Annotated in this window: 49 protein-coding genes and 2 pseudogenes (1 of these 51 running past the window's edge); 21 read left to right on the top strand and 30 right to left on the bottom strand. The window is 46.3% G+C overall.

Annotated features, from left to right (window positions below; genetic code table 11):
* The 10 genes from ACYQ2M_RS14920 to ACYQ2M_RS14875 all read right to left on the bottom strand — a co-directional run.
* Positions 1-73, bottom strand: the 5' portion of a protein-coding gene (locus ACYQ2M_RS14920; RefSeq protein ID WP_459917159.1) for a potassium channel family protein. Its footprint begins 572 nt before the window's first position; the window shows 73 of its 645 coding nt (coding positions 1-73); the start codon lies at positions 71-73; its stop codon lies beyond the left edge, outside the window.
* Position 74: 1 nt separating this feature from the next.
* Entirely contained in the window at positions 75-1526 is a 1452-nt protein-coding gene (locus ACYQ2M_RS14915; protein WP_459917158.1) for a TrkH family potassium uptake protein, read from the bottom strand.
* Between the two features lie 182 nt (positions 1527-1708).
* On the bottom strand, positions 1709-5827 hold the full coding sequence (locus ACYQ2M_RS14910) for a chemotaxis protein CheB (protein ID WP_459917157.1): 4119 nt from the start codon (positions 5825-5827) through the stop codon (positions 1709-1711).
* A 621-nt stretch (positions 5828-6448) separates the two neighbouring features.
* Positions 6449-6850 (bottom strand): SDR family NAD(P)-dependent oxidoreductase, encoded by a 402-nt coding sequence (locus tag ACYQ2M_RS14905; protein ID WP_459917188.1) that lies wholly within the window; start codon positions 6848-6850, stop codon positions 6449-6451.
* Between the two features lie 276 nt (positions 6851-7126).
* Positions 7127-7600: a redoxin domain-containing protein gene (locus ACYQ2M_RS14900; protein ID WP_459917156.1), complete on the bottom strand. Its 474-nt coding sequence runs from the start codon at positions 7598-7600 to the stop codon at positions 7127-7129.
* Between the two features lie 122 nt (positions 7601-7722).
* Positions 7723-7995: a hypothetical protein gene (locus ACYQ2M_RS14895; RefSeq protein ID WP_459917155.1), complete on the bottom strand. Its 273-nt coding sequence runs from the start codon at positions 7993-7995 to the stop codon at positions 7723-7725.
* 399 nt (positions 7996-8394) lie between these two features.
* Complete coding sequence (locus ACYQ2M_RS14890; RefSeq protein WP_459917154.1) at positions 8395-8775, bottom strand: hypothetical protein; 381 nt, start codon at positions 8773-8775, stop codon at positions 8395-8397.
* A gap of 107 nt (positions 8776-8882) precedes the next feature.
* Positions 8883-11144, bottom strand: coding sequence for a hypothetical protein (locus tag ACYQ2M_RS14885; protein ID WP_459917153.1), 2262 nt, complete (start codon positions 11142-11144; stop codon positions 8883-8885).
* 65 nt (positions 11145-11209) lie between these two features.
* Positions 11210-11446, bottom strand: a complete 237-nt coding sequence (locus ACYQ2M_RS14880) for a hypothetical protein (RefSeq protein ID WP_459917152.1) — start codon at positions 11444-11446, stop codon at positions 11210-11212.
* Positions 11447-11939: 493 nt separating this feature from the next.
* The gene (locus tag ACYQ2M_RS14875; RefSeq protein WP_459917151.1) at positions 11940-12881 is read right to left on the bottom strand and encodes an Lcl C-terminal domain-containing protein; all 942 of its coding nucleotides are present in this window, start codon (positions 12879-12881) and stop codon (positions 11940-11942) included.
* Between the two features lie 512 nt (positions 12882-13393).
* Between ACYQ2M_RS14875 and ACYQ2M_RS14870 the strand changes: the two genes are divergently transcribed.
* On the top strand, positions 13394-14713 hold the full coding sequence (locus tag ACYQ2M_RS14870) for a glycosyltransferase (protein ID WP_459917150.1): 1320 nt from the start codon (positions 13394-13396) through the stop codon (positions 14711-14713).
* A gap of 264 nt (positions 14714-14977) precedes the next feature.
* Here ACYQ2M_RS14870 and ACYQ2M_RS14865 read toward each other — a convergent pair whose 3' ends face one another.
* Positions 14978-15352, bottom strand: coding sequence for a SpoIIAA family protein (locus tag ACYQ2M_RS14865; protein ID WP_459917149.1), 375 nt, complete (start codon positions 15350-15352; stop codon positions 14978-14980).
* 186 nt (positions 15353-15538) lie between these two features.
* Entirely contained in the window at positions 15539-16354 is an 816-nt protein-coding gene (locus ACYQ2M_RS14860) for a PRC-barrel domain-containing protein (RefSeq protein ID WP_459917148.1), read from the bottom strand.
* A gap of 729 nt (positions 16355-17083) precedes the next feature.
* On the opposite strand from ACYQ2M_RS14860, the gene ACYQ2M_RS14855 reads away from it, so the two are divergent.
* Positions 17084-20293 carry an Npt1/Npt2 family nucleotide transporter gene (locus ACYQ2M_RS14855; RefSeq protein WP_459917147.1) on the top strand — a complete coding sequence of 1070 codons (3210 nt, stop codon included), beginning with the start codon at positions 17084-17086 and terminating at the stop codon, positions 20291-20293.
* Between the two features lie 23 nt (positions 20294-20316).
* Complete coding sequence (locus ACYQ2M_RS14850) at positions 20317-21744, top strand: dihydrolipoyl dehydrogenase family protein (RefSeq protein WP_459917146.1); 1428 nt, start codon at positions 20317-20319, stop codon at positions 21742-21744.
* Between the two features lie 142 nt (positions 21745-21886).
* Here the strand turns inward: ACYQ2M_RS14850 and ACYQ2M_RS14845 are convergent, their stop codons facing one another.
* The 13 genes and pseudogenes from ACYQ2M_RS14845 to ACYQ2M_RS14785 form a co-directional block, all read right to left on the bottom strand.
* The gene (locus ACYQ2M_RS14845; RefSeq protein WP_459917145.1) at positions 21887-22135 is read right to left on the bottom strand and encodes a c-type cytochrome; all 249 of its coding nucleotides are present in this window, start codon (positions 22133-22135) and stop codon (positions 21887-21889) included.
* An 84-nt stretch (positions 22136-22219) separates the two neighbouring features.
* Complete coding sequence (locus ACYQ2M_RS14840; RefSeq protein ID WP_459917144.1) at positions 22220-23176, bottom strand: hypothetical protein; 957 nt, start codon at positions 23174-23176, stop codon at positions 22220-22222.
* A gap of 566 nt (positions 23177-23742) precedes the next feature.
* Complete coding sequence (locus ACYQ2M_RS14835) at positions 23743-24300, bottom strand: sterol desaturase family protein (protein WP_459917143.1); 558 nt, start codon at positions 24298-24300, stop codon at positions 23743-23745.
* 556 nt (positions 24301-24856) lie between these two features.
* Positions 24857-25531, bottom strand: a complete 675-nt coding sequence (locus ACYQ2M_RS14830) for a type 1 glutamine amidotransferase domain-containing protein (protein WP_459917142.1) — start codon at positions 25529-25531, stop codon at positions 24857-24859.
* A 129-nt stretch (positions 25532-25660) separates the two neighbouring features.
* Positions 25661-26554, bottom strand: a complete 894-nt coding sequence (locus tag ACYQ2M_RS14825; RefSeq protein WP_459917141.1) for a cation diffusion facilitator family transporter — start codon at positions 26552-26554, stop codon at positions 25661-25663.
* A gap of 145 nt (positions 26555-26699) precedes the next feature.
* A pseudogene (locus tag ACYQ2M_RS14820) lies at positions 26700-27431 on the bottom strand (SDR family oxidoreductase).
* A gap of 273 nt (positions 27432-27704) precedes the next feature.
* Positions 27705-28553 (bottom strand): 2-oxoacid:ferredoxin oxidoreductase subunit beta, encoded by an 849-nt coding sequence (locus ACYQ2M_RS14815; RefSeq protein WP_459917140.1) that lies wholly within the window; start codon positions 28551-28553, stop codon positions 27705-27707.
* A gap of 1 nt (position 28554) precedes the next feature.
* The gene (locus ACYQ2M_RS14810; RefSeq protein ID WP_459917139.1) at positions 28555-30273 is read right to left on the bottom strand and encodes a 2-oxoacid:acceptor oxidoreductase subunit alpha; all 1719 of its coding nucleotides are present in this window, start codon (positions 30271-30273) and stop codon (positions 28555-28557) included.
* A 105-nt stretch (positions 30274-30378) separates the two neighbouring features.
* Positions 30379-30750, bottom strand: coding sequence for a hypothetical protein (locus ACYQ2M_RS14805; protein WP_459917138.1), 372 nt, complete (start codon positions 30748-30750; stop codon positions 30379-30381).
* A 35-nt stretch (positions 30751-30785) separates the two neighbouring features.
* Positions 30786-30974 carry a YgaP family membrane protein gene (locus ACYQ2M_RS14800; RefSeq protein ID WP_459917137.1) on the bottom strand — a complete coding sequence of 63 codons (189 nt, stop codon included), beginning with the start codon at positions 30972-30974 and terminating at the stop codon, positions 30786-30788.
* Positions 30975-31143: 169 nt separating this feature from the next.
* Complete coding sequence (locus ACYQ2M_RS14795; protein WP_459917136.1) at positions 31144-31371, bottom strand: hypothetical protein; 228 nt, start codon at positions 31369-31371, stop codon at positions 31144-31146.
* Positions 31372-31663: 292 nt separating this feature from the next.
* Positions 31664-32584 (bottom strand): SufB/SufD family protein, encoded by a 921-nt coding sequence (locus ACYQ2M_RS14790; protein WP_459917135.1) that lies wholly within the window; start codon positions 32582-32584, stop codon positions 31664-31666.
* Positions 32565-33329 (bottom strand): ABC transporter ATP-binding protein, encoded by a 765-nt coding sequence (locus ACYQ2M_RS14785; RefSeq protein WP_459917134.1) that lies wholly within the window; start codon positions 33327-33329, stop codon positions 32565-32567. Before ACYQ2M_RS14785 ends, ACYQ2M_RS14790 begins: the two co-directional genes overlap by 20 nt.
* Positions 33330-33603: 274 nt before the next feature.
* Here ACYQ2M_RS14785 and ACYQ2M_RS14780 point away from each other — a divergent pair, with 274 nt between their 5' ends.
* Entirely contained in the window at positions 33604-33978 is a 375-nt protein-coding gene (locus ACYQ2M_RS14780) for a desulfoferrodoxin (RefSeq protein WP_459917133.1), read from the top strand.
* Positions 33979-34242: 264 nt separating this feature from the next.
* On the top strand, positions 34243-34656 hold the full coding sequence (locus tag ACYQ2M_RS14775; RefSeq protein ID WP_459917132.1) for a hypothetical protein: 414 nt from the start codon (positions 34243-34245) through the stop codon (positions 34654-34656).
* A gap of 240 nt (positions 34657-34896) precedes the next feature.
* Here ACYQ2M_RS14775 and ACYQ2M_RS14770 read toward each other — a convergent pair whose 3' ends face one another.
* Complete coding sequence (locus ACYQ2M_RS14770) at positions 34897-35229, bottom strand: PAS domain-containing protein (RefSeq protein ID WP_459917131.1); 333 nt, start codon at positions 35227-35229, stop codon at positions 34897-34899.
* A gap of 419 nt (positions 35230-35648) precedes the next feature.
* Here ACYQ2M_RS14770 and ACYQ2M_RS14765 point away from each other — a divergent pair, with 419 nt between their 5' ends.
* From ACYQ2M_RS14765 to ACYQ2M_RS14755, 3 genes are all read left to right on the top strand, one after another.
* The gene (locus ACYQ2M_RS14765) at positions 35649-35894 is read left to right on the top strand and encodes a GntR family transcriptional regulator (RefSeq protein ID WP_459917130.1); all 246 of its coding nucleotides are present in this window, start codon (positions 35649-35651) and stop codon (positions 35892-35894) included.
* 201 nt (positions 35895-36095) lie between these two features.
* Positions 36096-37514, top strand: a complete 1419-nt coding sequence (locus tag ACYQ2M_RS14760; RefSeq protein ID WP_459917129.1) for a trimethylamine methyltransferase family protein — start codon at positions 36096-36098, stop codon at positions 37512-37514.
* Between the two features lie 49 nt (positions 37515-37563).
* On the top strand, positions 37564-39099 hold the full coding sequence (locus tag ACYQ2M_RS14755) for a BCCT family transporter (RefSeq protein ID WP_459917128.1): 1536 nt from the start codon (positions 37564-37566) through the stop codon (positions 39097-39099).
* A 272-nt stretch (positions 39100-39371) separates the two neighbouring features.
* On the opposite strand, the gene ACYQ2M_RS14750 is transcribed toward ACYQ2M_RS14755, so the two are convergent.
* Together ACYQ2M_RS14750 and ACYQ2M_RS14745 are read right to left on the bottom strand one after the other, a co-directional pair.
* Positions 39372-39899, bottom strand: a complete 528-nt coding sequence (locus ACYQ2M_RS14750) for a hypothetical protein (RefSeq protein ID WP_459917127.1) — start codon at positions 39897-39899, stop codon at positions 39372-39374.
* 155 nt (positions 39900-40054) lie between these two features.
* A complete protein-coding gene (locus ACYQ2M_RS14745; protein WP_459917126.1) occupies positions 40055-41752 on the bottom strand; it encodes a sulfite exporter TauE/SafE family protein in 1698 nt (565 codons plus the stop codon).
* Between the two features lie 605 nt (positions 41753-42357).
* Here ACYQ2M_RS14745 and ACYQ2M_RS14740 point away from each other — a divergent pair.
* Entirely contained in the window at positions 42358-42660 is a 303-nt protein-coding gene (locus ACYQ2M_RS14740; protein WP_459917125.1) for an ATP-binding protein, read from the top strand.
* A 33-nt stretch (positions 42661-42693) separates the two neighbouring features.
* Here ACYQ2M_RS14740 and ACYQ2M_RS14735 read toward each other — a convergent pair whose 3' ends face one another.
* The gene (locus ACYQ2M_RS14735) at positions 42694-43710 is read right to left on the bottom strand and encodes a molybdopterin-binding protein (protein WP_459917124.1); all 1017 of its coding nucleotides are present in this window, start codon (positions 43708-43710) and stop codon (positions 42694-42696) included.
* A gap of 60 nt (positions 43711-43770) precedes the next feature.
* Complete coding sequence (locus tag ACYQ2M_RS14730; protein WP_459917123.1) at positions 43771-44442, bottom strand: GntR family transcriptional regulator; 672 nt, start codon at positions 44440-44442, stop codon at positions 43771-43773.
* A 476-nt stretch (positions 44443-44918) separates the two neighbouring features.
* Here ACYQ2M_RS14730 and ACYQ2M_RS14725 point away from each other — a divergent pair, with 476 nt between their 5' ends.
* The 12 genes and pseudogenes from ACYQ2M_RS14725 (at position 44919) to ACYQ2M_RS14670 (ending at position 57466) form a co-directional block, all read left to right on the top strand.
* Positions 44919-45602 (top strand): GntR family transcriptional regulator, encoded by a 684-nt coding sequence (locus ACYQ2M_RS14725; RefSeq protein ID WP_459917122.1) that lies wholly within the window; start codon positions 44919-44921, stop codon positions 45600-45602.
* A 12-nt stretch (positions 45603-45614) separates the two neighbouring features.
* Positions 45615-45959, top strand: coding sequence for a cupin domain-containing protein (locus ACYQ2M_RS14720; RefSeq protein WP_459917121.1), 345 nt, complete (start codon positions 45615-45617; stop codon positions 45957-45959).
* A gap of 124 nt (positions 45960-46083) precedes the next feature.
* A complete protein-coding gene (locus ACYQ2M_RS14715; RefSeq protein WP_459917120.1) occupies positions 46084-46779 on the top strand; it encodes a DUF2848 family protein in 696 nt (231 codons plus the stop codon).
* Between the two features lie 131 nt (positions 46780-46910).
* Entirely contained in the window at positions 46911-47705 is a 795-nt protein-coding gene (locus ACYQ2M_RS14710) for a carbon-nitrogen family hydrolase (RefSeq protein WP_459917119.1), read from the top strand.
* A gap of 180 nt (positions 47706-47885) precedes the next feature.
* Positions 47886-49082, top strand: a complete 1197-nt coding sequence (locus tag ACYQ2M_RS14705; protein ID WP_459917118.1) for a 4Fe-4S dicluster-binding protein — start codon at positions 47886-47888, stop codon at positions 49080-49082.
* A gap of 63 nt (positions 49083-49145) precedes the next feature.
* Positions 49146-51509: a xanthine dehydrogenase family protein molybdopterin-binding subunit gene (locus ACYQ2M_RS14700; protein ID WP_459917117.1), complete on the top strand. Its 2364-nt coding sequence runs from the start codon at positions 49146-49148 to the stop codon at positions 51507-51509.
* Complete coding sequence (locus ACYQ2M_RS14695; RefSeq protein ID WP_459917116.1) at positions 51506-51997, top strand: (2Fe-2S)-binding protein; 492 nt, start codon at positions 51506-51508, stop codon at positions 51995-51997. The genes ACYQ2M_RS14700 and ACYQ2M_RS14695 overlap by 4 nt, the downstream gene beginning before the upstream one ends.
* Before the next feature lie 219 nt (positions 51998-52216).
* A complete protein-coding gene (locus tag ACYQ2M_RS14690; protein WP_459917115.1) occupies positions 52217-53116 on the top strand; it encodes an FAD binding domain-containing protein in 900 nt (299 codons plus the stop codon).
* Between the two features lie 399 nt (positions 53117-53515).
* Entirely contained in the window at positions 53516-54559 is a 1044-nt protein-coding gene (dctP, locus tag ACYQ2M_RS14685) for a TRAP transporter substrate-binding protein DctP (protein ID WP_459917114.1), read from the top strand.
* Positions 54560-54868: 309 nt separating this feature from the next.
* On the top strand, positions 54869-56185 hold the full coding sequence (locus tag ACYQ2M_RS14680; protein ID WP_459917113.1) for a TRAP transporter large permease: 1317 nt from the start codon (positions 54869-54871) through the stop codon (positions 56183-56185).
* A 12-nt stretch (positions 56186-56197) separates the two neighbouring features.
* Positions 56198-56752 (top strand): TRAP transporter small permease subunit, encoded by a 555-nt coding sequence (locus ACYQ2M_RS14675; RefSeq protein WP_459917112.1) that lies wholly within the window; start codon positions 56198-56200, stop codon positions 56750-56752.
* A 292-nt stretch (positions 56753-57044) separates the two neighbouring features.
* Positions 57045-57466: pseudogene (locus tag ACYQ2M_RS14670) on the top strand (transposase).
* Positions 57467-57671: the final 205 nt, after the last annotated feature.

Below are 57671 nucleotides of genomic sequence, written 5' to 3'. Positions count from 1 at the left end.
TTTCATGATCCTTTATCAAAGCGCGGGCTGCGGTAACGGCCAGGGGGCCCGCCCCTGAAAATACTATTCTCATTTTATTCCTCCATTCTTCGTCCAATCCAAGTTCGAGGGGTCAATATCACAATCCAGGCAATTATCTCCACCCGTCCCATCAGCATATCTGCACATAATACTACTTTTAGGAAAGAGGGAAGATTCGGGCTTGTAATCCCAGTGGAAAGCCCGGCAGTACCGATGGCAGATGTCACTTCGAAAAGCGCATTTAGCGGATCATATCCCATTGCCACAAATGGCAGCAGGGAAAAGACTATTACAACTATATAAAGCAGGATAACGCTTAATGCACTTAAAAGCTCATCCGTGTTCAGTTGGCTTCCTCCCAAGCTGATATAGGAGACGGTGTGTTTAGATGTACCGGTTTTCAAGACTAAAAGTTTGAAAAGACGCATCAGAATCAACAGCCTGAGCATCTTCACTCCGCCTGCTGTGGAACCGAGGCAGCCACCCGAAAGCATGGAAAAAATAAATATGATTTTTGCACCGGGACCGGTCTGTGAAAGATCCATGGAAGAGAAGCCCGCTGTGGATTGGGCGGAAAGTCCATTGAATCCACCCTGGACCAGTGCCTCGAAAAATTGCATCCGGTTTTCGAACCAAAGAAAAAAAGTCAGCATCAATGTCGTTATCAAGCAGACAATTAGGAAGGCTTGAATCTGCTGGTCATGAAGCATAACCTGCCAGCTTTCCCGAAAAAGGCGTCGATAAAAGATAAACGAAATGCCCCCTGCTACAGAAAATATCAGAACCACCGCTTGGGGTGCAGTGCCCCCCAGGGCAAGTAGACTATTATCATAGGGGGCGAAGCCACCGGTGGAAACGGCCGCAAAGATATAGAGCAGGGCATCCCACCAGCCGGTACCAAGTGTCGCAAGCACAACGATGCCGCTAAAAGTCAAAATGCCGTATACCAGCAGAACATATTTGACATGTGAACGGGTGGTACCGATAAGATCTTCTTCGTAATCTCCCAAGTCTCCCAACCGCCTAGCGGCCTGGCCGGGTTCTATCATCACGGCCAGTGCCAGAATGACAATACCCAGCCCCCCGTACCACTGCATCCATGCTCGGGCAAACAAAAAGATTTCTGGCTTATCCTCAACCGTGGCCGCAACGCTTAGTCCAGTTGTGGTGACGGCCGAGACTGCTTCAAAAAAAGCATCCAAAAAACTCAACCCCGAGCCCATCATCGGGTAAGCCATGACAAGGGGGCTGAATAGAAATGCAAGCACCGTTACGGTCATAGCCTCGTTGGTCTGTATGCGCCTGGGAGCTGGTAACCGTGAAAGTCCTCCGCCAAAAGCCAGAAAAACGCCGGTTACAACCATGTATCTCATGCTGATGGGATAATCGCCAAAAAGCATGGAAACCGTGAGGGGAACCAGCGCCAGCGCTGCCAGCACAAGGTTGAGCTGGCCAAAATATTTTAAGACAACTGAAAAACGGACGCTGTAGAGCAGAGCTTGCATATTTTATTATGTTCCTTTGTAACTATTTCGAATGTCCTGCCTGAGATTATTTGTTTTCGACTTTTTACATGGGCATCAAGGGCTGATGTTATAAATTTTTTGCACGTCCCTAAATGTCTGAAAACGGACTGACATGCAAACACAAGACATCGTCCTTATCGCTTCTTTGTGCCTTTAGTATTCTAACAATCTTTTCGGATTTCATCCAGCAGTTCATCCGGTGCACCCCCTTTTAAAAGATATGCAGCAGCGCCGGCTGAAAGCATCGCTTCTGCAATATCATCCTCAGCATTAACCGATAATCCGATAATACAGATATGGGGCAAAATTGATGATATCTTTCGTGTTGCTTCGATACCATTCATTCCAGGCATATTGATATCCATAAGAATCACCTGGGGCTCCAGAGCTTTTGCTTTTTCAACCGCATCCGCACCATCTACGGCCTCCCCCGCCACAACGATATCTTTTTCATTTTCAAGAAGCGTTTTCAAACCTTCCCTGAAAATCGGATGATCATCAACAAGCAGGACGCTTATTTGGCAGTTATCTTTAGTTTTTAATTCGCGTTTCCTGCTGTCAGTCTTTTCACCGCTTTTACGCCCGTCTTTTAAATTGATCGGAAGAATGATATCCACACAGGTACCTTCAACCGGAGAAGACTGTATTTCCATCCGGCCGCCAATAAAGGCCATTCGCTGCTGAATACTGATCAGGCCGTACCCGCCACCGTTTACAAAACCATCTCCGGTCTCCTGAACTTCAAACCCGCACCCCTCATCACTTACCCGGATGATCAGAAAACTGTTTTCTTTGATATCGACCGACAGTCCGGCCCGGGTTTGTCCGGAATGTTTGACAACATTAAAAAGCAGTTCCTTAATGCTCTGGAAAATAAAAAAAGCCGTATCCTGATCAAAGAATCGCTGATCCGAATCCGGGATCGTGCAGGAAACTTCCAGACCGTGATTATCTTTGGAATTTTTGCACAGCCATTTCAGCGCCTTTAAAAGCCCGGCATCATAAAGAACCGGCGAAGCCAGGTTGAGGGTGACATCGCGGCAGGCCGCTGAGGCATCGTTCAATAATTGGAGAATTTGATCGATGGCTTGGGTATCCTCTTTGTCTGCTTTACGCGAATAGGTTTCCAGACGGAACCGGGCCGATGCAAGCAGCTGCTGAAGATTATCATGAAGTGTTGACGCCAGCTTTCGCTTTTCCCGCTGTTCTACCTGGGAAAGATCCATAGCCATTTTCTCAAGCAGCTTGTTTTTTTCTTCCAGCCTCCTGGTTCGTTGCGTAACCTTAAGTTCCAGGTCTTTGTTGATCCGTTTAAGCTGATCTTCTTTTTCTTCCAGATCCTTTTCATATTTCCTGCGAGTGGTCATGTCAATGGCCATGCCCACAATCATTCGTCTGCCGTCTCTGAGCCTTCCCAGAGGGGCGGAATGAAAATGCCAGATCCGTTCCACACCTGCTTTGGTCATGACGGCAAATTCGCCCTCATCAATCTGTTTTTCAGCCGCTAAAACATGCTGAATATGTTCCTTCACTTTGGTATCCTTGTCACCATACGCTTTTTGGGTCCATTGGGAGATGGTCTTGAGCTCTTCCGCTTCATAGCCGGTAATTTCCGTCCAGGTACGGCTGACCAGAAGGATCTGTTCATCTTCAGCAAACAATATGATCGGCAAAGGAGCCAGAAGTATGGCCTTGCGCAGCTGATCCTCCTTGGCTTTGATCTCCTCAAGATCCTTTCGGCGCTGGGTAAAATCAACAAAGGTCAGGACAACCCCCGCAATCCGGTCATCCTGGGTTCGGTAGGGAAGCACGCGACGTATATACCACTGATTTTCGTGCTTCATGGAAATTTCGCGTTCTATGGGAATCAGATCTTTGAGTACCTTCTGTATATCCTCAATCAGATCAGGATCATGAAACCGTTGAACAATATGCATAATCTGCCTGCCGGTATCCGAGCCCACAAGATGCATGACTTGAGTTGCCGCAGGGGTAAATCGTTTTATGCGAAATTCTCGGTCAAGGAAAATGGTCGGTATGTGTGTACTGGACAGAAGATTGGCCATATCATCATTGGCCTCTTCTAGCTCTGATACCTTTTCTTGAAGTTCATTATTGACCGTCGTCAATTCTTCATTCAGAGACTGGAGCTCCTCCTTGCTGGTCTCCATCTCTTCATTCGTTGACTGGAGTTCTTCATTCATGCTCATGACCTCTTCATTGGAAGCCTTGAGTTCTTCATTGGATGTCTCCATTTCTTCAACTGTGGACTGGAGCTCTTCTCTGGCAATCTGAAGTTCGTCTTCCAGCTGCTGAATGTCAGTATCCTCTGATCCATCCTTTTTAGAATCGGGTTTGGGTGAAACAATATCTGTCTCATGTGTTGTTCCGGTGGTAAACGTGACCAGAATCAGGCCCTTTGCCTCAGGGGGCGTGGATGGAAGAATGGCCTCTATAGTTACATATTCCCGAGTCCCGTCCGGATGAGTGAACAAGCTGCGATCAATGGAATGGGGGGGGTGTGTTTCAATTACTTTCTGAAGCAGCCACCGGGTTTGGGTGCGAAGACTTGGGATCAGTTGTTCAAGAATATTCCGGGTTGGTTCTCCTTCGGGCTGCTTTAGAAACTTGCTTGTATCCCCCTGATAGAAAAGGATTTCCAGATTTCTGTCAACCAAAACAGCAGGCGGGGCATAGTGTTTTACCAGTGCATCACAGGTGATACTGGCTGGAGTTAGAACCCGTTCCCGGCGGGCTGGACCGGCCTTTCCTTCATTATAGCGGTCTTTGAATGTCCTGAAAACCGGAAGTTCAAGATCGTGGGGACGTACACCGCCAATTCTTTGATAAATCCGCCAGGTTTTTGAAACCGGTGAAAACAGATCTTTCTGGCTGCCGATGGTCTCAGCATTCCCGAGAAATAGATACCCGTCGTCTTTAAGAGCAAAATGAAACAGACGAATTACTTTCAACTGGGTGGCCGCTTTAAGATAGATCAATAAATTCCTGCAGATGATCAGATCCTGATTGGAAAACGGCGGATCGTTGATCAGGGACTGTGGCGCGAACACCACAGATTCTCTCAGCTGTTTTTTTACAACAAAAAACCCTTCTTCTTTTGTAAAAAACCGATCAAGCCGCTCTTCTGAGACCTGGGCAGCTATGCTTTCCGGATAGCGGCCGTTTCGGGCGATCTGAAATGCATCCTTATCAATGTCCGTTCCGAAAATCTGAATACCGCATCTTTTTTCACTGTTATCCAGTGCTTCATGAAGAAGCATAGCGATGCTGTAAGCTTCTTCACCACTGGCGCATCCCGGGGTCCAGACCCGAACCGGATGGTTTCCGTTGCAGCGATCGATCAGTTTTGGAATTACTTTTTTTTTCAGGATATCCCAGGCCGCCGGTTCGCGAAAAAAGGCAGTCACATTAATTAACAGGTCTTTAAAAAGCTCTTCATTCTCCTGCTGGGAGTTTCTTAACAGCTCAATATAGTCTCCGGCCTTTCCGATATGATTCAGTGACATGCGCCGCTGGATCCGGCGACCCAGAGTATTTTTCTTGTAATGTTTAAATTCATGGCCAGTCTTTGCATACAGCAGGTTCAGGATCTCCTCGAGCAGGAAGTCATTTTCAGGGGCAGGCTCAGAAGGGCCTTTGTTCACCCCGTTTACATAAGGATGCTTGGCATACTCCAATAGAAGTGCAGGCATCTGTTCAGGGGACAGGATGCGGTCTACAGAACCTGTATTGATGGCACTTCTGGGCATGCCGTCATGCTGGGCGGTATCCGGGTCCTGAACAATTGCAAGTCCGCCGCTGGCCTTAACCTCCCGGAGCCCCATGGTGCCGTCAGATCCGGTTCCAGACAATACAATACAGATGGCTTTTTCAACCAGATTTTCTGCCAGCGTTTTAAAAAAATAATCAATTGCCATTCTCATTCCCCGGCTTTCAGGCGGATCGGAGAGCACCAGGTGGTGATCTTCAAATCCCAGATATTTCCCGGGAGGAATAATATATACCGTATTATTTTCCACCGCTGTCTGTTTTTTAACCTGCATCACCTTCAGGCCTGTATGGCGGGAAAGTAAATCCGGCATCATGCTTTCATGGTTGGGATCAAGATGCTGGATCAAAACAAATGCCATATTCGGATTATCGGGCAGGCCGGAAAAAAATTTCTGAAAAGCCTCCAACCCTCCGGCAGAAGCGCCGATGCCTACAATAAGAAAAGAAACGTCTTTTTTATGATCGGTGGAATCGTTATCTGCTGTCATGGGTGAATCCTCTATATCTCATAAAGAATCTATGGTTATTAATCTGTCCTTTTGAAAAATTTTACCTACTATATATCAGGTGCTTTAAATGTGTCAATTCAACTTTCGGTGTTGATTGATTCAGGAGGGGGCACCGTGCACCAGCCTCGCAAGACTGGCGGTTCGTGAACTTGCCGTGGCAAGGCTTGCAGAAGGGCTTGCCCTTGGGATCACTAATTGACTCACTCCTTATGGTTGTTTTTTTTTAAATCGGCCAACCAGCCAGAGTGTCAGAAAGTTGAGCATACTCAAGGTTATGGCAATCTCAAAACGGTCAAAGGCGACGGCGAGTCCGATGGCTCCTGTGTATATGCTGAAACGATCCGACACGGGTTTGAAAATATTCCACAGGCTTTTTTGGATCTTTTTGAAGGAAAGAACAAGGGCAAAATGGTGGTGAAACTTTAAACTAAAAATGCTGAAACTTCTGATTGGCCCTTGGCAGTAGGGTACAGACCTACAGATTTTTTCAGCATCTGGCGTTACTATTCTTGTAAAAACTCAGGATACAATACATAAATTTAAAACGGTGCTTTTCTGGGATTTTTGGAACTGCCATAGATCGTGCTTCTGCCAGGTGTTCTATCCAGCCCTGAATGCGGGTGCGCACCGCCCAATACGATACAACCAGGTGAAGCTGTGTGAAGACGACCATGATGATACTGCTCCGCGCACTTCCCTGGCAAGGAGAAGAGTAATACCGTTCAGTAGGGTTTTCGACAATCGGTATGCACTGGAAAGGATGATATCTGTGTCACTGTCCGAACTCGCCATCTCGTTCAGTGAACCCAGGGTGCTGGCCAGATTTACAATCCGGCCGTATCCCCTTTTTTTCATCAGGGGTATACAGGCCTGGCAGAGAAAAAGAGGTCCGAAAACGTTGGTTTCCAGGGTGTTCAATAGGATGTTTTTATTTAACTCAAGAATAGGATCTCCTGATCTGTCAGGCCCCCGATTGCTGAATCGCTGATCCCAACGCCTGATTCGGGCTGATTATTGGAGGGCTTTCATGGATTCCTATCTGGCCCTTCCATTGAAAGATCTGAGGGTTGGTGACCTTCTCACGGACATTGTCGACGTTCTGAAAGTACATTCTCTTGGATTGCCTCCAGACATGTCCATCGTGATCAAGACACTAGGGTTATTGTTTGTGATGGGTTTATTAAATAACATTAAGACTGAGGGGGTAAATGTAGGTTTTTATCCAACGCTTCACATTTATAAACCTGTTTTTTTGCAGCCATTGATTTTTCTCCTATATTATTGTTTTTTTGATGAAATAATTTCGATTACTTCTTCGATATCGGGCACCTGATGAATTTCATATTCTTTGATCCATTCGACGGTCTGGTCGCTACCGATCAATATGTTGGCCCGTCCTGAAATGCCTTTTTCCTTAATAAACAATCCATATTTTTCAGCGACTTCTCCATGGGGCCAGAAATCGGCCAGCAGATTGGTTTCACTCATTCCAATGACCTCTGCCCAGGCTTTTTTGGAAGGTACGCTGTCCACGCTGATGCCGTATGCGATTACGCCCAATTCGTCAAATACGGATTTTTTCAGTTCCAGGGTCCGCATTTGAATTTCACAGACTGATGTCCATGCCAGGGGATGAAATGAGAGCAGTGTTTTAGTGCCCGCCAACGTCATGGGTGTGACTTTTTTTCCAAATTGATTAATCAGTGTAAACCCAGGGGCCGGATCTTCGACCGATAAATGATGATGTATCATATAAAACTCCTTTCCTTGATTATTTTTAACGTAAAGTGGACGCTAAGGAACCAGTTTAAAATAACGTGCCCATTTACCTCACCCCCCAGCCCTTCTCCATGAACGGTGAGGGGAGTTAATGTTTACTTCAGCCAGTCATTGATCTGTGATTTGAATTCATCAAGACGATCTTCGCCCGCATTCCTGATTTCATTTATTTTTCTATTTGCATAATCGATTTTATCTTGCAGCGAATGCACATTATCCATGATGCCTTGCTTTAAAAGGGCCCCAGCTTTTTCAGTTTCCGCCTGGGCTTCCTTTTTTTTAGCTTCAGCATTTGCGGCTTCAATTTCCTTATCCCAAGCATCAATCTGGGATTCAAGTTTACTAATTAAATTATCTTTGATTGACATAATGATATTATCTCCATTTTTGAGTTAGATGTTATCCGTCACTGAACTGACGGTTTATAAGAAAGTTCCCCTCTTTTGGGTAGTTTCATCATTTCAATTATGGCGGTGAGCCACCAAGTTTGTTTATATGAAATACTCCGCAAATCAGGGGCGTATTTCAAGCTTCGTTGTGGGCAAAGCCGGATCAGAATACGGTCTGCCCGTGGCAGTTATATGAAATCTTATGCGTTAATTTTATTAACAGTGCACACTGTTTTTCTGCGGATTGGCGGTCCAACCACTGTCTTATTATGCACATACAGCGACTGAGTTGGATACGCGAATTCGATGCCTTCTTGTTGAAATTGCTGATAAATTTCAAGATTAATGCGTTGTTGGGCATCCATATATAAATTATAGTCAGCGATTAGCACATAGTAGATTAGCATCGAGTTTCTGGTTCCGATTCCATTCGTTAATTTGTTCCGTAAGAACCGTTGCGGTTTGAATAAAAAGAGAGAGTTGCTGTTGCAATATTTCTGCTTCGTCAGTCGATGCCTGAGTTAAGCGCTGAGCGATTTCTTCCCGTTTGTCTTGTAGCGCTTTCCTGCGAAGCGTTATCGTCTCGATAGATTGATTGAGTGTTTTGATTGTCGCATTATCTTCGGATGCTGTGGTCTGAGGCGTGACCTGAGGCTGGGCCTGAGACAACGGCGCCAGCAAGCAAAATAAAAATAGCCAGAAGTATGGATTTCGGGTAAATCCAGTGTTTTGAAAAGTCGTGGAATAAATTTTTATCAATTATAAATATCCTTACTGTCTAATTGCAACGGACTGTCTGCCATTGCAATGCTAAACTTGAAACAACCGCTGAATTTGGTGATTATGGATCTGACCATGCTGAGTTTTTATACCTTTTCCAGTTCATATTCGGCAGTGGAGGTATCAATAACTGCCTTTTTGTAGCCCGGGACACGAACATTACAGGTCAGTGGCTGCTTGACACCGGATTCCAGGTAGAGGGTCAGGCGGTCTCTTTTTTTCTCAAAGCGGACCGTCAGCCTGCCTCCCGGGACCAGTGTTGGACCAAACATCAACTTTCCATCATTATTAAGCCACTGAGGAAAGAGTCCAGAGCCGATGATCAGTTTATCGCCTTCCTCCCGGACAAATAGACTGCGCATCATCATGATCCATTCAGCCGCTGCCCAGCCGTGCTGACCGTCTCCCATGCAGCCACCCCCTGTAATCGGATGAATGGCCTCGGGCCACTGGCCCGTTGGCGATGCCAAATCTGATACGGCCAGGACAAGGTCCCTGTATCGGTTGTCATTATTACGCAAAAGAGTTTGAGCCATATCAAGGGTCAAATATGCATTAAGGCCGGAATGAATCATATCCTGGAAAAAAGCATTATCAATAAAGCAGTGGTCCATGAGATATTCAAGGGTTTTCATGACCATGGGATCACCGGGTGCTGTGATCTGAAGCGGATAATCTGCCACAAGGGATCCGACGGCACCGGCATCCATCCTGCGGTACGGGGAAGCCGGGATCGCCTGGTGTGATCTATATCCGGGTGAATCTGTAGCGCTTTGAATAATCTGATCTCCAAAAGCTTCTGCAACCAGGGTAAAATCATCTCCTTCCCGGTCGTATTCCGAACTGTTTTCAGCTATCCTTGCCGCAGCATTCAAACCGGCGACCGCCCAGAAATCATCCCAGAAATAATAGTCGTTCGGACCGAGGTGTTCTGCGCTGAAGCCAGCGGGCATAAGACCGTCATGGCGTTTGCCGTCTTTTTTATCCCGCCGCTTTCGGGCAATCCACCGGGCCCCTTTCATAAACGAATCCAGCAGTGCGCCACTAAAGCGTTCGTTGGTCAGACGGCTGTACCGGTCTGCCAGCCAGAGGACCTGGCCATTTGAATCCCATTCCCCTTCCTGGGACTGGAAATACCCGGTCATTGTCTGTCGGTCCGGAAACTTGGCGATCAGCTTTTGGCTGCGCCCTGACAGACCGAGCCCCAAAAGCGAGTTGATCATGAAACAGGCATCTCTGAACCAGAACCGCCGGTAGGTATAGGGTCCCGGATAGACATCCCCGGCCGTCAGCATGAGCACGGTCTGCCTGGCAGCCTTGAATAAAAATGAAAACCGCTCTTCCGGTATTTCAAGCTCTGCGGCGGCCGGATGTGCTTGCCTTTTCGATATCTCAGGAATATGGATTGGTTCACCATCCGGGGATGTTTCCCCATCAATGGGAATTTTTATTTTCACCGTTGTCTCTTGATCTTTTTTTATGGGAAAGAAAGCTGCAGCTGTTGCCATACCAATGGGACACTCGATTTCCCCATCGCTTTGTGAGCGGTCCAGGGAAAAATACACATCGCCGTCGGCATAGGATGACAGCAAAATCTTTTCCGCCGCTGTTTCAAATTTAACGTAATGTATCTGATTGACAGTCAGTCGTTCTTTTCCATCATGGGCCGTGATATGATCAATGAACTGGATCCCTTCAGGATTATAGGGCCTCAACGCAATAATCATCCATCCGTCTTCATCCCGAATACCGGCAGTGGCAGACAGAATCACTTCCGGTTTATCTTTTTTGTTAAAGGCCAAAGCAGCCCGAGAGTCAAGCTTCATACCATTATTTCGACTCCGGGTGACGATATCCATCTCCTGTTCCACATTAAGAACCTGCTCCACGCTCTTTTCCCTGGACGGCAGCATTAATTCCCCGCTTTGGGAGAGTATCCATGTATCAACAGACCAGGAATCATACATCGGTGTTAAAAGCCCTCTGGGATCAACCACTGGATATAAAGGCACATCCGGATGTCCCAATGCTGTCCAGTTGCGCTGGGTGACATTGATATGGCTGAAAGAAAAGCCCCGCGGGATAAAAGAGGTGTCCCTTGGATTGAACTGCCGGGTTACCCAGTACGGCCATACCCAGTCCAGATTATATTGAAAGGCCCGGGTGTTAATGATGCCCCTGGCATGAAACACCAGGCCTGCGCGAAGCAGTTCGATGGGTTCCATTACCTCTGATGGCTGCCCAAACTGGCGTATACGGGCCATCAAGGTTACGGGGTCGAGAAAATTATACTGTTTCGCTGCCAGTCTCAATATAAAATTCCAGGGCAACCATTTTTTAAATATCATGGTGAATCCTCTTTTACTGTTGAATTAGCCCCGTTATCGGGCATAGTGCTGCGAACACTCCTGTTTCAGATGTTATCCTTGAGCTGGCTGATTTCAATACCCAGGTTGACGCACTGGCGGCCTTCCATGCATAGTTCTGCATCGCCGGGTTCCAAAAAGGTTTCCAAGGACTTATTACCCTTTTTTAAGGAAACCTTCCAGCGGCTGTTATCATTATCATATGCGACATCCATATCGATCCCACATTTTCCGATGTCCGGGTATACCTGTTCGATTTTCTGGCAGAGTTCTTTTTTATTCATAGATTTCCATCCTTTACTCGTAAGTAATAAGTAGTGAGTTGTGTTTTGCAATTTGAAAACAAAACGGAAATAATGTTTAATGAGTAGCTTGATCCAAACTTTCCCTGAAACACAATAAAACTAAAACAATCTATATCAAAAATATACCCCGGCACACGGACAAATCAAATACAGTATACTATGTATTTAACAGCCAGTAGTTATGTAATAGATATGGGTGCAGTTCGAGGTATATTTCGAGGTAGATAAAGAATTGATATAAAATGTCTTCTGTTATATTGTCCTTTTTCCAAGGATCAATGATTATCACTTTCCCTGAACGAAAATGCCCAGCCGGGTGTGGGTCCCGCCGATATCATCGCATAGAATTGCTTTAACATTTGTATTTTGATCATACTCATTTACCCTCTCATGTCAGATCTCTTTTGTCCCATCATGCCAATGCTTTGCAAGCTTCCCGTCAACTCCGACAAACAAGACCGTCTGGCCATCTTTACGCATGGCTTCTGCTTTTTCTAACCGGCCAGACATGGAATTCAGGATGCTGCTTATATCCAACGCCGATGTTGCCGTCCTCTGTATATAGTGTCCATGCATAGGCAGGCTCATAACAACTGGTTGTTGAAGACCAGTAAAATGAACGAACAGATTTAAACTGATCTTTTCCGGCAATGGCTGGAGAATGAGCATTGATGTCAATTAGACTTTCCAATTCGCGGATATTGGGCAGCCGCCAGTCATTATAACCCGATCTTTTTTCATGATTGATTTGTTTAATTCCGATCAGCGCATCGGGCCAGGTAACCGCTTTTTCCAGGATGTCTGCATGTTGCAGCCAGGCCAATCCCGTGGCACGGTCCTCGACCATATCCTCTGACAGGGCAAATCGTTTCTTTGACAACACCTCGTTCTTACAAGGTTTATTATTCTTAGAACTGCTGTCATGGACGGGCCAGACCATATAAGATCTGTGGATCATGCCTTTTACGACTCTCCCTCCGCCCAGATGGACATACCAGGCTTGATCGGGATATCTTGCGCAAGGTGTTGCTGTCCAATAATACCCATTAAATAAATTGAAAAATTGATCAGGCTGGACAATGGCCGGATTGATCCGGTCATGACTGATCAAACTGAACAATTCAGATCGGCTGGGAAGTCTCCACTGGTTCAATCCATATTGATCGGTTCCATTCATCTGCTTTATAAAATCAAATGATTCCTGCCAGGATAACGGAAAATCGGTCAACCCGGCATCCCTTGGCCAGATAAGGTTTGTCAACCGGTCTGTGACAGTTTCCCTGTGGTGAATAAAACGGGGCTCCGGCCACAGTGCTCCTTTTCGGGTATCACCATCCTGGCCGGTTCCAGTGCAGGGAATGATTTGCCCTTTGATATCATAACATTGAATTTGATCGGTTTGAAATAAGCTCAAGCAGCGTCTCCTTTTCCTGGATATTCCATTGGTCATTGTGAACAAACAAAACAACAAGTTAAAAATATTCAACTTTACAATTAATTATATCAACTCTTCTGTGATTGGACATGGGTGTATCCGACCAAAATTCCGATGATCAACCTGCAAAAGCGTCTCATCACAGGAAATGATCATAAAAACAGTATCAAATACAGGATTTCTAACATTAATATGCATGAATTTCTCTATTTCATTTTCTGATTCTACCCTATATTTTAAGTGGTATGAAAAGTCATGACAAATGGTGCCTTAATAAAAAAATTAAAAGTGCTCTCATGCCCAGGTTCCGATATCCGAATCTGGCGGAAAATATTTCGGCATGACGTCCGTATCTGAAATTTTTCTAATAATTGTACCCTCGAATCCAATGACCATTTATTCATCGGCAGGCGCTGCTGGCGTATAATAATTTTCAACTCTGAAAAACCAGCCAAGTTTTTTAATATTAAGATTTTTAATAGGAGATTTTTATGAAAATCTGCATGTTTACCAACACCTACCTGCCCCACGTCGGTGGTGTGGCCAGGTCGATCCAGACCTTTGTGTCGGATTTAAGGAATGCTGGCCACCGGGTGCTGGTGGTGGCCCCTGTTTTCCCCGACTGCGAAGCCCATGATAAAACAGAAGCTGGAATCATACGGGTGCCGGCCATCACGGAAGTCAGCGGCAGTGATTTTTCGCTCAGGCTGCCGATCCCTTTCTACCTCTCTGAAGCCATTGAGAATTTCAGGCCGGACATCATCCACAGCCATCATCCCTACTTTATGGGAGACACTGCTTTCCGTGCGGCACGGCAGCATCACCTGCCCCTAGTGTTCACCCACCATACGCTGTATGAGCAATACGTCCACCACATCAATATGGATGCTGATGCGGTACAGCAGTTTGCAGCCAATCTTTCCACACAGTATGCGGATCTGTGCGACCATATTATTGCTCCCAGCCAGAGTATCGCCACATTGTTGACGGAAAGGGGGGTGAAAAAAGAGATCTCCGTTATTCCCACCGGAGTGGACATACAGCTTTTTTCCCGGGGGGACGGTGCCGGTTTCAGGCGCAGGTATGATATTCCTGAAAATACGTTTGTCATCGGGCATTTGGGTCGTCTGGCAGCAGAGAAAAATCTCTCCTATCTGGCACAGGCTGTCGCCAGTGTATCAAAAAACAGACCGGATACGATTTTTATGGTGGTGGGGGACGGCCCGATGCGGGAAAACATCCTGAAAATCTTTAAAACGTACCATATGGAATCCAGCCTGATTTTTACCGGCAGCCTCAGGGGCCAATCCCTTGTGGATGCTTACCACGCCATGGACCTGTTTGCCTTCAGCTCCCTTTCAGAAACCCAGGGCATGGTACTGACCGAAGCCATGGCTGCCGGCGTCCCTGTTATTGCTTTGGACGGACCGGGTGTGCGTGATGTCATGGTCCACGAACAAAACGGTGTTTTAATGCATGAAAAAACAGATCCTGAAGATTTCTCAAAGCAGATCGAAAAAATGGCATCCCAGCCGGAAAACCTTAAAAAATGGCGTAAAGGTGCGCGTAAGACAGCTGAAGAATTCAGCAGGGAAAAATCTGTTGAACAACTGTTGCTCCTTTATGAATCCATGCTCCACCAGCACGCTCAGGCATTGTCCGTTGACCAGGCAGAGCCAAATCAGGAACTGGATGCATGGGATTCAATCCTTGTGGGCATTGAGACGGAATGGGATCTGATTGCTGAAAAAACAAAAACTTTTCTTGAAACCGTGAAAGAACAGATAGATGCTGACACTGCTCAGAAATAAATAATCACAGGCGTGGTCGGAATTTACTTTGTGGTGATTCTTTTCGTTTTTGGGGCTCGGTCTGTCAGGGCACAGCCAAAATCTCATCGCCAAATTTGCGGTTATTACCCACTTCTAACCGGCCAGATATGGAATTCTAGATTCTGCTTGTATCCGACGTCGATGTTGCGGTCTTCCCTATATAGGGTCCATGTATAGGCAGGCTCATAACATTGAATTTGATCCGTTTGAAACAAGCCTGCCTGATTATCAGAACACAGCATGTCATTCACTGATCCAGGCGTTGGCCGCATCAAGTGCATCCAGATCAAAATACTTTACGGTTGCTGTGGTAAAGGGTTTGATAAATACTGTCATGGTTTTTTCCCATTGTTTATCGCCCACAATGGCCAGGCGTTCAATATCATTAAAATGGGACAGACCAAATTTGGTATCCTCCCACATCGCACCCGCTGACCACCCTTTGAAATCACGAAGCTCAATCACCATTCGGATTTTATCCCTGGACTCCATGATCTTTTCCACCATTGGAACAAAGTGTTCATAATCCTCTTTTTTAAGCGTGTCTGTAAAAATGAGTCTGACGATTGTCCCTGCGGGAACTTCAGTCAATTGTATTTCATCAAAAGCAAAGCTCATAGTATATCTCCTTATAAATCCTGCAATATTGCATTGGCTTTTTCCGGATCATAGCCCCGCGAAAGATACAGGGGCCTTTTTCAAGCCCTTTTATCCGGGATGTAAAATCCGGCTTTTTTGTTTGATAAACGTTTCCGATGAATGTCTCCTTGAATGGAGGTGGTTTTGATAAAATGGCATCAAATTCTATTTAAACGGATTTGCAATCATTCTCTGAAGCTTTTTCGTAATGTTTTTTTCAAAAGGCCGACCATAATAGTCGTACAGGCGAGTTTCATACTCAATGTTCACCGGTTTTTCAGGGTCAAAATCAGGACTATTCTCAACCTGCTCTCTACTGATATCCAGAAAAAGAGTTGATTGCTCCCAGCTGACTTTTTTTACCCAATTCAAAGAGAGGATGACTTTTTTTCCCCCTGGCAGCCAGTTCCGGGTATTAAGCACCACATATCTGAGGGCCCAAGTTTTATCCTCCAGGATAAAATCCTCCACGTATCCGATGTTTCCATCACTTGCTTCAATGTCGTAACCTTTTACTTCCTTAAATGAGCGCAGATGATTTTCTTCCACCTTCTCCTCCTCCTCCTCCAATGTCTCTTCATCATGTTTCTGTGCGGAATTATCAGGGATCTGAGTCATCACTGCCGGATATGCTCCAGGCCCCCAAAGGCCGTCGTGCGCCCAGTAATACGGGTAATTTAGATACTGGAACATTTTTCTTTCATGCTCTCGGGAAATCGGTTCATCCTCCATCAGTGAGGGACATTCTTCAAGCTGCTCACGGGTGATCTCAAGAAAGATGCTTTGCATCTGCCAATCTGTAATTTGAACCATCACCGGCGAAATAAGAACTTTTTTATCCATAAGCCACCCGCCGGTATCTGCCACCATGTGACGAACTGTCCAGAGTTGGTCATCAAACAATAGGTCCTTGCATTTTCCGACATCATCTTCTTTGACAAAAAAGGTATATCCAATAATTTCATTTATGCTTCTTAACATGATCAACCTCCTTATTATTGATGAACTCGTAAAAAGAATTCGGTTTCAGCATTTTTCCTGCTGCCGTTCATACATATAGCATAAGGAAATCTTGAATAGATAAAAATGGGGTTATTCAAGTATATTGACAGACAAATTGATGTATTTATAAAAGATTCCAGTAGCGTCCTAATCCTGTTAATATTAAGAGTTAATTAATTTCTTAACAGACTTTAAGCCATAATGATCAATAGAACTAAGGAATAAAAGGACTAAGGAATAAATTATTTTTGGGTAGTATTTTTTTCTCTTTCCAAAACAGTTTCAAATACAGGTTTTCCAACACTACTGTGGATTGGACATGGGTTGTACATACTTTTTTCTTCATTAATGGGTAAAAACCCACATTTACGCTTCAGTCTTTTTATCCTTTAATGCAACTATCACCAACAAGGCAAATAAAATGTAGGACGGGAGCATCGCTATGCCAATTTCATCCCTGAAAAAGGAGTTGCCATGTTATGAAGGAAAATCTTTACAGACGTTTTTCTATTTTTGTGGCCATTGTTTGTATTCTTTTCATTTTATCAGGAGGATCTTTGGCGAGTGATGATATTTTCATCCTCCAGGGTAAGAAGGGGCAGCTGGTTTAATTCAGGGGAATTCTGCAGGAGCGCCAACCGTACGTATGCCCATCCTGTATCAAAATTTCAGACCACAGGGTTCAGACTTATTCTTGAGGTCCCCTAAGTGAAGCAAAAAGCGCTTTCTCTTTTTAATGTCTATGAAGATGAAATCAATCTTTTAATATGGACAACATTATTGCTGTTTCTTGTCAGAAGTTCCGGCATCATATTAAATAATTTTGCTGAAACAGCATTTTTAAAGCGTTATGGTGTTGAATACCTTCCTATTGTCAACATGATCAACTCTATTGCCACCTTTGTCATAACAGGCTTTTTAACTGCTGCCATGAGCAAGGTGGCCAGCGGCAGACTTTTATCATATGTTTTCATTTTCTGCGGGATAACGGTTGTTGTAATCCGCCTTATAATTCCAATGGGGTTTGATATTATTTATCCTGTATTATTTATGCTGAAAAGCCAGTTTGCACTTCTGCAGGCACTTTTATTCTGGAATCTTGCAAATGACCTATTCAATACGAGACAGTCGAAAAGATTCTTTTCGCTGGTAACTGCCGGTGGTGTAATCGGTCTGATACTCGGAAGTATTGGCACACCCTATTTTGCACGACTTTTTGCGTTGGATAATCTTTTATATCTTTATATGGGTACAACCTTTCTTGGGGCCATTCTTGTAGAATTAATGGCCAGAAGTTATCCAACACTGGTATTTTCAAAGGAAACAAACGATCAGAAAAGAAATAAAAAATCAATAGTAGAAGAGTTTAAAACCATGATTCCTCTTATAAAGAAATCCACTCTTTTTAAAATAGTCCTGGTTTTAACTTTTATGCCCAATGTCATTGTCCCCATAATGAACTACCAGTTTAATTTTGCCATTAATAATCAGTTTGCAAGTGAAGCCCGCATGATAGAGTTTTTTGGTTATTTCAGGGGAGGGTTGAACATTGTAAGTCTATTCATCCTTCTGTTTGTTGGAAAAATCTACGGTAAATGGGGACTTCCCGTCGCTTTAATGTTCCATCCGTTCAATTATATTATTGCTCTTTTTGCATTTCTTTTCAGGTTTGATATTTTTTCGGCAATGTATGCCAAAATGTCTATCAACATAATAAGAACGACGATTAATGTCCCGACCAAGGGTGTTCTAATGGGGTTGTTTCCAGTCTCCTATAGGAGTATGGTACGGTCATTTTTAAGGGGGACTGTTGTCAGAGTCGCTCTTTTTTTAGGCTCTGGACTGATTCTTGTTTCAGAAAATTATTTTCATCCAAGATATTTAACACTTGTGGCACTGCCATTCCTTATCGCATGGATGGCAGCACCTGTAATTTTAAAATATAAATACGCTGTTATCTTAAAAGATCTTGTAGCAAATAATCTTTTAGATCTTAAAAGTCTTGAACCAGAAGAACTGGTTCAGGTTTTTAAAGAAGGAAAAGCGTTAGAAGAACTTAAAGAATCATATTTAAGCGCAAAGGGTGATGATGCTGTCTGGTATGCAAAATTACTGAAAAATTTTTCTACAAAGGATTTTAATTCAATTATATTGGGAAATATTGATGATCAGGATGAGAAAACAAAAATAGCTTTAATAAAGATGCTTACTTCGGAAACCTTCTGGACATCTGCAGACAAAATTATAAGCCTTCTTGATCCGGATGAAGCTGAACTTACCATAGCCATTTTAAAGTTAGGTGTAAAATATAGATTTGAAGATATAAAAGATGTTGATTTAAGAGCGTATGAAAATAATGAGAATCCTGTGATAAGGGGCTTTGCAATAGGGTGCATGTATCTTAACAACCCCGTTGAGTATGAAAAAATAATTGACAAAGAATTGCTATCCAACAATTTAGAAAGACGTAAAGCAGGCATTATAAGTGCCGGGCTTACTGGCCAAAAAGAATATATCAATGATTTAGAAAAGATATTGTCCGAAGAGAAAAAAGAAAGCTTAATGCCAGATGTTATCATTGCGCTGTCAAGGCTGAAGGCCCAAGATTTAAACGATAAACTAATGCCGTTTTTATTCAGCAGGTCAGAAAAAATCCGTCACGCAGCTGCTGCTGCAATTGAAATCAATGATGAAACAGTGCTGTCAAAGGCGGTTCTTCTTTTAGGAGACAGCTCAAAAACAATTCGTGAACTTGTAAAAGATAAAATTAGAGAATCAAAATATGAAAACAATAAACTTTTAATCAAATCTTTGGCCCTCCCCTCCACCAGGATTCGAAAAGAATTGTTTGAACTTTTGGAAACACTTGATATCAAGGAGATTGATGTATTTCTTTTTGCTAAAGAGCAACTGGGCAACTGTTATAATTATCTTGCCATGAGCCAGAACCTTGAAAACAGACCTGAAAGCAAGTTAAGAAATCTTGTTATGGAACATTTAATTCAGAAAAAAGAACTGGCGCTTGAAAATATTATACGGGTTTTATCCATTAATGACCAGACCGGAAGAATGAAAACAGCATGGCTGGGCATTTTTTCTCTTGATACACGGCAGAGGGCAAATTCAATAGAGCTTTTAAGTGATATATTAGATAAAAAGCTTTTTAATGCCATGCTGCCTCTTCTTGAGAGTCCTTCATTGTCAGTTGCCTTGTCAGAAGGCAAAAAAGTCTCAAAGATACCCAGGTTTGATTCCCAGGGCAAGGATGTTTTCTCTCATCTTCTTGCATCAGAAGACTGGGTGGATAATTTAATGGGCCTTGGCCTCGCCCGGGAAGAGCCTTCATTGCTTGAAGGGCATGATATGCTTGAAGAGATTAAAAATTCAGACAATCATATAATCCGAAAGGAAGTACAAATGACGGTCAAGAAGAAAGATCAAGATACAAATGATGACAGAATAGATTCGACTGATATTTCTCTTGCCGATAAAATACTTCTTTTAAAAGAAGTAGAGATTTTTTCAGGACTGACTGCCAGTGAGCTCGCAGCCATAGCCGCTATAGCCAAGGAACTTGATTACCCTGAAGGAAAAGCGGTCATTAAGCAGGGAGATGTGGGTGAGACAGTCTTCCTGATAATAGATGGCAACGTAGACGTTATCATGGAACAACCGGATGGAAAAGAAATAGTTATGGATAAAATTGAGTCAGGAGGCGCGTTTGGAGAGATGGCCCTTATTGACAATGCGCCAAGATCTGCAACAATAAAAACGGTTTCAGAATCAAGATTTTTAATACTTCATAAGCAGGAATTCAAAGAAATTGTTATGGAATATCCCGGTATTGCCCTGCAGATTTGTTCAGTTTTCAGCAGTAGAATACGTCATTTACATAAAAGGTTTAACGAAAAATCATAGTTCAGTGGGATCAGGAGGAAACCATGAAAAAATACGATGTTGTAATTATCGGATCAGGAACTTCCGGACAGACCGCCGCTTATGAGATGGTCAAGCAGGACCTGAAGATCGCTGTGATAGAGAAGAGCGATCAGGCCGGCGGTACCTGTGCGCTCAGGGGGTGCCAGGCAAAAAAATGGTTCTATGAAGGGGCCGAGCTGGCTGCCAAATCTCATCACCTGAAAGGAAAGGGGATTCTTAAAGAACCCCAGACCAGCTGGTCCGATTTTTTGAAGGCCAAAAACCGCTTTACAGATTCCGTGCCTAAAAACACTATTTCCGGATTGAAGAAAAAAGGGATAGATATCATTCATGGTGAAGCTGAATTTCAAGATGATAAGACCTTGACAGCAGGGGGACAGGTTATTTCGGCAGATCATTTTGTCATTGCTGTAGGGGCGCGCCCCAGGCCGTTGAAAATGGAGGGGGCAGCGTATTTAACTACCAGCCGGCAGTTTCTTGAACTGGCCCACCTGCCCCTTCGAATTGTTTTTATTGGTGGGGGATTTATTTCCTTTGAGTTTGCTCATTTTGCCACCCATCTTTGCAGAAACAAGTCCCGGCAGACAACCATTTTGCAGGCGGGTCCGCGACCGCTTAAACCGTTTGATGCCCAGATGGTCTCTTTTTTGTCAAAAGCATCTGAGGATGCCGGAATCCGGATTCACAATAAGGTTCAGATCACGGCAATAGAAAAAACGAATCAGGAATTCAGTGTTTACACCAAGGACGGCCGGGTCTTCAAAGCCGATCTGGTTGTCCATGGCGCCGGACGTGTGGCTGACATTGAAACCTTGGGTCTTGATAAAGCTGATATCGACTTTTCAAACAAGGGCATCTTAACTAACGAAAAAATGCAGACAACCAATCCCCGGGTTTTTTCAGTCGGCGACTGCTCTCAAACCCTTAAACTGGCCCGGATTGCTGATTATGAGGCGTTGATAGCTGCCAATACCATCATGGATAATGGTTCCGACGGAACACATTTAAATCCCATCGATTACCATACGGTTCCTGTTGTTCTGTTCACCTACCCCCAGTTGGCCATGGTGGGCAAAACCGAAGAACAGCTGAAAGAGGAGGGAAGGTCATATATCACAAGCACGGATCAAAACCTTGACTGGCCGACATACAAACGAATCGGTATGACCCATGCGGCCTATAAAATCATGATGGATGAGGACGGTATGTTGATCGGTGCCCATCTCCTCTCCGATCACGCGACCGGGATGATTAACACCATCTGCATGGCCATGCGCAACCGGATATCTGTTGAAGCGCTTTACTATCAGTGCATGATATCGCCTTACCCGTCCAGGGAGAGCGATTTGATATACATGTTGAAGCCTTTGCTTGGAAAAACAGCTTCCCGAAAATGCGGACAAAAAATGAATAAAAACCGGGAGTGTTGAAGCGGAGTTAGATGTCATGGCGGGTCAATGATTCCCGCGGCCAGGTCAAGACGGGTTGCGGGAGGCTTTGGATTTATCAACCAATTTAACCCATTACTGCGGTGTTTTCCAACTGCCCTTCCTTTTTTTTTATGCGCCTCTTTTATTGGCTGAAACGAGCCGTACTGATGCTGTGAAAAACATCAGCATAGGGTGGATACGGGCAGTCCACCGCTTTTTTCTCCAGGTTTGGATAATCCTTCTCCAGTCCGCTCATCTGCGGTCGCTCCTGTGAACTGAGATAGGCGGCGACATCGAAGGTGTCTTCATTGGTGATTGCCGGCTGGTTCCACACCGTTCCCAACGGCATATTGCTGTGAACAAATGCGGCGTTGGTCAGCACCCGGTTCATTCCCGCTCCGTTGCTATAACTGTTTGCTCCCCAGAGCGCCGGGGCGATATGGCTGCAAAAGTAGATTTCCTCTCTCCCCTATTCCTAATAAACCGATCTTATATGGCCCATTGTCTTGTCAATGAGTATCCTATCAACGAGGTCGTCTTTCTTCGTCAATATCTCCGCCTCAAAGGCCCCGCCCGCGTCTGTTATCTTGCCCAGCTTCAGGTTGGGGTTTCTCGAAGACTTCAAATAATCTTTCATCATGGCCTCGGCTTCCTTTGCATCAATGGGTTTGCCGGTTGACCGGGATTGCTGGCCATAGCCGCGGCCCATGCCATATCCGGAACCGTCGCCCCTCATCATGCCGGAACTCATACCGTGACCGGAGTCGCCCATCATGCCAGGACCCATACTGTAACTGCCATAACCGGACCCGCCCATCATGCCATATCCTCGGCTGTATCCATAGCCATGTCCCATTCTCAAGGCATGCTCAAACATCACTAAATGCCAGCGGCTTTGAAGAAGGATAGCGTTCAACACCTGAGCCGTATCGCGATCCTCGGCCTTTTTTACGAGCCATTCATATCGGGGTAATAAATCGCCTTCGAGTTTTACGCTGAGTTCGTAGGTCTCCGTCAATGTCTTATTCTCCGCAACCGTGCCTGTTTTAACATCAGCGGGTAGATCATAGGCTTTAAACAGCTGCTCGATCGACGCAATGTGACTCTCTTCCTGTGGGATGACCATCATGTAAGGCATGTAGGCGTTGAACTTTTCCTGATCCGCCTGATACTGGGCCAGCGATTGAATCTCCAGCTTTAGAATTTCATTGAGTTTTGCAACCCATTCCGTGTTTTCGGGTGCGGGCAGTTTCGCCGGAACATCAATCCTTCCTCCCATCATGCCCGACCTCATGCCATAGGCGCCATGGCCCCCCATCATGCCTGAGCCCATGCCATAGCCGTTTCCGCCGGACTGACTATACACGTTAGCAGTGCCGACTGCAAATGCCATAGCCAAAACCAATGAAATAATAAAAATGCTCTTTTTCATACGTTTCTCCTTTTCTTCTTTGTGTTTCGTTAAGATTTATTTCGTCGCCGTCTCTTTACCTCAAGTCTTTCTGCAAGAGTTAAAAAAGTTTCCGTTCGGGCACTAATTAATTAAAAAGGCACGTTCAGAGCAGTCATTAACAGTCAACAAATAGGTCATATATAATCGTTTTTATATATTGGCTTTGTTCATAAGCCATTCAATTTCCAATGTACTGTTTCCTCCGGCCATCTGGGCAATTTGGGTGAGCATATTAGCCCGCACCGACTGGTTTTCATAAGAATGTCCTGATATTCCTACGTCCATTGCCGAGTTTGAGAAAGGATGAATTAAGGTTTCCGAACTTTCATGCTTTGTTGTGTCAGGTGGTCTGACATGCCCGTTATTAAGGACGTCCCTCTTTTTCGCGCGCTATCGCCTTACAACCCTTTCAGGATCAGCACCATGCCCATCTATGGAGTAAGATCTTGCTTTATCGGTAAAAGGCATTAGCAGCATATGAAGCAGGTTGTTCTTTCCTGGTTCACGAAACTGTGCGAGTCCTATCGTCATTTTTTCATGCCCCATCACAGGTTGTGCCCGGTATGTGCCAAAGATGCGGTCCACCAGGGGAAGTTGAATCCGAAATTGCTGTTTGTTTCGCGGATGGTGACGGAATGGTGTACCCGGTGCTGGTCCGGCGTGACAACCAGCAATCGGAGGTACTTGTCGAGCTTTAGCGGCAGCTTGAGGTTGCCGTGGTTGAACATGGCGGTGCCGTTGAGAATGATCTCAAAAAGAATAACCGTGAACACCGTGGGCCCAAGAGCGGCAATGGCGGTCATTTTGATGACCATGCTGATGAGAATTTCAATGGGATGAAACCGCAACCCCGTGGTGACATCAATGTCCATGTCGGCATGATGCATCATGTGCAGCCGCCAGATCAGGGGTACGGTGTGGAACATCACATGCTGGAAATACACCACGAGATCGAGTACCAGGACGCCGATAAGCACGTCAAGCCATTCCGGCAAACTGACCATGTTGAGCAGCCCCCATCCTTTTTCTTGGGACGCCAAGGCCACATGTACACCGATGAAGGGAAAAAGCAGCCGAACGGTAAGGGCACCCACCGCTACCACGCCTAGGTTGCTGAACCATCTTATCGACCGGGACATCATAGACAGCACTCGCCGAGGAGAGAGAAGTTCACCCAAGGCGACAAGTACTAGAATACCAAAAAAAATGTCAGCCGAGTTGTAGCTTCATGTTCCATTATCTTTTCCATTTCCCTAAAGTGTTCTGGTTTTTGCTACGATTAAATCATGTTGATTATCCAGTCGTTTCCATACATGCCCCGGTACGGGTTCGAATTGAAGGTCGCCGGTTATAGTGGTTTTTCTTTTCCCTTTGATGTGTGTTTTTTTCCTTCATGATCATTCTTCTTCTAAATACTCTTTCCAAAGAAGTTTGTGCCAGCATACACTGATAAGGCAACCTTTATGCCAGGCTTTCAACACCCATCGGTGCAGTAGCCATAATCCTGTTTTTTAAGCATAATTTGTTAAAAGTAATTTCTGAGATTTCCTTAGCCCTTCGATAAAGAAGGTCATATATAACCTTGTAATCATATATGACCTTTTCGATGTATTCCGATGATGTGGACCATGTCGGTATCGAAATGGTTGCGGGCCAGTTTTACAGCAAGGTCAACAGCTTGAGGGCCGCCGCTTCAGATGATGCAGGGTTCTGGCCCGTAACCAGCTTGCCGTCCATGATCACAAAAGACGCCCAGTCGTCGCCTTTTTTATACAGGCCGCCCTTGGAGATCAGCATGTCCTCGACCAGGAACGGCACTATCTCGGTCAGGCCAACAGCATGTTCTTCGGTGTTGGTAAAGCTGGTGACTCTCTTGCCGGACACCAGCGATTCACCATCCATGCCTTTGGGGTGCTTGAACACAGCCGGCGCATGGCAGACCGCACCAATCGGGCGTTCGCTGTGTGCGAAGGCTTCAATCAGCTTCACGCTGTCGGCATCCTCGGCCAAATCCCACAGAGGTCCGTGGCCGCCTGGGTAGAATATGGCATCAAAGCCCTTGTCGTTGATCGTGGACAGCACTTGAGTGCTTGCCAGCGCTTTTTGCGCCGCATCGTCACGCTTGAAGCGTTGGGTCGCCGCGGTCTGGGCGTCATCTGTGTCGCTTCCGGGGTCAAGCGGTGGCTGACCGCCCTTGGGCGACGCCAGAACAATGTCGGCACCAGCATCCTTGAAAACGTAGTAGGGAGAGGTGAATTCTTCCAGCCAGAAACCGGTTTTCCGTCCTGTGCTTCCAAGTTTATCGTGGGAGGTGAGTACCATAAGTATTTTCATAAGAATTTCCTTTTTCCTGTAGCCCATCTTTTGATAAGACCTCGTTTATGTTCTAATTTAATTTATTTTGAAGCCGCCTTAAACAATATACAATTACCTGTATATTTTGAATTAAAGATATGCAGACCTTTACACTTTTTCGATCTTTTCGTTTTCGACTTGAAAAGTGGTATGCCCTATGCCAAATTCAACCTTAAGTTTTTCCTGCAATTGAGATATAAATTCATCGTTAAACCCATTTGGCATTATCAGGTGGGCGGTTAATGAGACTTGGGTTGTACTCATTGCCCAAACGTGCAGATCATGAATATTTTCAACCCCGTTTTGAGATGAAAGAAAGGTGTGTACTTCTTCAAGTTTTATGTGTTTTGGTACAGCATCCAACGCCAAATCAATGGAATCTATAAACAAACGCCATGTTCCCCAAAAAATCACTACAATGATGATAAAACTCATTATAGGGTCAATCCATTGGATTCCGGTGAGGTGAATCAATAAGCCGGCAACAACCACACCCATTGAAACCCCTGCATCGGCAGCCATATGAAGAAAAGCGCCTTTTATATTTAAGTCATCCTTTTGCCCCTTCATGAATAACAAGGCTGTAATGGTGTTGATGACCACACCTATTCCGGCAACAATCATTACCAGAGTTCCTGCGACGGGTTCGGGGTTTTTAAATCGACCAACGGCATCCCACCCAATGGCAATAACCGCCCCAAACAGTAAAAGTGCATTCAGGATTGATACCAGAATAGTCGTTTTGCGCAAGCCGTATGTGTATTTCCCTTTTGGTGTTATGGAGGCAAGCCAAATGGCAGCCCATGCAAAAACCAAACTTAAAACATCACTGGTATTGTGACCTGCATCGGCTAAGAGTGCTGATGAGTTGGCTATTAAACCATAAAAAATTTCAACGGCCACAAAGACGATGTTTAATCCTATACCGATTGCAAATGCCTTGCCGTGACCATTTTGTATGGTATATTCGTGCGAATGTGTCATGTTTTTTTTATTTGCCAAGTTTTAAAATCTTTCTTTAAGTTGAATTTTCCCTGTACCTTCTGCATCAGCAACAGGCAGATAGGTATCTGAGTTTTGAAGTAAATTGATGATAACTCTCCCTGTGGATCCGATCGCGCCGGCAACCAATACTCTGTGTTTTTCTCTACATATCCTGCTTCGTAGGACGAATAACAATCTCATTAACATCCACTTCCTCGGGTTGCTCAATCGAATAGAGGATCGCGCGAGCGACCACCTCGGCATCGATGGCGCCTTGATAAATATTTTGAACAATATCAGCGGTTTCTTTGTCATTGATATGCTCAGTTAATTCCGTATCAACGGCACCCGGAGAGATCATTGTCGAGCGAATTTCGCAATTTGACTCCAGCCGGATACCTTCCGAAAGCGCTCTGACCGCAGACTTGGTCGCACAATAGACAGCTCCGGATGGAAACACCTTGATTCCTGCCACCGAGGCGAGATTGACAATGTGCCCTTTTTTTTGTTTGCGCATCACCGGCAAGGCTACAGCGACGGCATAGAGAACACCCTTGATATTGACATCGTCCATCTGGTCCTATTCATCCACCTTCAGGGCACCAAGTGGCGATAACGGCATCAAGCCGGCATTGTTAATCAATACATCAAGGCGGTCATACTTTTGCATAGTTGCTTCAACCAACTCCGTTAACGCTTCCCGCTTGGTAACGTCGGTTACCTACTAAGAAGCCTTGCCACCGGATGCCTCGATCTCCTGTACCAGCTTCTTCAGCCGTTCCTCCCGCCGTGCGGCGAGCATTAAGATGGCTCCCTGGTCGGCAAGAAGTTTGGCGGTTGCTGCGCCGATGCCGCTACTGGCACCGGTGATAATGATAACTTTTGCATAAATCATGAATTTCCTCCTCTATTTTCATATATAACCTCCTTTTTCATGATTTCTACTTTGCATTTTGGCTGTACTTTGACTTTAGCAGGACACCGGCACTGGTTCAGCTGGGTAGGTGTTGTATATCCGTAAATATTCGGCTTAGACTTGGTACGGGTTCGAATTGAAGGTTACCGGTTATAATTGCGCATCAATCACCCCAAGTATAAAAATGTGATGCCTTTTCACGGTAAAAAGCGGATCTAAAAATGGTAACCCGAAATTCGACGATTTCTCTCCTTATGAATCCTGCAATATTGCATTGGCTTTTTCCGGATCATAGTCCCGAAAGATAAGGGGACCTTTTTCAAGCCCTTTTATCCGGGATGTAAAATCCGGCTTTTTAGTTTGATAAAAGATTCCGATGGGGATGGCATCCCCCCATTCCATGGCCAGTTTCATGGCCTGTGTAAAATTGTCAGGTTCTGGATTATCCGCTTCATACACCCTTTTTTTATACCATTCAAAGGTGTTGATTTTGTTGAACGACACACAGGGCTGCATGATATCAATGAGGCTCAAGCCTTTATGGTTCATGGCTTTTTGTATGAGGTCGCTTAAATGGTCCTTGTTGCCGGAAAATCCCCGGGCAACAAATCCTGCACCCAGACTCAGCGCCACAGCAGGTCCGTTGAACGGTTCTGATATGACTCCATCGGGTTGAAGGGCGGTTGTCATGCCAAGCCCTGATGTCGGGGACGCCTGACCCTTTGTCAGGCCGTAGACTTGATTGTTATGCACGATAAGCGTCAGATCGGTATTCCGCCTGATGGCGTGCATGAAATGGTTACCGCCTTCGCCATAGCAATCGCCATCCCCTGAATTCACTATTATTTTCAGATCATGGTTGGCCAGTTTTGCTCCCAGAGCCAGGGGCAGTGCCCTTCCATGAAGACTGTGAAACATATTGCAGTTTAAAAAATGGGGGGTTTTGGCTGCCTGACCGATGCCGGAAATGATCAGAATCTTTTCCGGCGGGATACCCTGTTCAGTCAGGGCATTTTTCATGGCTTCCAGAATCCCGAAATTACCACATCCCGGACACCACTGATTTTTATAGTCTGAGTTAAAATCTTTTAGGGTAACCATATCAATGTTTCTCCTTTTCTTTAACCGCATCCATGATCTCTATCGGATAAAAGGGCCTGCCATCATATTTTAGTATGGCATGGGTGGTTGAAATCCCGGTCTGCTCTTTTAACAGGTGTCCGAACTGGGCACCTGAATTTTGTTCCACTGTAATAATGGTTTTGACCGGGTCTTTTAAATGGGATTCGACAGCTGCGGTGGGGAAGGGCCACAGATCAGTGAATAAAAGGCAACCCACATCCATTCCCTCGTTACGGAGTCCTTCCACTGATTCTTTAATACTGCCCAATGTTGATCCCCACCCCAGCAGCAGTGTTTTTGCTTCGGGGAACAAGACTTGCGGTGCAGACATTTCCCTGATCATATCCGGCAGCTTTGACTTGCGTTTGTTGACCATGGCGTTTCTGTTATCAATATCCTCGGTGATATGGCCGTCTTCCCTGTGTTCATCACTGGATACCACGACTCTGGCAGCACCTGTGCAAGGCAGTGCTCTGGGCGAAACGCCGGAGGGTGTCAACGCATAACGATTATAATTTTTCGGGTCTTTAAGATCTTCATCCCCAACAATAAACCGGTCCATCTTTTTGGGAAAAGTAAAGGGTTGTTCCAGTAAAAAAATGGAATCTGCCAGATATTGATCCATAAGAATAATTGCCGGAACCTGGTATTTTTCAGACAGGGCAAATGCCTTTTGGGTAATTTCAAAAGCTTGTCTGGGGCTTCCCGGTGCAAAGACAAACCGTGGAAAATCATCCTGGGAGGCATGGATGGCAAATAAAAGATCTCCCTGCCCGGTACGGGTCGGCAGGCCTGTGGCAGGGCCTGGCCGCTGAGCATCGACAATGACAATTGGGGTTTCTGTAATGGCTGATAGGCCAAGGCCCTCTGTCATGAGACAAAATCCGCCGCCCGAGGTGGCAGTCATGGCCCGCGCACCGGCAAATGAGGCGCCGATAACCATGTTGACCGCCGCAATTTCATCTTCTGCCTGTTCCACCACAAGGGGAAGGTGGTTTGTCCAACTGGCAAGATGTCCCATGATACTGGTTGCAGGGGACATGGGATAAAATGCCGCAACCCGGCAGTCTGATGCTATGGCACCCAGGGCAATTGCCCGGGAACCATCCATTGCTTGGCCCTTGGGATCAGATGTCTTTAAAAACGGTTGCCGGGAAAAACGAATATCCTTGACCGCATCATATCCCAACCGGGCGGCTTTGATGTTTTTTTCAATAATATCTGCTTTTTTCCCGGCAAACTGTCTGGACAGCAAGTCGTCAATCTTGTCAAAAGAAGCCCCCAGGAGTGACAGGCCAGCAGCGGCGGCAACCGTATTGGCATAGAGAGTGCTGCCGGTTTCTTTGGCAAGGGTAGAAAACTCAACGCTAACCGCCTGTTTGGATGGAGAGTCAAGCGGTACCTCCAGGATAGCAATCCCATCTTCTTGAAGTTCACCCTTATGCAGATCCCAGGTCTCTTTATTAAGGGCGATTAAAAGATCCACCCGGTGATGGGGTGCCTGAACCGGCTTATCACTGATGCGCATCTGAAAAAAACTGTGCCCACCCCGGACCCGGGACTCAAAATCGTTGATCGCCATGATATAAAACCCTGCATCCCGGCATGCCCAGGCCAAAAGGTTTCCAATCGTCTGTATCCCCTGGCCAGCTGCCCCGCCAATTTTAATGGTCATGTCAATGTTCATATCAGTGGTCATGAACTGCTCCTTTTAACAATAATATGGGTTTAATTTGTAAATAATCGCCAAGCAAATGATATATCCGGTCAGAGACTGAATATATGATTCTAAATCAGGACTGGATCAACTTCCTAAGCACAAAGGGCAATATTCCATTATTTCTGTTAGTTTCAGGTTCGGATTCAGCCTTAACTGAATGAGGCTGAATGAGGTGCTATCAATCAAATAATTTAATAGCAGGATTTGAATTTTCTCCCAGCCCGCACTGTCAGTGATCGGTATCTTCAGGTTTCCAAGAAGATAATGATATTTTATATATTGAGCTATTTCTGGTTTTTCCTTCTTAAAATATTTCCATACATCAATCGCAGAAGCGGTTTCGACAAGGGTAGATATTGCATCAATAACATACATTTTTCCATCAACCGTAAATCGGACAGTTCTATCATCAAAGGGGATATCAATAGTTGCCTTCATGCCCTGATGGCCATTCATCCTCGCTCTTCCGGACGGATTCAGTGCCTTACAAATTATTTCTTTTTGCAGGTTGAAATACCCAGCGCAGCATAAGGAGGGCACCATCCGATCAAACCTGTTATCATCGGAATTACCCCCAGATATGCCCAAGGTGTTTTGGGTCCCCAGAAAGCAAGGGAGACTATGACAATGCCGACTGTTATCCTGACGATTCTTTCAATACCACCGATATTCTTCTTCATGACCGTTGCTCTCCTTTTGGTTAGTTTTTAGCGGCCTCGAAATCCTTATTCCGAGCGATTCATTTACCACAGCTTTTTATATACTCATTTTTTGTGCCAGCTTACCAACAGTCAAGGTCGCGTCACCCATCATACGGCTCTGCACCCCCATTATTTCCGGGGTCCTTAGTTATCTGCATTCCTGGGATGTCCGACTGCATTTGACATCTTTGAGTCGTTCGGTATAGCGAGCCCAAAAACCTTTCTTGGTTTTGTCGTCCGCTTTTTCGAACTTGTTCTGACAATCTTTGGAGCAAAAATAGTGTGTCCCTTTCTCATCATCGCTGATAAACTGACATTCGTCAGGATGGACGTTTTTGCCGCAAACCGGATCTAACGTTTGTTGACTTTCATTCATGATAATCCTCCATTGATTGATAGTTTGAACCGCTGATTTTATTTTTTTTCAGGTGTTGTACATTTCTGAGATTTCCTTAGTTCTTCGATAAACAAGGTCATATATGACCTTTTCGATGTATTCCTATGTTATGGGGTTCATCCATAAGGGAGTGGCATAGCTCCAAACCAATTATTTTTCAAAAACAGTAATTATTCCCCAAAAAAATAATGCATCGCATGTCATTTTTTGTTTATTCGTCAAGCGTCTACTGCCGACTGTCATATAAAGAAAAGAGCACAGCCTCTTTTTTTCACCTTAAAAACCCCTGTATGATCCTGTTGACGGCCTGGTCATAATCCAGACCCAGGCTCATTAGTTTCATTAGCTGGTCGTTTGCAATTTTACCAATGGACGCTTCATGGGTCAGTTCGGCATCGGGATGCAGAGCTCTCAGGGCCGGAATGGTCTGGCTCTTTCCATTATCCATAATGATGGCATCACATTCAATATGGCCATAACAGCGGGCCTCTGCCGTTAAGTTGACTTCAAAATCCTGGGAAGAAGTTCCCTTGATCACAGAGCGGGAGACAATATTGGCTCTGCTGTCAACACCGGAAAGCGCCACATCATTTTGTGAAACCGCTGTCTGGTTGTCATCGGTCATTACCCGCTCGGTGATCAGCAATGATGCATCCGGCCCCACAACAGCCTCGTTCTTTCGTTTGGCTTGATCGACGCCTTGGAGCTGGGTCAGCTCCATCTCAGCTTTTGCATTCTCCTCCAAAAAAACCTTTGTTGTCGGATTGAGCGTGCGTTTCCCGGTCCCGCTGCCGATTGCGGTATGTTTTTCCACATACACAACCCGGGCATTTTTTTTGATCACAAATTCGTGGATACCGGAATGACCTTCCGACTCACTGCTGCCGCAATGGATGCCGCAACCAGCAACAATGGTAACATCTGCGTCTTCTCCAATGATAAAGGTGTTGTACACGGTATCATGGAGTCCGGCCTGGGAAAGGATCACCGGAATGTGAACCGACTCGTTTTTTGTACCCGGTGCAATCTCCACAACAATTCCGCTTTTTTCTTCATGGGTGCGGATGTCGATATTTGCAGAGACTTCCCTACCGAGCAGTTTCCCGTTTTTGCGTATGTTATAGGCCCCTTTCGGAATCTCTTCCAATCCAGCCACTTCCTTTAAGAGCTGTTTATCGATAGCATTCAGCATTGTTTTCCTCCCGGCATAAATCATTTAATGTACAGACGCTATGATCATCCAGCATCACTTTGGCACCGTCGATATCGCCGGAATAGGCGATTTTTCCGCCTTCAATCAGCAGAAGGGTATCTGCTGCCTCAAGAAACGCCCTGTTGTGGCTGACCACAATGGTGGTGGCGTTGTTTTTCCGGTTCTCCCGGCGGATGAGATCCACCATGGGCTGGATAGTCCACAGATCAATACCCGTATCCGGTTCGTCATAGATCGCCAGTTTTGGACTTCTTGCAATAATGGTGGCCATCTCAATTTTTTTGATCTCTCCCCCCGAGAGTTTTGCATCCACGGGCTTGTCAAGAAAATCCATTGAACAGATCCCCACCCGGGATATAATTCTGGATAGTGTATCTTCATCGTCTTGTCCCGATGCAATGGCCAGCAGATCCCGGAAGGTGGTGCCCTTGAACCGGGCTGGATTCTGAAAACCATAGGCTATACCGGCCCTGGAGCGCTCATCAATGGCCATGCCGGTGATATCTTCATCCATGAACCGGATCATGCCCCGGTTGGGTGTATGAATCCCCATGATCAGCTTGGCCAAAGTGGACTTTCCCGAACCATTGGGACCAGTAATCGCATAAATCTTGCCCGATTCAAATGTAAAACTGATATCGCTTATAATCGACCGGACCGCAATGGTATCCGCCCCGTTCTCTGTTTCAGGCACTTCAAATGAAAGATTCAGTAGTTCCAGCATAATCTGTTTCCTCCTTTTTCCCTGTTGGATTAGGTCTGTGGGATTCATATAGCCATTTATTCATAAAATGCAGGACACTGTATATATGGTAATTCACCCATTTCTGCATACAAAATCATGTAGGCGTTCTTTTTTTTATCCAGAAACGTTGATTGGACATGGGTTGTACATATTTTTTTTTTCATAAATGGGTAAAAACCCACATTTACGCTTCAGTCTTTTTGTCCTTTAATGCAACTATCACTAACAACGTAAATAAAAGGAGAAAAATTTTATGCCGACACAAAAACAAATTTTCAAATGCGAAGCATGTGGTAACATCATTGAGGTAGTTCATGGAGGAGACGGAGACCTGGTCTGCTGTGGTCAAAACATGACACTTTTTCAGGAAAAGACTGCTGATGAAGGTAAAGAAAAGCATGTTCCCGTCATTGAAGTCCTTGACAGCGGAATCAAGGTAAAAGTCGGAAGTAATCCACACCCCATGGAAGAAAAACATTTTATTGAATGGATCGAACTGATTGACAGCGACAAAACATATCGCCACTATCTGAAACCGGGCCAGTCTCCGGAAACCACTTTTGAAACCCGCAACAAAGGGGTGACCGCCCGGGAATATTGTAGCATTCATGGGCTATGGAAATCCTGATTTTGATATAACATACATGGCAGTCTCTACCTGGCAAAACGAAGAACGAACAAAAAACGAAGAGCGAAAAAGCGCTTGCTGGCAAAAACCAGCACCTGCTCTTTTGTATAAAATACATGGCTGCACCCCCCAGTCACAACCAAAAACGAAACCCTAATTATTACAGAATTTTAGACAAAGTCTTATATAAAGACTTAGTCTATCAGAAAGAGCTGTATCAGCTCTTTCTGATAAAATTAAATCAAAAAAAGGAGTTTGCTTTATATGTTTTATTCAGGCCATTTTTCATTTGATGAACTTAGAGATAAAGACCGAGAACGACACGGATATTTTACCTGTGTTGTCAATGCTGGCAGTCCAGAGCTTGCTCTGTTGAAATTCAGAGATCGGATCCGGTTGATCAAAGAAGACAGGAAAGGTTCACTTTTTGAAGATATCAGATCAATCTACGTTGAAGATATCGTCGAAATCTCAGCCCTTCCTGAGGAGGCTATTGTAACACGGTTTCAATCTTCTGAGGACCCATTTCCCAATTCGGAAAGTTGTGCATTGCCAACCTCGGATACAGTCATTATTAAGGCGTATCAATGGATTCCCGGAATAGAAGCACCTGAGGACATCGGCAACTTAACAGACAGTAACGGCTACAAGACAGCGGTTCCGTTCCTCAAGTTTTAATAGATCTATAACAAGCAGAGGAACAGGATAAACACATTGGCGTGCAGCCGAGAACCTTGCAGACAGAGACACGCTGGAATAACAGTACTGAAGACCGCTTCGGTATGCTTGGTAATATACGATTAAACGCCTTGCCAGTATCCTTTATCGTCTTTGACCTTTTGACATGACGCGCATATCGGCAGCATTCCGGTTAACTGTCTAATGTCTGCGAGAACATTTTGAAGCTCTTTGTTTTTTTTATAAGTTCTGCGGTATACTGTTTTCTTTCTTCATCAGCACACTTACGTTCTGTGATATCCTGCACCGTCCCGTCCCGGCCATGTATATTGGTCTATTCTCACTATCAAAAACCACTTCACCCAATGTCCTGACATTTCGTATTGTGCCATCAGGCCTGTTGATACGAAAATCCAAGACGCCGGACTGTTCTCCTGTGGCGCTTGCGGCAAACAAATCCTGGATCGACTGTCGGTCATCAAGATGTATCAATCCTAAAACAGATGCTAAACTCGGGGTGAATGTTTCCGGTGAAACCCCATGGAGACGATACAACTCATCTGACCATTGCATGGCGCCTGACAGCTCTGAGAAATCACCGCATCAATGGCCTTGTGATTCTTACTGGCAAACAAGACACTCCTGCCCCATGCCGGGCCTGGACAAAAAAGAAATCCCGCCATTATCAGTCGATAATAAAACGGGGCCAGCCCGATCGGACACACATTCTTTAAAAGTCAACCGGATGAGGCGCATTCCCCAAATGCTTGATACTGCGCCCCCCACCAATAAAACCACATCAATTCTCCAAAAAAAACATTTTTAAAAAATCCTTGACAGACATGTTGCGTGTAATATATCACATACATTAAGTTCTGTTGAAAAATTAAATGGCCTTCACGTACCCATCAAACGTACCCACATGTTTCATGGGAGTATCCCTGAACATAAGGGAACTGCGTTGGTAAGCCTGAAACCGGCAAGGAAAGCCCATGCTTAACTTTACGCCCTTAAATCAACCAGAGTCCCTTTCTAAAATGGCTTACACTGCCATCCGGCCCGCCATTCTATCCGGTGAAATAAAAATCAACGAAACGCACAAAGAAGTTCTGATTGCGAAAAACCTGAGAATTTCCAGAACGCCGCTGCGGAAAGCCCTAGGAAGTCCTCATGCCTTCTTCTCACAGGGAGAAAATGCCATAAAGGCCATGATGCTTAAGTTTTTTGTCAAACATTGACCATCCATCAATGGATCAACCCAGAAAAAGGATACACAATGGATCAAGCGCAAAAGGGGTCGTTTTTCTTATATGTGATATATTAAATTTAAAACAATAAATATTTGAATGAATTGCCGTCGACGTTACCATCTGTCATGATCATTGAATGTATTCATCAAAAAACCCCAAAAAATATAACACCATCAATGGAGCATTGTTATGAAACCTTCCATAAAATATTTATCACAAGAAGAAATCCGTTATCTCCATAACCAGTCCCTTTTAATGCTCAGTGAAATCGGCATGAAAATGCCCCATGAAGAGACATTGACGCTTTTAAAACGTGCCGGGGCCGAGATCGTGGATGGAAATATCGTGAAAATCCCGGAAACCATGGTTACCTCAGCCCTTTCCAGCGTTCCCAAAAGAGACGATGTGGTACTTTATGCCCGGGATGCTGCCAAGGATATCCATTTTAACACCCATGATCCCAGTCTTGCCTGCATGACCATGGCCGTGAATGTCATGGACCCCCATACCCGATTAAAACGGCCTGCCACCAATGAGGATCTCGCAGTCCTTACCCGCATGGCCGATCAGCTTGAGAATGTGGGCGTAAACGGTGGGTTGGTAACCCCCCAGGAGGTTCCCGGTGCCTACAACGACTGGTATACCTGGGCCACCACCATCAAAAATACCACAAAGCCCATCACCGGTGGCATGTTCGGCGCACGGTGCGTTCAAGATGCAGCGAAAATGGCATCCATTGCTGTGGGTGGAGACGCTGAATTTCGCAAACGCCCCTTTATATCCGGCTGGGTACTTACCCTGCCCCCCTTTGGTCTCAGCTCCGAAACCATTGATTCCCTTGTGGAAATGAACAAGTGGAATATCCCGGCCATCGTCAGTTCCGGCCCCATCCTGGGCACATCTTCTCCCGTCACCATTGCAGGCACCATTGCCCAGGCCCATGCGGAAATCCTGGCATGCATCGTGGTCTCCCAGCTTGTCAATCCGGGTTCTCCCGTCATCTATACCAGCTTTGCCCGGGGCATTGACATGAAAACCGGCAACATCTCCATGGCCTGTCCGGAATTTGGCATTCTCAAGGTGGGCATGTCCCAGATGGGCCGCTCTCTTGATCTTCCCATTCGCATGCCGTCACTACTGCGGGATGCAAAAGTACTGGATGCCCAGGCCGGATTTGAAACAGGCATGATCGGCACCATGGGAGGTATGAGCGCGGATCTGCTGGATGCCATGCAGCTGGATATGGACATGGTGGTGGATTTTGCCGATCTTATTTTCTGTGATGAGTGCATGGCCGGCATCAAGCGAGTGGCAAAAGAACTGGTGGTAGATACCGCAACCATTGCCATGGATGTCATGAAAGATGTCGGACCCGGCGGCAATTTTCTGGCGCAGCCCCATACCTTCCAGAATTTCAAAAAAGAGCTGTGGCTTCCCGGACTGCTGGAACGACGAAACTGGGATTTGTGGGAAAAGGACGGTGGCAAAGATATTTACACCGTTGCTCATGAGCGGATGCTGGATATGATCAAAACAACGCCTGAAAATCGCCTTTCATCATCATCTGAACAAAAGATTGATGCCATCGTTGAGCAGGCCCAGGCTTGAAAGCCATACAATCAGAAAGAATTATTAAATGAAAGAACAGGAGGTAACAGTGGCAAACGAACAAGAAACAAAAAAAACGGGCATTGACTGGCCTGTGTTTGGATGGAGTGGTGGCATCGTGCTGGCATTTGTTGTGGCAGCCCTTGTGAACATTGATTTTGTATCGGGAATGGTAAACAAATCCTTTGGATTTTCATGTAAATATTTCGGTGCCTACTGGCAGGTACTGTTACTGCTGACCTTTTTGATCAGCGTTGTGCTGGCATGCTCCAAATACGGCAGCATCAAACTGGGAAACGTGGACGAACCGGAAATGAGCACCTTTCGCTGGATCGCCATCATCATGTGTACACTGCTTGCCGGCGGTGGGGTGTTCTGGTCGGCTGCCGAACCTATGTATCATTTTACCTCCACGCCACCGTTGTTCCAGGGCATTGAATCGGCCACAAAGGCTGCGGTGGCACCGGCCCTGGCCCAGAGCTATCTGCACTGGGGCTTTCTTGCCTGGGCCATTCTGGGAACCTTAAGCGCCGTTGTATTGATGTACAGTCACTACCATAAAGGGGTGGAATTAAAACCCCGTGCACTGTTGTATCCCCTTTTCGGTGAAAAAATCATGCACAACTGGCTGGGTGTGGCCGTTGATGCGGCATCTATTATTGCCGTGGCAGCAGGTACCATTGGTCCCATTGGGTTTCTGGGCCTCCAGTTGAGCTTCTCCCTTCAGCAACTTTTTGGTATTCCCGATGTCTACTTCACCCAGCTTTGCATAATCATTGGCCTTGTGATCATCTACACCATTTCAGCTGTCAGCGGGCTCCACAAGGGTATTCAAATATTAAGCCGGTTCAACGTCATCCTCACCATTGCCCTCATCGCCATTATCCTGGTTCTTGGACCTGGCGGGTTCATCATTGACTCCTTTCTCACGGGGTTTGGTACCTACATCAAAGAATTTCCCCTGTTGACCCTTTACCGTGGCGACACAGGGTGGCTTGGCTGGTGGACGGTTTTTTTCTGGGGATGGTTCCTCGGCTATGGTCCCATGATGGCCGTGTTCATCTCCCGCATTTCACGGGGACGTTCCATCCGTGAAATCGTAATGGCCGTTGGTGTCATTGCACCCATTGTCACCAATTTCTGGTTTTCCGTCCTGGGCGGCTCCGGCATCTTTTATGAGCTGGCCAATCCCGGCTCTGTGTCCAAGGCCCTCACCGATGCAGGACTGCCGGCAGCGTTGCTTGCCATTGTCCAGCAATTGCCGTTGTCCTTTATCATGGTACCGGCATTTTTAGTGCTCATCATCATATTTCTCACCACCACCGGCGATTCCATGGCGTTGACCATCTCCATTGCTGTAACGGGTGAAGATGATCCCCCAACGGGCATGCGGGTTTTCTGGGCTGTGATGATGGGGGCGGTGGCTGCCGTGCTGCTGGCCATTGGTCAGGGGGGTATCTCCGCGCTACAGTCCTTTATCGTGGTAACGGCAGTACCGGTTGGTTTTATCCTTCTGCCCAGCCTGTGGCTGGGACCCCAGGTGGCGGCAAAGCTGTATAAAGAACAATTCCCCACGGGAAAATAAGATATTGCGTTAACAACGCGTTAAAAAGGCCATGTCACCCTGGAGGTGTCATGGCCTTTTTTGTTCAAAAACGAAAAAGGATCCCCTATGATGTCCTGACACCGGGGCAGCTCAATAAATATCTCAATGCGGACTGGTAAGAAGGAGGGCATGACAATGTATACCAATAAACCTGAAAAAAACTCCGGGAGGGTTGATATGAATATCAATGCAAGCCTCCGGACACGCCGCCGTATAGGAAAACGGGCACAGCTCTGTGCCTGGGGTGGAACTTATTTAGTTGGTTCGTCTGATTTCTTTTTGTTCATCCGAAAACCAACCGCCAAAGTAAACAGGTAAACGATCAAGAAAAGAGCCGTCACCGAAATTCCCTGAACCCCGTATCCATTGACCGGAAGGGGTAAAGCATACGCCATGCCCTGCTTTGCCATCAAAACCCCCTCATCCAGAACCCCGTTGAGCCAGGCCATAACCAAAAAAATAGGCAACAGATACACCATAACATACCGGGCATAATGATGGGCCAGATAAAAATTATAATCATCGTTCAATTCATCATCCGTGGCTTTGTACATGGCACTGCGTTGGTAATGATTTTCCAGTAGTTGCAAATCCTTCTGGCGCTCTCTTTTTTGTGAAAATGTTTCCTGAAAAGCAGATGTTTTCTCTTCCACCCGCAGTTTCTTTCGCAATGTAAAGGACAATAAAGCAGTAAGAACAGCCACCAGTCCCACCTGCAGGGCAACAGGTATTCCCAATGCATCCATGGGGGCCATGATCAGCAGCGTCATTATATTCACGACCCTGCTGACCAGGGGCTCTAAGATTGAGAAATAAAGAAAATCTAAGCAATAACTAAGGTAATTCATGGCAAATTCTGGTCAGTCAAATAATGGAAAAAGTAAGCATCGTCTTTTTGTACCTGAAATTGATAAGGTGCAGCCAGCGGAATTGATCAGCGCATGAACCAGAGCAGACCGGTGTATTTCAGACAGGTCAAAATCAGGGCAAAGGCCAGCAATCTTTTCAGGAAAATTTCCGGCAGCATTTTTTGAATTTTAGGCCCCACAATGCCGCCGCACATGGCACCTGCGGCAATCAAGGCTGCCATGATCCAGTCAGGCTGATACCCCATCATCACATATTTGGCGATCCCCCCCACTGAAGTGGAAAAACCACCCGCCAGAGCGATGGGGACGGCCAGATACATGGGATACCCCACCAATGTGGTCATGAAAGGCATAAACATGAAACCGCCTCCCACGCCAAAAGAAGAGGCTATAATGCCCATGACCATACCGCCGACCAGCATCATGGCCGGTTTGGCCACAAAGGTTTCTCCCCAGAACCGCATATTGAATTGAACGGGATGAAACTTGTCAAATTCAATGGAACCCAACTGCACGGCTTTCCCTGAGGCTTTGGCCTCTTTGATGGCGGCGTTGAACTTATCCACGATGGCCTTCATCGCCTTTTTCTTTTCAATGGAACTTGGCAGGGATTCGGTAAAGAGTTTCACGCCGATAACCAGGCAGATAATACCCAGATAAAATTTAAAGGCGGCAAGATTCAGGTATTTGGCGGATAAGGGAGGACCGATAAAAAAGGCACCGATGATAATACCGATGGAAAAGGGAATGGCCACCGGGTATGCAAACCGTTTTTCTTTAAAATAACTGATCAGACCGCTGATGGGGGAGCACAGGGTCAAAAACAGGTTGGTGGGTTTGATGGTATTGCCGGCGTTGACACCAATGGGACCCTTTGTGCCGATGGCGGTAATTTGAAAAGCTGCCGTAAACAGACCACCGGCGGCCCCCATGATGACAAAAAGAACCCCGATGAGAAACGCTCCCACAAACACGATTAAAGGATTCATGTATACATTGGCGATCTTAAAAAAATAACCGGATTTTTCAATGGTAAAAGTCTCTACTTTGGTGCCGTTGACATAGACCGCCATGGCCGTATCCGGTGCAATATTCTTATAGGGAGCCATGGTGACGCTGAAATCACCGGTGGTCTTATCCAGGGTGAGGCGGACGCCATTGTTCCACTGTTCTGGCTGTTTATCATAATCGGTCAGCACCATACGGGCATTACCTCCGCCCTTGGCGGTCTCTTTGTCGATGGTATTGATGCCGAATTTTTTTTCATGGGAAAAGAGCAGCATTTTCCACTGCATCTCATCTTGAATGGGAGCAAGCCACCCTTTTATTTCAGAAGGGATTTCTTTCCATGTTTTGAGCTTATTGACCTTCACATTGTATTTAAAGGGAGAAAAGGCAAAAATTCCAGAGGTTTGCCCTTGGGGGACTTCAATGGACGTTGCCAGTTTTTCTGGAATATTGGTGACAATGTAATAGTTCGGTGGAATCGCAGTGGCCCCAAAGGCATCTTTGCCATCCTTACCGTCATGCAGGCGTGTTCGTTCTTTGGACCCGGGGGAATCCTTTGCAGAGAAAAATTTTTCCGTGGCAATCACCACGAAAACATCTTGGCCGGGATTAATTTTACCTTTTACGGTAATGGGTTCGCCCGCCTTGATTTTCGCACTGGACAGTGTCGCTTCCAAGGCCTGTGCGTGAAAAGCAACCGCCAACAAAAAACATAAAATTACGCCGGTGTATCGAGGTACTTTCTTGATCATCATTTCTCCTTTTGCATTTTTTTCAGCATTTTCCAGGCCAGAAAAATGGGGGAACTGTTCTCTCATTTTTCCGGAGATAGAACAAATCGGTATACAACCGCCCTGTTCCCCCGGATCGGCATTTTAGTTCTGAGCAATTTCTCTAAACTCAAGCAAGCTATAAGCAAATAAAATGCCAATATCTATCCAGATATTGCTTAAAAAACATTGAAAAGAAGAATAATTGTTTTTGTTATTTATTTCAGATATTTATTAAACGGCAACAACTTTTTTCAATGCAAATCAAGAGTTCTCCCACAACACATAACACATCCTGATCGTAAAGAGAGCTTCCGCTTCCGCAATATTTTTCATGCAAAAATTGAAACGAAAATTAAATATTTTTAATAATATAAATTTGTTACCGCTAAGTGCCAAAAAAACAATTCTTATGCATCATTTTCACTGCGCTTTGATACAACTGCCATGGGTAGACCTCATTGGAAACGTGTTCGCACCTTTCGGCATAATGGCAAATTCGTGTACCGGCCCCTAATTATAACCGCCGGGCATTCCGGGAAGCATTTGTAAACGCCCTGGTGCATCGGGATTTCAGCCGCCTGGGGGCCGTGCATATCAGGCTGGACAATGACGGTTTAACCATCAGCAATCCCGGTGGATTTGTGGATGGGGTGACATTGGATAATCTGCTGGTGGCCGATCCGCGCTCAAGAAATCCGTTGCTGTCTGATATCATTAAACGCATTGGATTGGCAGAACGCACCGGCAGAGGCATTGATCGTATCTATGAAGGGATGCTCCGGTATGGTCGCCCGGCACCGGATTACGCCATGTCCAATGCCTTCACCGTGTCGGTCCAACTGTTAAATACGGCGCCGGATCTTGATTTTTTAAATTGGATCGGGCAATGATGTCTGAAAGGATGGTTTTCATACTATATGATCCTATTTCCCGAATCCGCAGACGGGAAATCTGCAGTTTTTACAGTTTGAGCAATAACCGCCATGGCCCATACCGGCAACGGTGGTTCGGTCCACGTCTTCCCCTGCCAGAAGCCGTGGCACAATGAGATCAAAAATGCTGGCCCTGTGGTACATGACGCAGCCGGGAAGACCGATGACGGGAATTTTATCAAGAAAGGAAAGCATGAACATGGCCCCGGGAAGCACCGGAGCACCATAGGTGACCACACGACCACCGGCGGCACGGATGGAGCCCGGGGTCTGATCATCTGGATCCACGGACATGCCACCGGTGAGGGCGATCATCTGGGCACCATCATTCACCAGCGAGTGGATGGCCTTAACAGTCATGTCACGATCATCTGATACCAGGATTTCACGAAACACATGACTTCCCAGATCTTTAAATTTTTTCTTTACCACCGGGCCGAATTTGTCTTGTATCCTGCCATTGAACACCTCGCTGCCGGTGACAATCATTCCCACCTTCAGGGGGGCAAAGGGTTTTATTTCGACGATGGGAAAATGGGCTCGGCAGATCTCTTCCACAGCCGCTATTTTCTCTTCTTTAATGGAGAGGGGAATAATGCGGGTGCCAGCCAGGTCCTGTTCTTTTTCAACGGTCTGGAGGGTGTGGAGGGTGGCAAACATGATTTCATCAATGGCATTGATTTTCTCAAGGGCATCAACGTTGATTTTTAAAAGCCCTTTATGTTTTGCTATAAAAGCAACCTTGCCTTCCACCGGGGTCGTTAATTCAATACCCTGACCGCAGGCTGCCGATGCAATGCGCACGGCCGCATCATTTTCGTGGACTCTGCCCTTGAAATCAGACACATAGATATGTCGTTTCCCTATATCCAGCAGACGGGGGATATCTGCCTCCGTAATAACATGGCCCTTTTTAAAGGCAGGGCCTTTGAATAGATCAGGAACAATTTCCGTGATGTCGTGGCACAGAATCATTCCAACGGCCTGTTCAACGGGAATACTTTTCATTTGATATTTTTCCTCATGGGTTTGATGGATGTCTCCGGAAGGGGTAAGAGAAAATTAAGGTTACCGTGAAAGGGATGAGAGTTTGTGGCTGACAGCTGCTTTGCTTTGGTCCAGATGATCTGAAAGCAGTGTCAATGTGGTGGCTGTATCTCCGGCCTTAACGGCGGCTAAAATTTTTTCATGCTCCAGCACCACCTCGGTCATACGGCCCTCAACAGAAAGGGCGTAGCTGCCCATGATATGAAGGATGTCTCTGATATTGTCCATGATGGAAACCAGACGTTTATTGCCCGTTAGTCGGGCAAAGGCCATGTGAAATGCGCGATCCATTTCCATGAATCGATTAATGTCACCGGATTCCATGGCAATGCGGTGCTGTTTCTCAACACATTGCTCTATTTCTGCCAGATCTGCGGATTCAAATTGGATACAAACCTTTTTAAACGCATGGGTTTCAATGATATGGCGAAGTTCAAATATTTCGTTAACATCCTCTTCTTTGAAGCTGTTCACCACCACTCCCTTGCGGGGTAAGAACTCAATAAGCCCCTGGGAAGAAAGCTCCAATAGGGCCTCCCTGACCGGCGTTCGGGAAATCCCCAATTGCTGGGCTAAATTCTTTTCATTATAGATAGTTCCGCTGGTAAGGGTGTTGGATAAAATTGAGTCACGAAGGGCATTATATGCCATTTTTGCCAGTGGTTCCGGTTTATTTAATTCACTTAATTCCATGTTACTCCTGATTCTTTGTATTATTTATATGATATATTGCACGTAATCACAAATAGTGTCAAGAAATAAGCCTTTCTGCTTGTCACCAAGGGAGGCACTTTTAGTGTTGTAAATTCTATGTTCTCAAATGACAAGGGCAATCTGTCACAAAAAAACAGAAGATCGAAAATGGCATTATGCCGCCCCTCCCCCGACGGGCAATGCTCCCGGACCGGAACTGTAGACAGCTCGATTGTCCGGTTCCTATTGCCCATCGGGGGAGGGGCTCTGCTGAGGTAGACCTGAAGGCTATCTTTTCATATAACCCACATGGCTGTAACCACCAGCCACAACGAACAATGAAACTCTTATCATTGCAGTGTTTTAGACGGCGTTTCATATAAAAAAAACTGTAAAAAGCAATTAAAAATACTTGACATGCTTTATTGCGCATGTAATATATCACATTAAACATGCTAAAAAAAGGACATGAAAAAATGGGACTGACTGAATTAGAGGGATTGTCAGAGTTAAAAAAACCAGTACCCCTGGCAAAGATGGCTTACGATGCCCTTCGCAGCTCCATACTAACCAACCACTTGACATCCGATGTCGTGTACAATGAGAAGGGACTTGCCGAGCAGCTTGGTATTTCACGAACGCCGGTCAGGGAGGCCCTGCTGGAACTTTCTTCCCAGGGACTGGTTTCTTTTCTACCCCGAAAAGGGGTGGTGGTGAATAAGTTTACCCGGAAAGACATTGAAGAAATTTTTGAACTTCGTTATGTCATTGAGATGGCATCGGTGAAGAAAATATGCCTTACCTGGTCCGCCGATGATCTTTCCTGCCTTGCGCAATGCCTTAAAAATCAGAAACAGCTTTTAACCCAGGGGGAAAATCCCATTGCCTTCATGGATATAGATCGGGACTTTCACGTGGGCATCAGCCGATTGACCAGAAATGGGCGCTTGGTGGCAATCATTCAGAATATCAGAGATATTTTGCAACTCATGGGAATTCGAGCCCTTACAGCCCGGGGACGAATGAAGGAAGTCATCGTTGAACATTCCAATATCCTTGAGGCCATAAAAAAACGAGATGTAGAGGAGGCACTTTTGCACATGGCTGTCCACCTAGACCAGAGCAAATCTGCCGTTAAAACAATAAAATCAAAACAATAAAGGAAAGTTATCATGGCAAAACCGGAAATAGAGTTTATTGATTACGACACCGAATATGAGTGGAGACTTGTGGAAGGCGACACACTGGGAATCAAGGAGAAAATTTTAAGTCTTGACCCTGAAACCGGTGATTATACCCGCATGCTTAAATTTCCTCCGGGCATTGAGACCTCGGAAACCCTGGTCCACGAATTCTGGGAAGAGGTACTGCTCATTGAAGGGTCCCTCACCGACATCGCCAAGAAAGAGACCTATCTACCGGGATACTATGCCTGTCGTCCTCCGGGAATGCTCCATGGACCCTACAAAATCCCCAACGGCTGCGTCACATTTGAAATCAGGTATCATAAAAAATAGGTCTGATTTTTTGCTTGTATCCGGGCGATTTTCAATGGACATGGAAATCACCGGACAGCGATTTTGCAGTCCACCGGGCTGGGTACGGTGGCTATAACGCTTTTTTACGGGGAGGAAATGAACATTGGAGATAGATCTTACACTGGAAACGAAAGAAGGCGCCAGGCCATTGCGATTCAGTTATACCAAAATGGTCAATGCCGGTTTCACAGGAAAAAATCAGGAAGAGGTACGACACCATTTAACGGAGCTTGCAGAAAAAGGCATTGAAGTCCCGGACAGCACCCCGACACTGTATCCGGTGGTGACACGTGCGCTGTCCACGGATTCCGCTATGGAGGTGTTTGGTGATGAAACCTCAGGCGAACTTGAATATGTGTTGTTCATCAAAAATGAATCTGAAGTCTACGTGGGGGTGGGAAGTGATCACACCGACCGAAATCTGGAAGAATTTCATATTCCCAGGTCCAAACAGATCTGCCCCAATATCACTTCCAAAACCGTGTGGCCCCTGGATGAAATTAAAGATCATTGGGACACCCTGACCATGCGGTGCTCGGTTGTCAAGGATGGAAAAACCACGCTTTATCAGGAAGGTGAACTGGGGCTTTTGCTCAATCCTTCCGAATTGATAACCTTTGTTAAAGAAAAAATAGAAGGCCCTCTGGACGGCACAGTGATTTATTCGGGTACCTTTAAAATGCTCACCGATGAGTTTATCTTTGCAGATAATTTTTCAGGGGAGCTGATGGACAACAAATCAAATCGCAGGATTGAATTTTCCTACGATGTGCTGCCCCTTGATTACATGGAAATTTAATGGATAAATAGAAGGTGCCCATGCGTCGTAAGTTCTCACTTTTCATACTGCATATATTATTTTGATTTATGATAACATCAGGTATGTAGTGACAAATTGAAAAACTTATCAATGACGAGAGAGGAAAAAAAATGAAAATTGCCTCAATTCAGATGTCGGTGATTGAAGGGGACAAGGCGGCAACCATTGAAAAGGCGACAGCCAAGATTCAAAACTGTGCCGATGCCGACCTGATCATGCTGCCGGAGATGTGGAATCTGGGATTCTTAAGCTTTGACAGCTATGCAACGGAAGCCGAAAAAAAAGACGGCCCCACACTGACCATGCTTCGCACCATGGCAGAAAAAACCAATTCCTGGATTCATTCCGGTAGTTTTGTGGAAAAAGAAGGAGCGCATCTTTTCAACTCCAGCTATCTGATTTCTCCCAAAGGAGATATAGCTGGCAGTTATCGTAAAATTCATCTGTTTGGATTCAATTCAAAAGAAACCCAGATTTTAACCCCCGGAAATGCCGTTTCCGTGGTGGATACTCCCCTTGGGAAAATCGGCATGGCCACCTGCTTTGATCTGCGATTTCCCGAACTGTTTCGACAAATGGTGGACAAAGGCGCAGAACTTTTCCTGGTGTGTTCGGCATGGCCCTATCCGAGACTGGAAGCCTGGCAGATGCTGAATCGAGTACGGGCCCTGGAAAATCAGTGTTTTCTGGTCTCCTCCAATGCCGTGGGCATGAACCAGGGGGGGCAATTTGTGGGCCACAGCATGGTGGTGGATCCCTGGGGTATTGTCATGGCCGGTGGCGGAGACGAAGAAACCGTTGTCCTCACTGAGATTGATATTAAAAAGGTTGCCGCAGCCAGAGAAACTTTTCCCGGTCTTGCCGGCAGGGTGGACTGGCTCAACTTATGCAAAAACACGGCTTGATTTGGCAACTTTTTTGGGGGGATCCAACGGACCCCACTGACAAACGAACGAAATGACTGAGCAGAATTAAAACCCAAATTCAACCAAATCTGGACAAGCCAGAACCAGAAGCGTTTTCTGATTCTTTCGTTAAAATAGCACAAATTCAGAAATAAGAATCTAATTACAAGGATATGAATAATGGCAAATTTAGGAATTGATTTTTGTGGTGTTCACTTTAAAAATCCCGTGGCGGCTGCATCTGCAGAACCCACATTGAACGCTGCAAACATGAAAAAATGTATTGATGCCGGTGCCGGCTCCGTCATTGCAAAGACCATGACCGACTCCCCGGACATGCGCGAGCTCACCACCCGGGCCAAATGGCGATTCCTCAACGAAAAACACGAGGTGTGCCGTGGAAAAGTCCCCCGGGCCTTCAGCCTGTACAGTCGAAGCGGTCTTGCCCTGGAAACCCCCAAGGAGTTCATGAAGGAGATCCGGGAGACGGTGAAATACGCTGACCAGAACGGTGCCGTGGTCATCGGCAGCATCGGCTCCACCGAGATAGATGGATGGGTGGATCTGGGCAAACAGATGGAAGACGGCGGGGTACCCCTCATTGAATTGAACTTTGGCTGCCCCCATCCCAAACTGATGCCCGGAGTTCGCACCGGCATGAACGTGGGACAGGATTTTAACTATGCCTGCGAGATCACCAATGCCGTTGCCAGTGCCGTAAAGGTTCCCATCATCATAAAAGTCACCCCCCAGGTCACCGATCTGGTTCAGTTTTCCGGCATGCTCAAGGACGCCGGTGCCGGTGCCGTTACCCTGACCAACCGGTTCATCGGTTTTGTACCGGACATTGAAACGGGAAAGCCCCTGATCTACGGCAAGGCTGGCATTGGCGGGCCATGGGTGAAACCCCTGACCCTGCGATGGATCAACGAGGTGCGCACCGCATTCGGCAACGATCTGCCCATCACCGGCACCAACGGCGCTTACGACTGGCGCGACATTGTCATGTTCATCATGAGCGGTGCCAGTGTGGTTCAGATCTGTTCCGCCGTCATGTGCTATGGATATGAGTGGCTGGGCAAACAGGTTGCAGGCCTTGAAAAATTCATGGACGAAAAGGGCTACGCCACCATTGATGACATGCTGGGCATTGCCACGGACGCTGCCATCGAGTATTCCCAGATGCCCGCAGAAAAAGCCCATGTCAATGAAGAGCTCTGCAAGGATTGCGGCATGTGCCTCAAGGCCTGCTTTTCCGATGCCATGCAGCAGGGCGACGGTCATGTATATGTGAAGCAGGAAAATTGTGTGGGATGCGGCGGATGTCTGTCCGTGTGCCCTGTGGACGGTGTCATAGAAATTTCTCCCAACAAGTAAGGCACTGCAGACCTGCCCGTAACGGTTCATATTTGAATTTGCACAGATGATGAGGAGGATAGTGTGGAAAACAGAGAAACAAGGTTAATATCAGGAAAGGGCCAGTATGCCGATGACCTTGATTTTCCCGGCATGGCCCATCTGGTGTTTGTGGGAAGTCCCCATGGCCATGCCGTGATTAAACGGCTGGCAGTGGACAAGGCGCTCAAGGTTCCCGGTGTGCTCACCGTGATTACCGGCGAAGAGATAGTAAAACACACCAACCCGCTGCCGGTGCAGGCCAATTTCAAAAGCAAGGGATGGACCTGGAAATTGGCCCATGTTTATGCCATGCCCAAGGATAAGGTCCGCTGGTATGGAGAACCTGTGGCCGCTGTGGTGGCAGAAGATGAAAAAACAGCCCGGAAAGCGGCGGACCTCGTGGAAGTTGAATATGAGCCCCTGGCAGTGGCGGGAAATGCCCTGGAGGCTCTGGAACCCGATGCACCCAAGCTTTACGATGACTGGGAAGACAACAAACAGGTACATCTGAAGTTTGATTTTGGAGACCCGGAAGCTGCCTTTAAAGAAGCCGATCAGGTGATGCATATAAAAACACGGGAAGGACGGGTCACCGGTCTTCCCATTGAGGGCCGGGGGTGTGTGGCCCATTATAATCTCAAACGAGATACCCTGGAAATGTGGGGATCATTTCAGACCCCCTATCTTTCCCGGCATAACATTGCCGCCACCCTTGGCATGCCCGAAGTTAAGGTGAAAATCAATGCTGTGGATATCGGCGGTGCCTTCGGCCTTAAAATCCATGCCTGGAAAGAGAATGTGGTAGCCCTGGCATCCAAACTCACCGGACGTCATGTGAAATGGTTTGAGCCCCAGAAGGATTTCATCGTCACCGGCCCCCACCAGCGCGATGTGTTCTGGGAAGGGGATGTGGCCTTTAATAATGATGGCACCCTTTTAGGGGTAAAGGCCACCGTGACCCATGATCTTGGAGTGGAGAGCACCAACAAGGGCATTGCCGCATTAAGTATTTTTCCGGCATGTTCCGCCGTTCCCAACATGTACCACTGGAAGGGCATGCACGTTGAAGGCGTCGGTACCGTCACCAACAAATCCTTTTACTGCGCCTACCGGGGCTATGGCAAGGACAAGGGCATCAAGTTCATTGAACATGCCCTGAACCAGATCGCCCGGAAGCTGGGCATGACCCCCGAAGCCATCCGCCTGAAAAACTACATCCAGCCCGACGAATTCCCCTATCATCAGATTAACAGCTATGTCTACGACAGCGGCGATTACCCGGGCACCCTTAAAAAAGCCCTGGACATGGCCGATGTGGATGGATTCCGGGCCAAAAAAGAGCAATATCTTAAAGAGGGAAAGCACATCGGCATTGGTGTGATCTCCGCCATTGAACCCGCAGGGGTGGCCGTGCCCAATTGTCAGATGGGCGGCATTACCCAGGCCAGGGTTCAAATCACCGCCGACGGCACCATTGAGGTGCACAGTGATCGCACCGAGATCGGACAGGGAAGTGAAGCCAGCCATGCCATTATTGTATCCAATATCTTAGGATGCAATCGGGAGGATGTCCTTGTAAAACCGGTGACGTCGGATTATATCGGACAGGGTCCTCTGTCCAGTCGCGGGGCCGTCTATCCGGCCAGTGCCGTTGCCAAGGCCGCCAAAATCATAAAGAAAAAGGTGTGCCAGTGTGCGGCAGCCTTTTTGAAGACGGATGAAGAGAGTCTTATTTTAGAAGGCGGCATGATCTATTCTTCCAACAATCCGGTCGAGAAGTTGACCTACAAACAGCTTGCGGAAAAAGCATACTTCTTTCCCGGCCCCCGGGGACTTCCCCCTGAAATATTGAAAAATCATGACCACCTGCTGGATGTCACCACCACCTGGTACAGCCCCACCACCCCGGAATCAGGATCATCTTACACAAGCTTCTGCACATCGGCGGACGTTGCCGTGGTGGAGGTGGACATTGATACAGGTGCCACAAAAATTATCAAGTATGCCCATGTCCACGATGCCGGTACCATCATCGACAAACAGATTGTGGACGGACAGATCCACGGCGGCATTGTCCAGGGCATCGGCGAAGCCCTGTCCGAACGGCTGGATTACAACGACAAGGGACAGTTGATGACCTCGTCATTTTCCACCTATCTCATTCCCACGGCGGTGGAGGCACCGGACATTGAGGTGGCCCACCTGGAAACCCCCTCCCCTTTTACGGAAACGGGCAGCAAAGGCATGGGAGAAGCCCCCATCATCGGCAGTAAGGCCGTTATTCTGGCAGCCATTGAAGATGCCCTGACCCCCTTTAACATTGAAGTAAATGAATCGCCTGCAACACCGGAACGGGTCAGAAGCTGGATTGTGGCAGCCCGAAAGCGACAGGAGGAAGCCAAATGAAAATGCCGGTTACATTGAACATCAACAACACCACCTGGAACCTTGACATTGATGCCAATGCCACCCTGCTTGAAGTACTGCGAAATAAGGTACTCAATCAGCAGAGTGTCCATAGAAGCTGTGAAGAGGGAGAGTGTGGTGCCTGCACCGTGCTCATGGACGGCAAACCGGTGAACAGCTGTCTTGTCATGGCAGCATCGGCCCAGGGCTCTGCCATTATCACCTCGGAAGGTCTCATGAGAGGAGACGAACTGCATCCTTTGATGAAGGCTTTTGTGGATGAGCTGGGACTTCAGTGCGGGTTCTGCACACCGGGCATGGTGATGTCTGCCTATGCCCTGATAAATCAGTGGGAAGACGAGGAACTTTCCGACATGGATATCAGAAAGGCCATTGAGGGGAACCTGTGTCGCTGCACCGGGTATGTAAATATCGTCAAGTCCATCCGCCGGGCCAAACAGGCCAAGGATGCGGGCAACTGGTGGTAAGTTTCATATAAACCCACATGTCCTGTCGGACACAACGAAGATAGGGTCGTAGACGCGGAACCAAATGGCATTATGCCGCCGCCCCCCCCGACGGGCAATGGGCCCGGACCGGAACTGTAGACAGTTCGATTGTCCGGTTCCTATTGCCCATCGGGGGGGAGGCGGCTCTGCCGAGGTTGCCTTGGAGGCTGCCTTTTCTTATAAAAAAAGAGGTATCACATGAAAAATTTTGTAGGTTCAAGGGCTCTGCCCGACCTGGTATACCATTGTCCTGAAAACATGGAAGCGCTCATGGCGCTCTTTGACACCATCCAGGGGGAATACAAAATCGTTGCCGGGTGTACCGATTTTATTCCCGCTGTTCGGGGTGGACGATGGTCTTTCAGTGACGGTATTTCGCTCATTGATATAAAGAAAATTGATGCATTAAATTTTATTGAAGAAGCTGATGGAATTGTCTCCATTGGTGCGGTAACGCCATTGTCCACCATCATGTCTTCAGATATTGTTCAACAACATGCCCCCGGCCTTTGCCATGCCATGTCCACCATGGCCTCACCCCAGGTGAGAAATGTGGGTACCATGGGCGGTAATATCGCCATGTCGTCTCCGGCCGGAGATACCGTTCCCACCTTGCTTGCCCTGGGTGCATCTGTGATCATCAAGGGCAAAGAGACAGAAAAAGAGATTCCCCTGGATGAATTCTTCACAGGTCCGGGAAAAAATATCATGGCTCCGGATGAGGTTTTGACCTGTATCCGTTTTCCGGCTCTCAAATCTGATGAATCCGTTCATTTTCAAAAAATCGGTACCCGGGATGCGGTGATCATTTCCATTGTATCGGCCGCCTCCTGGCTAAAGGTGGAAAGCGGTGTATGCAAAACAGCCCGCATTGCCCTGGGCTCTGTGGCCCCCACACCGATTCGGGTTCCCGGGGCCGAGGCATTTCTTGCAGGTAAACCTGTTACCGAGGATGTCCTGGCGCAATGTGCCCAGATGGTGGCCCGAGAAATCACCCCCATCACCGACCTGAGAGCCAGTGCCGATTATCGAAGAGATCTGGCCGAAACCCTTTCCCGGCGAACACTTATGGCATGTATGGCTGATTTGAACCCATAAATTCAAAATCACCACGTTTGATTGATCAACACTTAATTTCAGGAGTAAATATTCGGACAGCACCCCATCTTCACTTATGTTGACCTGCTCCCATAGCATTAGTGCATGAGTATGCCAGGCAAAATCCAGCCAAGCGAATATGGTGAACTGACCAAACGGTTAGATTACGATGCCGAATAGTTACGTTGACAGTTGAAAATTCCTACAAATATCGTAGGACTCTGATACTCAGAAATACAAAATAAACACACCTGAAATTAAGCGTTGAGTAAGCGCGACCCATTGGAAGCATTCCCGATGGTACACCTGTTTTGCGCCTTTTTTTAGAAATTCGTAAATTAATAGCTCACATGAAGCAATCGCATATGATTTTAAACCGTTTTAATGAAGGAGAGTTCTATGAAGTATGCAAAAGCAGTTAAATGTATGATCGTTGCAATATCGCTTATTACGCTTTGCGGATTTATCTCAACCAATGCCATGGCCGCGGAAAAAGTATACAAATGGCGTGCCCAGACCTATGCCGTATCTGGAAGTGTCGGGTATAAGGCACTGGAAAAATCGTTGCAGGACTTAAAAGCCGCCTCCAACGGACGTCTGGATATTCAACTTTATGGAGTTGGTTCCCTTGTGGGTCCATTTGAGCAGCTGGACGCCATGGGCATGGGCATTTTTGAGTGCGGTTTTAACGCCCCGGCTTACTATGCCGGCAAAGATCCCGCATTTGCAGCATTGTTCAGTCTCATGAACATCTGGGAAAATACCAGTGATGTGAAAATCTGGAGTTACTACTTCGGAGGTCTGGAGCTTGCCCGGGAACTCTATGGGAAATACAAGGTTCATTATGTGGGACCGGCCCTGGTGGGTGCTGAACCCATCATGTCCAAGGTGCCCCTGAAACAGTTGTCCGACTTCAACGGTATTAAAATCAGAACCGCCGGTGGGCTTACATCGGAGCTGTTTCAAAAACTGGGCGCATCCCCGGTAAAAATGGGTGGTGGAGAACTTTACACAGCTCTGGACACGGGTGTTGTGGATGCAGCTGAGTTTGTAAGCCTTGCGGAAAACCACGATATCGGTCTCCATGAAGTGACAGCATATGTTCTTTACCCCTCCTTCCACGGCAACACCGCCACCTGTGACTTTACCGTTAATCAAAAAGCCTGGGACAAGTTACCTGCGGATCTCAAGGCCCTGATGGAATCCTGGATATATGAGCTGGATGCCCGGTTTGATTATCAGTCCGCAGCGGAAAGTGCCCGGGCGCTGCAGAAAATGAAAGAAAAAGGGCTTGTTCATACCCAGCTTTCCAGTGAGGATATGGCCAAGGCCAGACAACTTTCCCTTGAAGTTGCCAATGCGTGGAAAAAGAAAAGCCCCATGTCTGCAAAAGTCATTGATTCTATTCTGGATTACCTTAAATTAACTGGCTCTATCAAATAATTCATAAGTCCTAAGTTTTCATTTAAAGGGGTCCGTTAAAAAATTAACCATCTATATGCAGTATTTATTGCCCCACCGGGGTGTCTCCATCAGAGACTTTTGCATAATTTATTTTCTAACAAATCCTAAGTTTTAATCAAACACATTATGTGGTGTCAAATAAGAGAAGTTATGACTGACGCGTCACCAAAATAAATCTCATCACAACATCGTCCTTCAGGGGATGGTGTTGTGATGAAATCAAACCGCTCACCATATCAAGTTTGGATGTGGCAACAATTTATGCCATGAACATATTAAGGAGATCTTATGGAGCCAGGATTATTAACCATATTGATGTTCAGTTCTTTTTTCGCGCTGCTGGCACTGGGAATTCCATTGGCATGGACCACCGGAAGTTTGGGACTGATATTTGCCTTTTTTCTTTGGGGACCGGATGCCATGTCCGTTGTGGTACTTCGGGTATGGGATGTCATGGGAAGCTTCAGCATGATCGCCATCCCCCTTTTCGTCTTCATGGGCAATATGCTGCAAAAATCCGGCATTGCACATGATCTGTTCAAGGCCATCCAGGTATGGGTGGGGGGGCTTCGCGGGGGGATCGCCGCAGCCACCATTTTACTTTGTACTGTACTGGCCGCCATGATCGGTACCGTGGGAGCAGATGTAACCATCACCGGCCTCATTGCCCTACCCTTTATGTTCCAGCGAGGATATGACCGCCACATGGCTCTTGGTTCAATTGTGGCAGGCGGTGCCCTGGGGGTATTGGTACCCCCCAGTATCATGTTCATTGTTTACGGCGTCACTGTGGGAGAATCCATTGGCAAGCTGTTCATGGGCGGTGTGGGACCGGGATTGTTGTTTGGTGGTCTTTACATAGCTTATATCCTTATTAAATGCTATCTGGACCCATCTGCCGGACCAGCTGCCCCTGAAGAAGAGCGCAATGTACCGCTGATTCAAAAAATCACCATGTTTAAATCCCTTGTTCTGCCCATTGGCTTGATTCTAGGAGTGATGGGTTCCATCTTCGGCGGCATTGCCACCCCGGGTGAAGCCGCCGGTGTGGGAGCCTTGGGTGCCATTTTATGTGCAGGGGTAAGAAAACAGCTGGACTGGCACAACCTGAGCGATTCATTGTATGAAACCATGAAAACAGTGGGACTGATACTGTGGATTGTCTTTGGTGCCATGGTGTTCATTGCCACATATACATTGGGCGGGGGAGCTGAATTTGTCAAAACAGCCCTGGTGGCCCTGCCCCTTAATCCTTGGCTGGTGTTGATCATCATCCAGGTTATACTGCTGTTCCTTGGTATGGTGCTGGATATTATCGGTATAACCGTTCTTTTAGCCCCGATCTTTGTACCGGTTATTACAGAGCTGGGGTTTGATCCATTGTGGTTCGGCGTCATATTTAATCTTAATCTGCAGATTGCCTATCTCTCTCCGCCCTTTGGGTACTCCATCTTTTATCTCAAAGCCGTGGCACCGCCCGATGTGACCATGGCAGATCTTTATAAATCCGTCCTGCCTTACATGGCGCTTCAGGTTGTCGGTATGATTCTATGCATGATCTTTCCCCAGATCATTCTCTGGCTTCCCAACCTGATGATGCAATAAAAGGAGCAAACAATGACACAACAAAACCCACAAGCCATGAATCAGGATACACCGTTTGCGGCCACGGCAAAAATTGCAAATGCCCTGGACAAAATCAGTGAATGGCAGGGTAAGGCCGTTTCCCTGCTTATTTTGCTGGCCACTTTTCAAATCTGCTATGAGCTGGTAATGCGTTATCTTTTCAACGCTCCCACGGTGTGGGGACTTGAGCTGACGGTGTATCTGTGCGGTGTTACCTATATTATGTCCGGGGCCTATGCAGAACGGTATGGTGCCCACATCCGGGTGGATGTCTTTTACAACAACTGGCGTCCCAGAACCAAGGCCTGGTTTGACCTTATGGTAACGGATCTGTTTCTCTTTTTCTTCAGTGGTGTATTGCTGTGGCACGGCAGCATCTGGTTCTGGGAAGCCGTGAACCAGGAGTTGACCTCGGGCACCATCTGGGATCCCATCATCTGGCCCATGCGTCTTGTTATTGTGCTGGGCGCCTTGATGCTTATGATATCCGGTATTCCCAAATTTTTACGGGATCTGGTCCGGGCGGTCTGGAACGTCAAGATTTAGCTTTTTGCCGCTGAATTCCCTTGTGAATTTTTAATTCAGGGGGATTCACCGGCTGTCAATATTCGGTCAGCACCCCATCTTCACCTGTTTTGAATTGCTCAAGCATCAGTATCTACGCAGTCCCAAACTAATGGCATTTCTTTTTTAGGAAGTCAGACCTTATTGATTTCCCATTTATAAAGCACAGAGCACGGTACTATATGGATACATCCCCGGGAAAACGGTAAATTAAAAACGGCTGACTCCCTTATTTTCCCCTGAACCCCTTTGAATATTGCATCATACCCACCGGGTGGCAATCTCAAACTACAGGATCAAGGCATGTGAAGGTGGAAAGGTCACTTTTTCATATCGAGACCGCAGAAAAAAACCACTGAGGAGATAACCCTAGAAGCGGTGGCGTTTATCCGCCGTTTTCTTCTCAATGTAGTTCCCCGGAACTTCATGCGTATCCGGCATTTTGGATTGTTTGCAAATCGGTGTAAAAAGGACAATATTGCACTGTGTCTCAAATTGTTGGAAGCGGAGGCCGAAGAAAGCCGGGCTTCCAGATCCGTTGAGGAGATTATGCTCGATTTGACCGGAAATGATATCCGGTGCTGCCCATTATGTAAAAAAGGAATACTGGAGAGAAAATTTGAGATAAAAAAATTTCTCTACGGTATGGGAGGGAACGAGTTCATAAAGTCACCCAAAGGAAGATATTCTCCATAAAACCGGTTGATTAAAATTAGTGCAATTATCAAAATTGGCTGGATGTCTTTAATACTTCAAGTGAAGGAGGGGAGAAGTGCGTCCTGCAGATGCTGATTCCTGAAAAAAGTTAACTATGGAACATCAGAAATGCATTTTTTTACAATTTTACTGTTTAGCTAAATTAAAATATTGACCTAACATAGAAAAAAAGATTAAAATAACA

The organism is Desulfocicer niacini (assembly GCF_054657595.1).
This window is presented reverse-complemented; position numbering and strand designations above follow the sequence as displayed.

Bases quoted from the DNA above. Each gene is read 5' to 3' on its own strand.
- ACYQ2M_RS14870 (WP_459917150.1), top strand. From the start codon at position 13,394: ATGAAAATCTGCATGTTTACCAACACCTACCTGCCCCACGTCGGTGGT.
- ACYQ2M_RS14765 (WP_459917130.1), top strand. From the start codon at position 35,649: ATGCTTAACTTTACGCCCTTAAATCAACCAGAGTCCCTTTCTAAAATG.
- ACYQ2M_RS14845 (WP_459917145.1), bottom strand. From the start codon at position 22,135: ATGAACCGGGTGCTGACCAACGCCGCATTTGTTCACAGCAATATGCCG.
- ACYQ2M_RS14895 (WP_459917155.1), bottom strand. From the start codon at position 7,995: ATGTCAATCAAAGATAATTTAATTAGTAAACTTGAATCCCAGATTGAT.
- ACYQ2M_RS14810 (WP_459917139.1), bottom strand. From the start codon at position 30,273: ATGACCACTGATATGAACATTGACATGACCATTAAAATTGGCGGGGCA.
- ACYQ2M_RS14760 (WP_459917129.1), top strand. From the start codon at position 36,096: ATGAAACCTTCCATAAAATATTTATCACAAGAAGAAATCCGTTATCTC.
- ACYQ2M_RS14860 (WP_459917148.1), bottom strand. From the start codon at position 16,354: ATGTTAAGAAGCATAAATGAAATTATTGGATATACCTTTTTTGTCAAA.
- ACYQ2M_RS14800 (WP_459917137.1), bottom strand. From the start codon at position 30,974: ATGAAGAAGAATATCGGTGGTATTGAAAGAATCGTCAGGATAACAGTC.
- ACYQ2M_RS14705 (WP_459917118.1), top strand. From the start codon at position 47,886: ATGGCAAATTTAGGAATTGATTTTTGTGGTGTTCACTTTAAAAATCCC.
- ACYQ2M_RS14725 (WP_459917122.1), top strand. From the start codon at position 44,919: ATGGGACTGACTGAATTAGAGGGATTGTCAGAGTTAAAAAAACCAGTA.
- ACYQ2M_RS14675 (WP_459917112.1), top strand. From the start codon at position 56,198: ATGACACAACAAAACCCACAAGCCATGAATCAGGATACACCGTTTGCG.
- ACYQ2M_RS14785 (WP_459917134.1), bottom strand. From the start codon at position 33,329: ATGCTGGAACTACTGAATCTTTCATTTGAAGTGCCTGAAACAGAGAAC.
- ACYQ2M_RS14795 (WP_459917136.1), bottom strand. From the start codon at position 31,371: ATGAATGAAAGTCAACAAACGTTAGATCCGGTTTGCGGCAAAAACGTC.
- ACYQ2M_RS14885 (WP_459917153.1), bottom strand. From the start codon at position 11,144: ATGATATTTAAAAAATGGTTGCCCTGGAATTTTATATTGAGACTGGCA.
- ACYQ2M_RS14775 (WP_459917132.1), top strand. From the start codon at position 34,243: ATGTTTTATTCAGGCCATTTTTCATTTGATGAACTTAGAGATAAAGAC.
- ACYQ2M_RS14805 (WP_459917138.1), bottom strand. From the start codon at position 30,750: ATGAATGGCCATCAGGGCATGAAGGCAACTATTGATATCCCCTTTGAT.
- ACYQ2M_RS14830 (WP_459917142.1), bottom strand. From the start codon at position 25,531: ATGAAAATACTTATGGTACTCACCTCCCACGATAAACTTGGAAGCACA.
- ACYQ2M_RS14900 (WP_459917156.1), bottom strand. From the start codon at position 7,600: ATGATACATCATCATTTATCGGTCGAAGATCCGGCCCCTGGGTTTACA.
- ACYQ2M_RS14790 (WP_459917135.1), bottom strand. From the start codon at position 32,584: ATGCTGAATGCTATCGATAAACAGCTCTTAAAGGAAGTGGCTGGATTG.
- ACYQ2M_RS14865 (WP_459917149.1), bottom strand. From the start codon at position 15,352: ATGAGCTTTGCTTTTGATGAAATACAATTGACTGAAGTTCCCGCAGGG.
- ACYQ2M_RS14745 (WP_459917126.1), bottom strand. From the start codon at position 41,752: ATGATGATCAAGAAAGTACCTCGATACACCGGCGTAATTTTATGTTTT.
- ACYQ2M_RS14695 (WP_459917116.1), top strand. From the start codon at position 51,506: ATGAAAATGCCGGTTACATTGAACATCAACAACACCACCTGGAACCTT.
- ACYQ2M_RS14710 (WP_459917119.1), top strand. From the start codon at position 46,911: ATGAAAATTGCCTCAATTCAGATGTCGGTGATTGAAGGGGACAAGGCG.
- ACYQ2M_RS14915 (WP_459917158.1), bottom strand. From the start codon at position 1,526: ATGCAAGCTCTGCTCTACAGCGTCCGTTTTTCAGTTGTCTTAAAATAT.
- ACYQ2M_RS14730 (WP_459917123.1), bottom strand. From the start codon at position 44,442: ATGGAATTAAGTGAATTAAATAAACCGGAACCACTGGCAAAAATGGCA.
- ACYQ2M_RS14680 (WP_459917113.1), top strand. From the start codon at position 54,869: ATGGAGCCAGGATTATTAACCATATTGATGTTCAGTTCTTTTTTCGCG.
- ACYQ2M_RS14840 (WP_459917144.1), bottom strand. From the start codon at position 23,176: ATGAAAAAGAGCATTTTTATTATTTCATTGGTTTTGGCTATGGCATTT.
- ACYQ2M_RS14720 (WP_459917121.1), top strand. From the start codon at position 45,615: ATGGCAAAACCGGAAATAGAGTTTATTGATTACGACACCGAATATGAG.
- ACYQ2M_RS14780 (WP_459917133.1), top strand. From the start codon at position 33,604: ATGCCGACACAAAAACAAATTTTCAAATGCGAAGCATGTGGTAACATC.
- ACYQ2M_RS14690 (WP_459917115.1), top strand. From the start codon at position 52,217: ATGAAAAATTTTGTAGGTTCAAGGGCTCTGCCCGACCTGGTATACCAT.
- ACYQ2M_RS14880 (WP_459917152.1), bottom strand. From the start codon at position 11,446: ATGAATAAAAAAGAACTCTGCCAGAAAATCGAACAGGTATACCCGGAC.
- ACYQ2M_RS14815 (WP_459917140.1), bottom strand. From the start codon at position 28,553: ATGGTTACCCTAAAAGATTTTAACTCAGACTATAAAAATCAGTGGTGT.
- dctP (WP_459917114.1), top strand. From the start codon at position 53,516: ATGAAGTATGCAAAAGCAGTTAAATGTATGATCGTTGCAATATCGCTT.
- ACYQ2M_RS14850 (WP_459917146.1), top strand. From the start codon at position 20,317: ATGAAAAAATACGATGTTGTAATTATCGGATCAGGAACTTCCGGACAG.
- ACYQ2M_RS14910 (WP_459917157.1), bottom strand. From the start codon at position 5,827: ATGACAGCAGATAACGATTCCACCGATCATAAAAAAGACGTTTCTTTT.
- ACYQ2M_RS14770 (WP_459917131.1), bottom strand. From the start codon at position 35,229: ATGCAATGGTCAGATGAGTTGTATCGTCTCCATGGGGTTTCACCGGAA.
- ACYQ2M_RS14735 (WP_459917124.1), bottom strand. From the start codon at position 43,710: ATGAAAAGTATTCCCGTTGAACAGGCCGTTGGAATGATTCTGTGCCAC.